The sequence below is a fragment of the Rhodanobacter sp. OR92 genome, from assembly GCF_000427545.1.
Taxonomy (GTDB): Bacteria; Pseudomonadota; Gammaproteobacteria; order Xanthomonadales; family Rhodanobacteraceae; genus Rhodanobacter; species Rhodanobacter denitrificans.
Window position 1 is genome coordinate 109028 of record NZ_KE386557.1, and the last position, 55979, is coordinate 165006.

Consider the following 55979-nt stretch of genomic DNA (forward strand, 5'->3'; position numbering starts at 1 on the left):
GCACCGGCATCGTGCTGCAGCACAAGGACTGGCCGTTGTGGGCCTTCCAGCTGATGGCGTTGTGGTGCGGCGTCGGTGGCGGCAACTTCGCATCGTCGATGTCCAACATCAGCGGCTTCTTCCCCAAGCGGCTGCAGGGCACCGCGCTCGGCCTCAACGCGGGACTTGGCAACTTCGGCGTGACGACGATGCAGATCGTCATTCCACTCGTGATGACGGTGAGCATCTTCGGCGCCCTCGGCGGCAGCCCCGAGACCCTGCTCAAGGAAAGCGGCTGGATCTTCGGCAAGATCCCGGCCGGCACGCCGACCTGGATACAGAACTCCGGTTTCGCCTGGGCGCTGTCGCTGGTGCCGCTGTCGATCCTGTGCTGGTTCGGCATGAACAACCTGAAGACGATCTCGCCCGCCACCGGCAACCCGCTGGTCGCGTTCTCGAAGATCACCTATCTGTACACGCTCGCGTTCGTGCCGTCGATTTTCATGCTCTGGCTGTACCTGCCGGCGCCGACCGGCCTGGGGGTGCTCAACGTCTGGGTCGCGATCCCGCTTGACATCATCCTGATGCTGACGGTGATGAAGCTCGCCGCCTTCGGCCCGATGAAGGAGGGCGTGACCAAGCAGTTCGAGATTTTCCGCAACAGGCACACCTGGGCGATGACGATCCTCTACATCGTCACCTTCGGCTCGTTCATCGGCTTCTCGATGGCGCTGCCGCTGTCGATGAAGGTGATCTTCGACGTCATCCACGTGCCCGACGCGAACGGCGTGATGACCCACACGCAACCGAATCCGAACGGGTTGCCGGTGCTTGCCTACGCATGGATCGGCCCCTTCGTCGGTGCGTTGACGCGCCCGATCGGTGGCTGGATCTCGGACAAGATCGGCGGCTCGATCGTCACCCAGTGGGTCTCCGTGGTGATGGTCGTCGTCTCGGTGGCGGCCGGCTACGTGATGATGAAGGCCTACCACTCGGCGACGCCCGAGGATTACTTCTTCACCTTCCTCGCGCTCTTCGTCCTGCTGTTCGCCGCCACCGGTGTCGGCAACGGCTCGACCTTCCGCACCATCGGCGCGATCTTCGACCGTCAGCAGGCCGGTCCGGTGCTGGGCTGGACCTCAGCCGTCGCCGCCTACGGCGCGTTTGCCGCGCCGGTCGTCATCGGGGAGCAGATCAAACTCGGGACACCCGAGATGGCGATGTACGGCTTCGCGGCGTTCTATGCCCTGTGCCTGTTGCTCAACTGGTGGTTCTACCTGCGCAAGAACGCATACGTGAAGAATCCTTGATCGCAAGCGGCGGGCCGGGCAGGCGCGGCCCGCCGTGCTTGCCGGCGTTGCGCACACCCTGCCGTGCGGCGCACTCCGTCCGCATGCACCTTCGACGTGACGGCGTGGTCGGGTATCCGCCCGCGCGGCATGGGCGCCACCCACGGTTCCGGCGCAAGCGCGCTCCGCAGCCATCAGTTGCTCATCGGTCCCGCGACAGAGCCACGGCATCCATGACCTCCGGCAGATCCGTCTCGCCGCCGATCTGCGGAAAGTGCCGGCGTTCCATGCGCCGAATCGCGAAATGCATCCACGCCAGCGAAGCGGCCACCAGGACGAACAGCAGCATGAAGCAACTGGTCCACACGCCCACGACGTCGTTCAATACACCGAACGCGATCGGTAAAATGAAACCGCCCAGTCCGCCGATCATGCCGACCACACCGCCCACCGAGCCGACGTGCCGGGGGTAATAGACCGGGATGTGCTTGTATACCGCCGCCTTGCCCAATGACATGAAGAAACCCAGCACGAACACCAGCACCGTGAACGGCACCACGCCGATCGCCAGGTGCAGGCTGATGTCGCCCGTGATGCCCTTCACGACATAGTGGGTGTCCGGATAGGCGAGCAGGAAGGTGCAGATGGCGGAGACGCCGAAGGTCCAGTACATCACCTTGCGCGCACCGATGCGATCGGACAGCACCCCGCCAACGATGCGGAACAGGCTGGCCGGAATCGAATAGCAGGCACCAAGAATGCCGGCGGTCCTCACGTCCAGCTTGTAGACCCCGGTGAGGAAGTGCGGCAGCCATAAGGCCAGCGCCACGAAGCCGCCGAAGACGAAGAAATAGTAGAGCGAAAAACGCCACACCTGCAGGTTGCGAAGCGGCATCATCTGTTCGCGGAACGACATTGGCTTGGTGCCGGACTTGCGCCGCTGCGCCAGCGAAGGGTCCTCCTGACTGAACAGGTAGAACAGCGCGGCGGTCAGCGCCAGAGCGATCGCCCAGATCTTGCTGACCAGGATCCAGCCCGAGGCAACCATCACCATCGGTGCCAGCAGCTTGGTGACCGCGGCGCCGACGTTGCCCGCACCGAAGATACCCAGCGCCGTGCCCTGCCGGTTCGTCGGGAACCACTTCGACACGTAGGCCACCCCGACCGAGAACGCGCCGCCGGCAATGCCGACGAACAGCGCGGCGACCAGAAACTGTGGATAGGTGTGCGCGTAGCCCAGCATCCAGGTGGCCATGGCCGCGCACAGCATCACCGCGGCGAACACGCGGCGACCGCCGTACTGGTCGGCCCAGATGCCGAGCAGCAGGCGGATCAGCGATCCGGTGAGGATCGGCGTGGCGATCAGCAGGCCGAACTGGGTTTCATTGAGGCCGAGTTGCTGCTTGATCTGGATGCCGATGATGGAAAATATCGTCCACACCGCGAAACACACGGTGAAGGCGAAGGTGCTGAGCCACATGGCGCGCTGCTGCTCGCCACGGGACACGATGTTCGGCTCATGCATGCTGGTGCATCCGGTAGATGTGAGGCGTTGAGGGCCGGTCCACGGGAAGGCCGGCTGTCGTCGTCGCGGAAACGTGCGACCGGCGCATCAGGCGCTGGCCAGTGCCTCGATCGCATCCAGGCCGCGCACCGGGTAACGCTCCTGCAAGCCGAGCAGGTAGCGCTGCAGCTCGCGTTGACGCACCTGCAATTCCAGATAGTCGGAAATCCGCTCCCGGACCGCGTCGAACGCCTGCTCGGCGCCGGGCCGGATGCCATCGACGCTGACCACGTGGTAGCCCCAGCGCGACTCGACCGGGAACGCCGCCAGACCCTCGCGCAGGCGGAACACCTGGCGATCGAATTCGGGCGTGGCCTGGCCCCGCTGCAACCAGCCGAGTTCGCCGCCCTGCGTCTTCGACGGGCAGTCGGAATGGCGCATCGCGAAATCGGCAAACAGCACGGGGTTGATCTTCAGCTCGGCAATCAGGCGCTCGGCCTCGGTACGGGCACGAATGCGACCAGTGACGTCGTCGGCCGCCGCACCCAGCAGGATGTGCCGCACGCGGATCAAATCGGGCGCGCGGAACAGCTGGCGGTTCTGCTCGTAGTAGCGCCGGCAATCCTCTTCCGCAGGCACGCGATCCTCGATTTCGCGTTCCAGCAGCACGCGGATGCCGGCCTCCTCCGCGGTTTCCTGGCTGCCGGCCGGCATCTGGTCGGCCAGGCCGAGCCGCTGCACTTCGCGGCGCAACAGCTCGCGCACCACCAGCGCGCGGGCTGCAGCGGCGCGGGAGTGCGCCGGGGTCGGTGCACGATGGTGCTGCATCTCCTGCGCGATCTCGGCTTCACTGATTGCCTGCTCGGCCACGAACAGGTAGCACGGCGCCGGCTGGCCCAGTGTGCGCGGGCCCTCGCCCTTGCTGTCGTGCCGATGCTCGTGCGCCTCCTGCGTCACCGGCTTGGCCGAATCGATGATGGTCAGCGGGATGCCTCGCGCACCGGCTTTGCCCAGCGTCATGCTCAGTCCCTCGCTCCGTAGCGCAACGTCGCCTGGCGCCGGCGCACCACCTGGTAGGGCCGCCACAGGTAGCTGACCGGGATGCTCCATACGTGCACCAGCCGCGTGAACGGCGCCACCAGGAACAGCGTCATGCCGAGGAAGATGTGCGCCTTGTAGACCCAGTCCACGCCGATCACGTAACTTGCCGCGCCCCAGCGGAAGGTGACGATGTGCTGCGCCCACTCGGCCAGCGCGATCATCACGCTGCCGTCCATGTGATGGCTGGAAAGCACGATGGTGTACAGGCCGAGCAGCAGCTGCAGCAGCAGCAGCACCAGGATCACGCTGTCGCCGACGGTGCCGGTGGCACGCACCCGCGGGTTGAACAGCCGGCGCGCCAAGAGGATCAGTAGACCCGCCAGGCAGATCACGCCGAACACGCCGCCGACCAGCATCGCCAGCAGCTGCTTCTGCGGTGCAGTGATGAAGATCGTGTACACCGAATGCGGCGTCAGCAGGCCGACCAGATGGCCGCCGAGCACGACCAGGATGCCGACGTGGAACAGGTTGCTGCCCAGCCGCATGCCGCGACTGGACAGCAACTGGCTGGAGCCGGTGCGCCAGGTGTACATGGCACGATCGAAGCGCGCCCAGCTGCCGATGAAAAACACCGCCATGGCGATGTACGGGTACAACTGGAAGGCGAATTGGTCGAGATAGTTCATGGCTGCACCTGCGGGGCGGCAGTGGATGGCGAGGGCCGGTGTGTGTTCGGCCGGCAGCTGTCGTCAGGCGCCTCGGCGCCGAAACGGACCGCTTCCTCCTCCCACAACCGATCCATCGCCTCGGCGGTGTCGTCGCGTGCCTCCTCGCTGGCGCGCTGGCGCAGCACGGCCAGGTCGACCTTGCCGTCGGCCAATTCCAGCAAAAGCTCGAACAGCACCTGGCTGGGGCTGCCGCGCTCGCCGGCACGCGCCGCGAGCATGCCGACGATATGGCTGATGTGGCCGAGCCAGTCGCGCACCTCGGCCGGCGGGCGCTGCGCCAGGAACTCCAGCAGCAGCGGCAGGTAATCGGGCAGCTCCTTCGCGGCCAGTTCGAAGCCCTGCTTGCGGTAGGCCTCGATCAGGTCGACCATCGCCTGGCCGCGGTCGCGCGATTCGCCATGGATGTGCTCGAACAGCAGCAGGCTCATCGAGCGGCCGCGGTCGAAGGTCTGCAGCCAGGCGTCCTGCGCGGTCAACGGGTCGCTGTCGAGCAGGCCCTGCACGAAGCCCGTCAGCGCCTTGCGCCGCGCCGCCGGCAACGCCGGGTCGGCGGCGGCGTCGAGCAGTTCGTCGCCATGCCGCCACAGCTCGTCGTCGGGGTAATCCAGCAGCACGCCGATCAGTTTCAGCAGGCTCATGGCGCGACCCCGTCTTTTTCCTTGCGCACCGGCTGCACCGTGAAGGTGGTGATCTTGCGCTCGCTGAACAGGTCGGCCGGGCTGTCGCCGCTGCAGCCGTTGCCGAAGCTGAAGCCGCAGCCGCCACGCTCGCCGAAGGCGTCATTGGCGTATTCGCGATGCCCGGTGGGAATGACGAAGCGGTCCTCGTAGTTGGCGATGGCGAGGTAGCGGTACATGTCCTCGGCCTGTGCCACGCTCAGGCCGGCCTGCTTCAGCACGGCCAGGTCCTCGATGCCGTCGACATTGCGCGCGCGGCGCCACGCGCGCATCGCCATCATCCGCTCCAGCGCGCGCACCACCGGTGCCTCGTCGCCGGCCGACAGCAGGTTGGCGAGGTAGCGCAGCGGGATGCGCAGCGAGGCAACATCCGGCAGCTCGCCGTTCATGCCCACGCGGCCGCGTTCGGCGGCGGACTGGATCGGCGACAGCGGCGGCACGTACCACACCATCGGCAAGGTGCGGTATTCCGGGTGCAGCGGCAGCGCCAATTTCCACTCGATCGCCAGCTTGTAGACCGGCGAGCCCTTGGCCGCCTCCAGCCAGCTGTCGGGGATGCCTTCCTTGCGTGCGGCTTCGATCACCGCCGGATCGAACGGGTCGAGGAAGATGTCCAGATGCGCCTGATACAGGTCCTTCTCGGCCGGCACCGAGGCCGCCTGCTGGATGCGGTCGGCGTCGTACAGCATCACGCCGAGGTAGCGGATGCGCCCGACGCAGGTTTCCGAGCACACGGTCGGCTCGCCCATCTCGATGCGCGGGTAGCAGAAGGTGCACTTTTCCGACTTGCCGCTTTTCCAGTTGTAGTAGATCTTCTTGTACGGGCAGGCCGACACGCACATGCGCCAGCCGCGGCACTTGTCCTGGTCGATCAGCACGATGCCGTCTTCCTCGCGCTTGTAGATCGCGCCGGAGGGACACGCCGACACGCACGCCGGGTTGAGGCAGTGCTCGCACAGGCGCGGCAGGTACATCATGAAGGTCTTCTCGAACGCGCTGTAGATCTCCTTCTGCACGTTGTCGAAGTTGCGGTCCTTGGCGCGCTTGGCGAATTCGGTGCCGAGGATTTCCTCCCAGTTCGGCCCCCACTCGATTTTCTGCATGCGCTCGCCGCTGATCAGCGAACGCGGGCGCGCAGTGGGCTGGTGCTGGCCTTCCGGCGCCTGGTGCAGGTGCTGGTAGTCGAAGGTGAACGGCTCGTAGTAGTCGTCGATCTGCGGCAGGTCGGGGTTGGCGAAGATCTTCGACAGCATGCGCCAGCGTCCGCCAGCGCGCGGCACCAGCTTGCCCTTGCCTGTGCGCACCCAGCCGCCGTTCCACTTGTCCTGGTTTTCCCACTCCTTCGGGTAGCCGATGCCGGGCTTGGTCTCGACGTTGTTGAACCAGGCGTACTCGACGCCTTCGCGGCTGGTCCACACGTTCTTGCAGGTGATCGAGCAGGTGTGGCAGCCGATGCACTTGTCGAGGTTCAGCACCATCGCGATCTGGGCACGGACTTTCATCACGCCACCTCCTTGGCATCCGCCGGGCTGGGGGGTGCGGAGCCCGGCTCGCCGTCCAGCCAGTCGACCTTGTCCATCTTGCGCACGATCACGAACTCGTCGCGGTTGGTGCCGCAGGTGCCGTAGTAGTTGAAGCCCCAGGCCAGCTGCGCGTAGCCGCCGATCATGTGGGTCGGCTTGAGCACCACGCGGGTGACCGAGTTGTGGATGCCGCCGCGGGTGCCGGTGATTTCCGAACCGGGCATGTTGATGATGCGTTCCTGTGCGTGGTACATCATCGCCATCCCCGGCATCACGCGCTGGCTGACCACCGCGCGCGCGGCGATCGCACCGTTGACGTTGAACAGCTCGATCCAGTCGTTGTCCTCGATGCCGGCCTCGCGCGCATCGTCCTCGCTGATCCACACGATCGGGCCGCCGCGCGACAGGGTCTGCATCAGCAGGTTGTCGCTGTAGGTGCTGTGGATGCCCCACTTCTGGTGCGGGGTGATCCAGTTCAGCACGATCTCGCGGTGGCCGTTGCCGCGCTTGTTGTGCAGCGGCTCGATGGTCTTGGTGTCGACCGGCGGGCGGTAGCTCATGAAGCCCTCGCCGAAGGCGACCATCCACTCGTGGTCCTGGTAGAACTGCTGGCGGCCGGTGACGGTGCGCCACGGGATCAGCTCGTGCACGTTGGTGTAGCAGGCGTTGTAGCTGACGTGCTCGTCCTCCAGGCCCGACCAGATCGGCGAGGAAATGATCTTGCGCGGCTGCGCCTGGATGTCGCGGAAGCGGATCGCCTCGTGCTCCTTGCCGCGCGCGAGGTGGGTGTGCTCGCGGCCGGTGAACGTGCCCAGCGACTCCCATGCCTTGACCGCGACATGGCCGTTGGTCTCCGGCGCCAGGTGCAGCACCACCTCGCAGGCGTCGATCGCGGTCTCGATGCGCGGCCGCCCGTGGCTGACGCCCTGCTCGGTCACCGTGTGGTTGAGCTTGCCGAGGAAATCGACCTCGTCGCGCGTATCCCACTGCATGCCCTTGCCGCCGTTGCCGAGCTTGTCCAGCAGCGGCCCGAGCGAGGTGAACTTCTTGTACAGGTTGGGGTAGTCGCGTTCGACCACGGCGATCGACGGCATGGTCTTGCCGGGAATCGGCTCGCACTGGCCCTTCTTCCAGTCGGTGACGCCGAACGGCATGGCCAGCTCGCCGGGCGTGTCGTGCAGGGTCGGTACCAGCACCAGGTCCTTTTCCACCCCCAGCACGCCGGGCGCCATCTCGCTGACCGACCTGGCGATGCCCTTGAAGATGTCCCAGTCGCTGCGCGACTCCCACGCCGGATCGACCGCCTTGGACAGCGGGTGGATGAACGGGTGCATGTCGGAGGTGTTGAGGTCGTTCTTCTCGTACCAGGTCGCCGTCGGCAGCACGATATCCGAGTACAGCGCGGTGGTGCACATGCGGAAATCCAGCGTCACCAGCAGGTCGAGCTTGCCTTCCGGCGCCTCGTCGCGCCACTTCACTTCCTCGGGCTTGACCGCGCCGCGCTCGCCGAGATCCTTGCCCTGCAGGCCATGCCGCGTACCCAGCAGGTGCCGCAGCATGTACTCGTGACCCTTGCCGGAGGAACCGAGCAGGTTCGAGCGCCAGATGAACAGCACGCGCGGGAAGTTCTGCGGGGCATCGGGATCGGCGTAGGCGAAATCCAGCTTGCCCTGCTGCAACTGCTCGACCACGTACTCGGAGGGCGAACGGCCGGCCTGTTCGGCGGCCTTGACGATCTCCAGCGGATTGCGGTCCAGCTGTGGCGCACTGGGCAGCCAACCCATGCGGATCGCCTGCAGGTTGAGGTCGGCCTGGCTGCCGGTGAAGCGGGCCGGGTCGGCCAGCGGCGACAGGATTTCCTTCATCTCCAGCTTTTCGTAGCGCCACTGGTCGGACATGAAGTAGAAGAACGAGGTGCCGTTCATCTGCCGCGGCGGACGGCTCCAGTCCAGACCGAACGCCAGCGGCTGCCAGCCGGTCTGCGGGCGCAGTTTTTCCTGCCCCACGTAGTGCGCCCAGCCGCCGCCGGTCTGGCCGATGCAGCCGCACATCATCAGCATGTTGATCAGGCCGCGGTAGTTCATGTCGTTGTGGAACCAGTGGTTCATGCCGGCGCCGACGATGATCATGCTGCGGCCGCGGGTCTTGGCCGCGGTGCCGGCGAATTCGCGCGCGATTTCCACCACTTCGGCGCGCGACACGCCGGTGATCTTCTCCTGCCACGCCGGCGTGCCCGGCACGTTGTCGTCGTAGCTCGACGCCACGTTGGCGCCGCCGAAGCCGCGGTCGACGCCGTAGTGCGCCAGCAGCAGGTCGTAGACGGTGGCCACCTCCCACTGCTTGCCGTCGGCCAGCTGCAGGCGGCGCACCGGCACGTTGCGCTCGAGGATGTCCTCGAACTTGGAGGCGGTCCAGCGATCGTGCTCGATGCCGCCGAAGTAGGGGAAGCTGACCGCCTCGATGCCGTCGTTGGCGTCCTTGAGCGACAGCCGCAGGCGGGTCGCCCGGCCCTGGCTGTCCTTCTCCTCGACGTTCCACTTGCCCTGCTCGCCCCAGCGGAAGCCGACCGAGCCGTTGGGCACGGTGATTTCGCCGCTGTGCTCGTCCAGCGCCAGCGTCTTCCACTCGGGGTTGTTCGATTCGCCCAGGCCGCCGAGGTCGCTCGCGCGCAGGAAACGCCCCGCCACCAGGCGGCCGTCGGCACGCCGCTCCAGCCGCACCAGCAGCGGCATGTCGGTGTACTGGCGGCAGTAGTCGATGAAGTATTCCGCCGGGTTGTCGACGTGGAACTCCTTCAGGATCACGTGGCCGAAGGCGAACGCCAAGGCGGCGTCGGTGCCCTGCTTGGGGTGCAGCCAGTGGTCGGTGAGCTTGGCCACTTCGGCATAGTCGGGCGTGATCGCCACCGTCTTGGTGCCGTTGTAGCGGGCCTCGGTGAAGAAGTGCGCGTCGGGCGTGCGCGTCTGCGGCACGTTGGAACCCCACGCGATGATGTAGCGGCTGTTGTACCAGTCGGCCGATTCGGGCACGTCGGTCTGCTCGCCCCACACCTGCGGCGAGGACGGCGGCAGGTCGCAGTACCAGTCGTAGAACGACAGGCAGGCGCCGCCCAGCAGCGACAGGTAGCGTGCGCCCGACGCGTAGGAAATCATCGACATCGCCGGGATCGGCGAGAAGCCGATCACCCGGTCGGGGCCGTGCTTCTTCACCGTGTGCAGGTTGGACGCGGCGATGATCTCGTTGGCCTCGTCCCAGCGCACGCGCACGAAGCCGCCCATGCCGCGCTTGCTCTTGTACGACTTCGCGCTGGCCGGGTCGCCGACGATGCTGGCCCACGCCTCGACCGGCGCCATCGTCTTGCGCGCCTCGCGCCACAGGCGCAGCAGCGCGCCGCGCACCAGCGGGTACTTCAGCCGGTTGGCGCTGTACAGGTACCAGGAATAGCTGGCCCCGCGCGGGCAGCCGCGCGGCTCGTGGTTGGGCAGGTCCGGCCGCGTGCGCGGATAGTCGGTCTGCTGGGTTTCCCAGGTCACCAGGCCGTTCTTGACGTAGATCTTCCAACTGCACGAGCCGGTGCAGTTCACGCCGTGGGTGGAGCGCACGATCTTGTCGTGCTGCCAGCGGGCGCGATAGCCATTTTCCCAGTCCCGGTTGTCCGTGCGGGTGATGCCGTGGCCCGCTGAAAACGTCTCTGAGCTGCGCTTGAAGAACTGCAGCCGGTCAAGGAAGTAACTCATGCAAAGCCCTCTTGGCAGTCTGTGGCGTCGTCGTGTCAGCAGCGCTTCTGCATCACTTCCAGCAGCCCGATGACCGGAGCCTAGGCGAGTGATGCCGCCGTCAAATTGATGCCGATCAAGAGTGCGAAATCACGACCAGATTGGTACGGATTCGACTGGATCGGCGCGACCTGTCCGCAAGTTCCGCCGCAACTGTTACCACACCTGTGCTGGCATCGCGAGCACGGCATTCCCCCCGTCCGTCGCAGGCCGTCGGCGCGGCCACGCTGCGACGCCTTGCCGCAGCGGCTTCCTCAGCGCGGGCGCTGCGGCGCGCCGCGGCGACTCACGCTGTCGCGCACGTCCACCTCGAACAGCAGCCGCCACTCGGCCGCGGCGCCGGCCGGCAGCACGAATTCCAGCCCCTTTTTGCACGGCAATTGCTGCACGTACGCCTCCACGCGCCCGAGCGGCAGGCCGAACGACCAGCTGTCGCCGCGCCGCCGCAGCTCGGCCTGCGCCACGGGCAGCAGCGCCAGCGAAAAGCCGAATGCGGCGCCGTCGGGAAGGCAGCTCACGCTGTCCAGCGCCCGGCCGTCGCGCAGGCGCGCGAGCTCGTCCTCGTCGATCCGCAAGCGCCATTGCTGGCCATCGATCTGCAACTTCACGGCTGCACCTCCTTCCACTCTTCGGGTGTGTTGCAATTGGCCAGGCAGCGGCGCTCGTCGTCGGTCACGGCCAGTTCCACGCTGCGCAACCGGGCATGCAGGGCGTGCAGCGAACGCATGCGCGGCGCCCGATCGGCAACCTCGCCGATCGCCGCGCGCGTGGTTCCATCCAGGCGCAGGCACAACGGCAGCATGTGCCCGGCGAACATCGCGCAGGACACTTCTTCGGCATCCGTGAGTGCGCCGACCAGCCGCCGCAGCAGCCCGCTCGTCAGCCGCGGCATGTCCACCGGCAGTACCAGGTAGACGCCATCCGGCTGGGTCTGCGCCAGCGTGAGCAGGCCGCCGAGCGGCCCCAGGCCGGGCTGCCGGTCGGGCAGGCTCTGCGCATCGTGGCCGGGACCGCAATTCAGCACGCGTTGCGCGCCGGCCTGTTCCAGCAGCCCGCGCACGTGCTGCAGCAGCGGGCGGCCGCGCCACGGCAGGCCGGCCTTGTCGGTGCCCATGCGCGAGGATCGGCCGCCGGCAAGCACGACGCCGTCGAACGCGGCCACCGGCTCAGCCGTGCGCGTGGCCGTCATGTCGCGACTCCGCCCGGCTGTCCTGTTCGTGTGGCTCGCACAGCGAGCAGCCTTCGCTCCACTCGCTGCTGCCGTCCACGCAGTGCTCCTGCTTCCAGATCGGGCTGCCGTGCTTGACCGCCTCGATGACCTGGCGGCAGGCGCGGAACGCCTCGTCGCGGTGCGGCGTGCCCACCGCCACGACCACCGCGACGTCGCCGATGCCGAGCCGCCCGCGGGCATGGGCCAGATAGATCTTCAGGCGCGGCCCGAACTGGTCTTGCGCATGCCGCATGATGTCGTCGAAGCCCACCAGCGCCAGCTGCTCGAACACGTCGTAGCTGACGCCGGTGACCGCCCGTCCCTGGTTCTGCTCGCGCACCCGTCCGACGAACATGGCGAACCCGCCGAAGGCCGGATCGGCGACGAACTCCAGCGCGGCGGCCGGATCGATGCGCTCGTGTTCGACGTCCACGATCATGCAACGGAAATCGCTCATCTCAACCTCCACCGACCGGCGGCAGCACCACGACCGGACCGCTTTCGGGCAGCACTTCCTGCTCGCCCAGCACGCAGGTCTGGCTGGCGAAGGCCGAGCGCAGCAGCAGGCCTTCCCGGAACCCCGGCCAATGTGCGCGGCCGTATGCCGCCAGCGCGCTGCGCAGGTCGGCCACACGCGCACCCGCGGGCACCTCCAGCGTCACCGCCGCAGCCGGCTGGTAATCGCGGAACGCGCCGAACAGGCTGACTTCGACCTTCATGCCTCGCTCCCGATCGCCAGCGGCTGCAAGTGCCCCAGCGCGTAAACCTCGACCATGCTGCCCGGTTCGCGCACCTGCGCATCCTCGGCCAGCACCACCCAAGCGCCGGTGTCGAGCAGCGGCCGGATCCGGAACGACTCCTGCCCGTCCAGCAGCACGGCCTGCAAGCGCCCGTCGGCCGCCAGCGCCAGCTTGCCCTTGAGGAAGCAGCGCAACGGCGCGCACTGCTCGAAGCGCTGCCGCAGCGGCAACCGCAGCGGGCGCTCCGGCGGCAGGCCGAGCATGCCGCGCAGAGCCGGCTCGACGAAGAAACGCAGGCCCACCGCGCTGGACACCGGGTTCCCCGGCAACCCGAAGAACAACGCGCCATCCGGCAAACTGGCAAACAGCAAAGGCTTGCCCGGGCGAATCCGCAGCTTGTGGAAATGGATCCGCGCACCGAGCCCGCGCAGCGCCTCGGGCACGAAATCATGGCGCCCCATCGACACCGCGCCGGTACTGAGCACGACGGTGGCCCCGGCGTGCAGCGCCTCGCCCAGCGCGCGCACGAAGGCCGCCGGATCGTCCCCCACCGTCTGCCGATACACCACCTGTGCGCCGGCGGCGACGAGGCGCACGGCCAGGAACGGGCCGTTGCTGTTGCGGATCTGCCCGCTCTGCAGCGGCTGACCGGGATCGTCCACCAGTTCCCGGCCGGTGCAGATGATGGCCACGCGCGGGCGCCGCACGACCGGCACCTCGGCGATGCCCAGCGCAGCCAGCAGCGCCAGGTGTTGCGCCTGCAGCAGCTCGCCCGCCGGTATCACCTCGGCATCGAGCGGCACGTCCTCGCCGCAGCGGCGCACATGCCGGCCGGCCTCGACGTCGATGCTCAAGCGGATGCACCGCGGCCGGCCGTCGCCCGCCTGCTCGACGATCTCGACCTGCTCCACCGGCACCACCGTGTCCATCCCGGCGGGCATGCGCGCGCCGGTCATGATCTCCCAGGCGCCGCCGTCGGCCTGCGCCAGGGCGTCGCCAGCCGCCTGCGCGCCCATCACGGCATGCTCGCTGCCGGCCGGCAGCCGGGCCTGGCCGGCATGCAGGGCGAAGCCGTCCATCGCGGCATTGTCGAACGGCGGCAACGCGGCGGGGCTGCTCACCGGCCGGGCCAGCACCCGACCCAGCGCCTGGTCGACGGGGCATGGACGCTCCGGCAACCGGCGCGTGCACTCGAGGATGAGTACCAGCGCATCGTGGTAGCCGATCACGGGTGGCCCTCGCCGTTCATCATGGCCAGCGCATGCGCCAGCAGCGGCCCCACGATCGCCAGGCCCTGGCCTGCCGCCCGCGGGCTGCCGGGCAAGGCCAGCACCAGCATGCGTCCCAGCTGCACCGCCTCGGCCCGACTCAGCCATGCCAGCGGCGTATGCCGCGCGCTCTCGCTGCGCAGCATCTCGGCCAGCCCGTCGACCCGGCGATCGGCCACCTGCGCCAGTGCCTCAGGCGTGAGGTCGCGCGGGCCCAGTCCAGTGCCGCCGGTGCACAGGCACAGGCGCACCTGCGCCGCGGCCAGCGCGCGCAGGTGCGCGGCCAGCGGCTGCACGCCATCGGGCAGCACGTCGACGTGGTCCACCTGCGCGCCCAGCTGGCGCAGGCCCTCCACCAGCAGCGGGCCGGAGCGGTCCTCGTAGCTGCCCTCGTGCGCGCGGTCGCTGAGCGTGACCACGGCGCATGGCACGCCCTGCAGGCGCGCGATGTCGCGCGGGCGGTAGTGCGCCTGCTCCGCCTCGCTCATGCCTTCCGGGTGCCGCCACAGGCCGCTCTTGCCGCCTTCCTTGAACAGCAGCCGGATGCCGCCGATCGCCAGCGCCGGCTCGACCGGCTTGCTCAGGTCGTACAGCGTCAGCAGCGCGGCGTTGACGCCGGCCAGCGCCTCCATCTCCACCCCGGTGCGGGCCTCGGTCGCCACCTCGCAATAGACCCGGATCGCCAGCCGTTCGGCCACCGGCTCGCAGTGCACGCGCACCAGTTCCAGCGGCAGCGGATGACACAGCGGCATCAGCGCCGAAGCCTGCTTGGCGCCCTGCAGCCCGGCCACCTCCGCCATCACCAGCGCATCGCCCTTGGGCAGGCGACGCTCGACGATCAGTGGCCAGGCCCGCGGGCCGGCCAGCAACTCGCCCACGGCCACGGCGCGGCGGCGGGTCGGGCGCTTGTCGCGGATGTCCGCCATGTGGAAGGCGGCGACGTGTTCGGTGTCGGGCAAGGTCATCCTCCGATCGAGGCCAGGTGCGGCGTGATGCCGGTCAGCCCCTGATGCAGGCCGTGACCGGCGGCCTTCAGGCCGAGCTGGGTGGCGATGTGCGCCACCAGGGCGTCGTGGTCGTCGTCGGACTGCAACAGCGGCCGCAGCGAAATGCCGAAATTGCCGAACAGGCACAGGCGCAGGTCGCCGCGCGCGGTGACCCGCAGCCGATTGCAGCCGGCGCAGAAATCGCGGGCATACGGCGCGATCACGCCGATGCGGCCGCGATAGTCCGGATGCGCATATTCGAGCGCCGGCCCGGCGTCCGCCGCGCGCGGCCGCAACACCCAGCCGTCGGCCAGCAGTTGCCGCTGCAAGCCCTCGGCGCGCAGGTGGTGGCGCTCGAAGAACTCACGGTTCTCGCCGGTTTGCATCAGCTCGATGAAGCGCAGCGCGACGTCGCGCCCGCGCAGGTAGTCCAGCCATGCGGGAAGCTCGTCGTCGTTGCGCCCGCGCAGCAGTACCGCGTTGATCTTCACCGCGTCGAAGCCCAGCGCAAGCGCCTGCTCGATGCCCTCGGTGACCTCGGCGAAACGGTCGTGTCCGGTGATGTCCAGATAGCGCGCGGCGTCGAGGCTGTCGAGGCTGACGTTGAGCGCGGTCAGCCCCGCCTCGCGCCAGCCGCGCACCAGCCGCGGCAGGCGACAGCCGTTGGTGGTCAGCGCGATCCGGCGGATGCCCGGCACCGCGGCCACGGCGGCGATGATCGCCGGCAGGTCCTTGCGCAGGCTGGGCTCGCCGCCGGTCAGGCGGATCTTGCTCATGCCCAACGCGGCAAACCCGCGCACCAGCCGGCGGATTTCCTCGAGGACGAGGAAGACGGGCCGGCCGTTCGCCTGGTAGCCGTCGGGCAGGCAATACGCGCAGCGGTAATTGCACGCCTCGGTCAACGACAGGCGCAGATAGGGAAATGAGCGTCCATGATGGTCAACCAGGGTCTGCACTGCCGCTCCACTTCGATTAGCGAACTTGCCGATCCGGCGGTCCTTCGGCCATGTCGCGGGCGGCCGACGTGGCCGCTGCCGCAAGCGGGTGCCGCATCGGCATCAGTTTACGCACAAGTCACGTTAGCGTGTCGGCACGCAGGCACGATTGACCGGAGTCAAACCGGCGTGCGGCACGTTGTCACGACCGCGGCGCCGGCACGCGCAGCGCATGCTAATTTGCCCATCCACTCCGGGAGACCGTGACCACCATGGCGCTGACCAGCTTCCAGGATCTGCTCGACGCGAGCCGCCGGCAGCCCGAGCCGCAACGGCTGCTGTTCGTCTTCGCACGCGTCGAATTGCCGGAGGCGGCCACCGACGCGCAGCGCGAACGTGCGGCGCGGGGAGAAGGCGGCCACCTGTCGCCCAGCCTGTGCGTGGACAAGGCGCCGGAGGAAGTCGCCAGCTTCGCCGCGCTGGTGGAGGAGTCCGCAACCACCGGCCTGCCGTGGGACATCGTGTGCGTCGCCAGCCTGTCCGGTCGCGCCGGCGTGGCCCCGGGCACCGATGAGGCCGCGCAGCCCCTGCGCTTCATGGTCAACGCGATCAACAGCGGCCGCGTGGCCGAATTCGCCGCCTTCGACCGCGAAGGCAACGTGCTGCAGTTCTGCTGAGCCGCACCGCGTTTTCGCCGCGCGTGCCGCCCGGGCGCAGGCTTGCATACCCTCTCCCCCGCGCACAGACTTCCGCCATGAGCGTCCCGACGAACCGCGACTCCTGGCTGGAACAGCTGCGCCGGCGCATACCGGAGGTTTCCCCGGCGCAGGCGCTGGCGCAACAGGCCCTGGGCGCGCTGCTGATCGACGTGCGCGAAGACGCCGAGCGCGCCGCCGGCCTGCCCGCCCATGCGCTGGGCCTGTCGCGCGGCCATCTCGAGCTGCGCATCGAAGACGTGCAGGGCGATCGCGAACGCCCCGTGCTGCTGCTGTGCGCCTCCGGGCAACGCTCGCTGCTCGCCGCCGAATCGCTGCAACGCCTCGGCTACCGTCAGGTGAGCTCGGTCGCCGGCGGGTTCGCGCGCTGGAAAGCCGAAGGCCTGCCCATCGCCGCCGGCACGCTCGACCCGGATGCCGCCGAACGCTATGCACGCCAGTTGCAGCTGGCGCCGGTCGGCGAGCGCGGGCAAGCCCGCCTGGGCGCGGCCAGGGTGGCGATCGTGGGTGCCGGCGGGCTGGGCTCGCCGGCGGCGCTGTATCTCGCCGCCGCCGGCGTCGGCCAGCTCACCCTGATCGACAACGACACGGTGGAGCGCTCGAACCTGCACCGGCAAGTCGTCCACGCCGATGCGCGCGTGGGCATGGCCAAGACCGAGTCGGCGCGGATGACGCTGCAGGCGCTGAACCCGCGCATCCGCGTCGAGACGCGGACCGAACGACTGGACGCCGACAACGTGGAGCGGCTGCTGGCTGGCCACGACCTGATGCTCGACGGCACCGACAACTTTCCCACCCGCTACCTGCTGGCTTGTGCCTCGCTGCGCCTGAAGCTGCCGATGATCTACGGCGCGGTGGAGCGCTTCAGCGGGCAGCTCGGCGTGTTCGACCCGCGCCGCGCCGATTCGCCGTGCTACCGCTGCCTGTTTCCGTTGCCGCCGTCCGCGGCCGACGCGCCCAATTGCAGCGAAGCGGGAGTGCTTGGCGTGCTGCCCGGCATCGTCGGCCTGCTGCAGGCGACCGAGGCGCTGAAGCTGATCCTGGGCCTGGGCGATTCACTGGTCGGCCAGTTGCTCAGCTTCGATGCGCTGGGCATGCAGTTCCACAAGACGCGGCTGCCGCGCAATCCGGATTGCCCGGGCTGTTCGCCGCGGGCGTCATTCGCGGGCTACCCGCAGGTCGCGGCGCTGTGTTCGTCCGGCGATCGCCCGGACTGAGCGCGCCGGCCGAAACTCAACTCGCTGCCGGCAGCAGGCTGTCCAGCACCAGCGCGGTCATCCGCGCCAGGCCCTGCTCGCGCTGCGTCGGCGGCATGTGCGCGTCGTGCTGCAGGTGGTCGCTGACGGTCAGCACGGACAGCGCCTGGAAACCTTCGCGCATGGCCACGCCGTAGAGCCCGGCCGATTCCATCTCGACTCCGCGGATGCGGTGCGCCAGCAGCCGCGCGAGCAGCTGCGGGTCGCCGCCGTGGAAGCAGTCGGTGCTGAACACGCCGGCCACGCGCAGCTCCACGCGCTGCGCGGCGGCGGTGTCGACGGCCGCACGCATCAGGCCGAAATCGGCGCACGCGGCCAGCTCGTGGCCACCGAACTGCAGCCGGTTGAAGTTCGAGTCGGTCGATGCCGCCTGCGCCAGCAGCAGGTCGCCGAGCGCGACGTCGCCGACGCCGCCGCAAGTGCCCACGCGCACGATCCGGCGCACGCCGAAGACCCGCGCCAGTTCGGTGGCGTAGATCGCGCAGGACGGAATGCCCATGCCGCTGCCGATCACCGACACCCGCATGCCGCGGTAATGGCCGCTGTAACCGAGCATGTTGCGGCGGGTGTTGACCTCGACCACGCCATCGAGGAACTCGCGCGCGATGTGCCTTGCGCGCAGCGGGTCGCCCGGCAGCAATACGGTGTCGGCGATGTCGCCGGGCCTGGCGTCGAGGTGGGGCGTGCTCATGCGGCGCTCGTCATGCGGGAGAAAGGAAGCTGCGGCCGGCCGCCAGCGGCGGCAGGCCGAGGTGGCTGGCCATGCTCTGGCCGATGTCGGCAAAGCTGTCGCGCCGGCCCAGCGCACGCGGCGCCAACCCCGGCGCGAACGCCAGCACCGGGATACATTCGCGGGTGTGGTCGCTGCCCGGCCAGACCGGGTCGCAACCGTGGTCGGCGCTGATCACCAGCAAGTCGTCCGGCTGCAGCGCCTGCAGCAGTTCCGGCAGCCGCGCGTCCAGCGCTTCCAGTGCCGCGGCGTAGCCGAACACGTCGCGCCGGTGGCCGTACAGCATGTCGAAATCGACGAAGTTGGTCGCGATCAGGCTGTGCCTGCCGGCCTGCGCCATCGCCGCCAGCGTGGCGTCGAACAGGGCGTCGTGGCCGTACGCGTGCACCACCCGCGACACGCCGCGGTGGGCAAAGATGTCGTCGATCTTGCCGATCGCAATCACCTCGCCGCCGGCCGCCCGCAGTGCGTCGAACAGCGTCGGCGCGGGCGGCGGCAGGGCATAGTCGCGCCGGTGCACGGTGCGGCTGAAGCCAGTTTCCGCGTCGCCGACGAACGGCCGCGCGATCACCCGGCCGATGTGGTAGTCGGCGAGCAACGCGCGTGCCAGCTCGCACAGGCGGTACAGGCGCTCCAGGCCGAACGCCTGTTCGTGGGCGGCGATCTGGAACACCGAATCGGCCGAGGTGTAGACGATCGGACAGCCGTTGCGTAGATGCTCTGCGCCGAGGCGCTGGATGATCTCGGTGCCGGAGGCATGGCAATTGCCGAGCACGCCGGGCACGTCGCCCTGCGTCACCAGGGCCTGCAGCAGGGCGGGCGGGAACGAATGCTCGGCCTGCCCGAAGACCCCGAACGGCTGCGTCAGCACCACGCCGGCGGTTTCCCAGTGCCCCGACGGCGTGTCCTTGCCGCGCGCGCGCTCCACCGCATGGCCCCACAGGCCTTCGGGCGCAGGCAGCCCGACGAAGCCCGGCGCCGCCTGCCCGTGGATCGCGGCATGCGCCTGCGGCAGGCCGAGCCGGCTGAACTGCGGCAGGCGCAGCGGGCCGCGGGCCGCGGCGACACACGCGGCGGCGATGTGGCCAAAGGTGTCGGCGCCCAGGTCGCCGTAGGCGGCGGCATCGGGCGCGGCGCCGAGCCCCAGCGAATCGCACACCAGCCAGATCGCGCGGGTCATGCAACACGCTCCGCCGGCACGTGCCATTGCCACAGCGGCCGGCTCGGCGGCATCTCGGAGGTGATCCGGAAGGCGCAGGCCACCCTGCGCTGCACCGCCTCGGCATCGTCGGCGCGGCGGGCGTGGATGATCGCCAGCGGCTGACCGGCCTCGACGGCGCTGCCGCAGCCGAGCACCTCGGCCAGGCCCACCGCGTGGTCCAGTGCCTGGCCCGGCCGGCTGCGGCCGCCGCCCAACTCGACCACCGCCTGGCCCAGCGCGCGTACATCCACCGCCACCACGTAGCCGGAGCCGGGCGAACGAACCTCGCGTTGGATCGGTGCCCTGGCCAGATGGACGTCCGCTCGCTGCAGCAGATCCGCCGGCCCGCCCAAGGCGACCACCATGCGCGCGAAGCTCTCGGCCGCCTCGCCCGTGTCCAGCGCGCGGCGCAGGCGCCGTTCCGCATCGTTCCGATCGTCGGCCAGGCCGCCCGTGCAGAGCAACGCAGCGGCCAGCTCCAGGGTCAAGCTGAGCAGGCGCGGGTTGTCGCCGCGACCGCACAGCAGGTCGAGCACGGCGCGCAGTTCCAGCGCATTGCCCGCCTCGCGGCCCAGCAACTGGTCCATGTCGCTGTACACGACCCGCAGGTCGAGGCCGCTGCCTTCGGCAACCGCCAGCATGCGCCCGGCCAGCGCGCGGGCAGCCGCCATCCCCGGCAGCTGGGCGCCGTTGCCGGTCTTGATGTCCAGCACCAGCACGCGGGCGCCGCCGGCGAGTTTCTTGGAGAGGATCGAGGCCACCATCAGGTCGGCCACGTCCACCGTGGCGGTGACATCGCGCACTGCGTACAGCCGGCGATCGGCCGGCACCAGCTCGTCGCCCTGGCCGACGATGGCGCAGCCGACCTCCTCCACCACCTGGCGCAGACGCACGGTGGAAGGATGCACGTCGTAGCCGGCCAGGCTTTCCAGCTTGTCGAGGGTGCCGCCGGTATGCCCCAGGCCGCGGCCGGAGATCATCGGCACGTAGCCGCCGCAGGCCGCCAGCAGCGGCGCCAGCAGCAGGCTCACGCCGTCGCCCACGCCGCCGGTGGAGTGCTTGTCCAGCGTCGGCCCGGGCAGGTGATCCCAGCGCAGGCACTGGCCGGAATCGCGCAGCGCCAAGGTGAACTGGCGGCACTCCGGCGTGCTCATGCCGCGCCACGCCACCGCCATCGCGAATGCCGCGATCTGGCCTTCGCTCCAGGCGCCGCTGCCGATTCCCTGCGCCACCGCACGCAGCTGGCTGGCATCGAGCTGGCCGCCATCGCGCTTGCAGCGGATCAGGCCGGTGGCACGCTGCGCGCTCACGACGCCGCCGAGGCTGCCGCGACCAGCGCGCCGAACAGCGCGCTGGCGCCGATCCGGAAATGGGCCGGGTCGCTCCAGCCCGGGCCGAGCCGGGCTTCGGCCAGGTCCAGGTAGGCGGCCGCATCGGCCAGCGTGCGGATGCCGCCGGCCGCCTTGAAGCCGCAGCGCCCGCCCGCCTCCGCGATCGCATCGAGCATCACCGCCGCGGCCGCCAGGCTCGCGTTGACCGGCACCTTGCCGGTCGAGGTCTTGAGGAAATCCACGCCGGCCTCGAGCCCGATCGCACACGCCTGACGGATGTGTTCGGGCGTACCCAGCTCGCCGCTCTCGACGATCAGCTTGAGCACGATGCCGTCGCCGCAGACGGCGCGGCAGGCGCGCACCACCGCGCCGGCGACGGCCGCGTCGCCGGCCAGCAGCGCGCGGTACGGCAGCACCAGGTCGATCTCGTCGGCGCCGGCCGCCAGCGCCCGCTGCGTTTCGCGCTCCACCCGGGCCGGGTCGCCGCCGCCATCGGGGAAATTCACCACCGTCGCCAGCTTGATCGTGCTGCCCTGCAAGTGGCGCCGCGCGCCGGCCACGTGCTCTGGATAGACGCACAACGCCGCCGGCAACACCGGCGCGGCCAGCGCGCTCGCGCACAACGCCTCGATCTGCGCCGGCGTGTCGCTCTCGCCCAGGCTGGTCAGGTCAAGCAGGGACAACAGACGCGCCGCCAGGGCGCGCGGGCTGTGGGGGTCGTCGGACACGGGCATGCTCCATGGATCTTCAGCGGCGTGTCGGAAAAGGATCGTCCTGCCCTTTTCCAGCGCGCCAACCCAGGCACTTGGCGTGCCTGATCCGCGACTGGCCTTCCATGGCTCGGCCTGGCAGACGGGTTTCCACACCCTGCCAGCCTGCAGCCTAGGCCGCGCTGACGGCGGCTTCCTTGATCTGCGACAAGTCGATCAGAACGCGTAGAACAGCACGGCGAAGAAGTGGCAGGTGGTGCCGGCCAGCACGAACAGGTGCCAGATGAAATGGCTGTAGCGCAGCCTTTCGTCCAGCACGAAGAACACCACGCCCAGGCTGTAGGCCAGCCCGCCGGCGGCCAGCCAGGCCAGCCCGCCCGCTTCCATGCGCACCCACAGCGGGTGGATCGCGATCAGGCCGACCCAGCCCATGGCCAGGTACAGCGCGGTGGACACGTGCGGGAAACGCATCCCGCCCAGCGCCTTGAACAGCATGCCGGCCAGGGCCAGGCCCCAGACCAGGCCGAACAACCCCCAGCCCCAGCCGCCGCGCAACACGCCCAGCGTGATCGGCGTGTAGGTTCCCGCGATCAGCAGGTAGATCGCCGCATGATCGAGCGCGCGCAGGACCGCCTTGGCCTTCGGATGCGCCATCGCGTGGTACAGCGTCGAGGCCAGGTACAGCAGCACCGCGCTGCCGCCGAAACTGAGCGCACCGGCCATCGCATAACCGCTGTCGAGGTGATCGGCCCGCACCACCAGCACCGGCAGGCCGGCGATGGCCAGCAGCAGGCCCAGCCCGTGGCTGAGGCTGTTGGCCAGTTCCTCGCGCCAGCTCTGCGGCCGGGCGATCGTGGCGGTGTGGGTCGGTGACATGCGGATGGCCGGGGCGCGCGCCGTCACACCTTGGCGAACACCAGGCTGGCGTTGGTGCCGCCGAAGCCGAAGCTGTTCGACATCACCGTGGCCAGTTGCGCCGGGCGGCTCTCGCGCAGGATCGGGAAGCCCTCGGCGCGCGGATCGAGTTCGTCGATGTGGGCCGAGCCGGCCATGAAGCCCTCGTTGAGCATCAGCAGGCTGTAGATCGCCTCGTGCACGCTGGCCGCGCCGAGCGAATGGCCGGTCAGCGCCTTGGTCGAGGACAGCGGCGGCACCGCCTCGCCGAATACTTCGCGCACCGCATTGAGTTCGACGATGTCGCCCAGCGGCGTGGCGGTGCCATGGGTGTTGAGGTAGTCGACCGGCGCGTCCACGCCGGCCAGCGCCATCCGCATGCAGCGCACCGCGCCTTCGCCCGACGGCGCCACCATCTCGGCACCGTCGGAGGTGACGCCGTAGCCGACCAGCTCGGCGTGGATGTGCGCGCCGCGCGCCTTCGCGTGCTCGTACTCCTCCAGCACCAGCATGCCGCCGCCGCCGGCGATGACGAAGCCGTCGCGACCGGTGTCATAGGGACGCGAGGCGGTGGCCGGCGTGTCGTTGTGGTGGCTGGACAGCGCGCCCATCGCATCGAACTGCGCGGTCATGCCCCAGTGTTCTTCCTCGCCGCCGCCGGCGAACATCACGTCCTGCGCGCCGTGGCGGATCAGGTCGGCGGCAGCGCCGATGCAGTGCGCCGAGGTGGCGCAGGCCGCGGAGATCGAATAGCTCAGCCCCAGGATGCCGAACGCGGTGGCCAGCGAGGCGGACACGGTCGAGCACATCGTGCGCGGCACCATGTACGGGCCGATCTTGCGCACGCCCTTCTCGCGCAGGATGTCGCCGGTCTCGATCTGCCACTGTGCCGAACCGCCGCCGGAACCGGCGATCACGCCGCTGCGCGGATGGCGGATGTGCTCGATGGCCAGCCCCGCGTCGGCGATCGCCGAACGCATCGCCACATAGGCATAGGCCGCGGCGTCACCCATGAAGCGCTTCAGCTTGCGGTCGATCGCGGCATCAAGATCGATCTGCGGCACGCCCGCCACGTGGCTGCGCAGGCCGCGCTCGATGTACTCCGGGATCGCCTGGATGCCGCTGCGGCCGTCGCGCAGCGCGCGCGCCACCGTGGCCGGAAGATTGCCCAGGCACGACACGATGCCCATGCCCGTCACTACGACACGACGCATCTCAAAAACCCTCGGTGGTCTGGAACAGGCCCACGCGCATGTCGCTGGCCTCGTAGATCAGGCGATCGTCGACGAAGGTCTTGCCGTCGGCGATCACCAGCCGCAGCTTGCCGCGCATCACGCGGCGGATGTCGATCTCGTAGCGCACCAGCTTGGCCGTCGGCATCACCTGGCCAGAGAACTTCACGTTGCCCACACCGAGCGCGCGGCCGCGGCCGGGTTCGCCCAGCCACGGCAGGAAGAAACCGCTGAGCTGCCACATCGCATCCAGGCCCAGGCAGCCGGGCATCACCGGATCGCCGATGAAGTGGCAGTCGAAAAACCACAGCTTCGGATGGATGTCCATTTCAGCATGGATCAGGCCCTTGCCGTAGGCACCGCCTTCCTCGGAGATCTGCGTGATGCGATCGAACATCAGCATCGGTGGCGAAGGCAGACGGGCGTTGTCGTCGCCGAACAGCTCGCCGCGACCGCAGGCACGCAGCTGTTCGTAGTCGAAGGAGGAAGGACGTGTCATGAAATACTCGCGGGGTGAGGAACGCCCAGTGTGCCAGCTGCGCGCCGTCCTGTCTTGACGCCGATCAACCGTGCCTGCCCGTACGCGAGCGCATTGAAATGGCTCAGCGCGGACAGCCGCGATCCTGCCGCCAATGCGCGCCCAGCGAACGCCGGCGCAGGCGCATCGCGCGCAGCAGCGCCTTGGCCAGCCGTGCCTGCCAGCCGAGTTCGGCCAGCGCCGCGCAGGCCCGCCATGCATCGCGCAGGGCACCGGCCTCGCGCACCGGGCCGGCCGAGCGCCACAGCAGCTCGCGCAGCGCCGCGAGCTGGTCGGACGGCAGACTTTCGCCGCGCTCGATCACGCGAAGCGGGCCGTTGCCGGACGCCGGTACCGACGCGTCCGCCAGCAACCGGCCCAGCCGGCGGCCGCACAGCACGCCTTCCAGCAGCGAATTGCTGGCCAGGCGATTGGCGCCGTGCACGCCATTGCAGGCCACCTCGCCCACCGCGTACAGGCCCGGCACGCTGGTGCGCCCGTCCGCATCGGTGGCCAACCCGCCCATGTGGAAATGCGCCGCCGGCGTCACCGGCAGCGCCTGCCGGCGCGGATCGAAACCGTGCGCCAGGCACGCGGCCAGCACGGTAGGAAAGCGCTTTCCCCAATCGCCGTCCACTGCCGTCGCGTCGAGCCAGACCCGCCCACCCGCTGCCTGTTCTGCAGCCACGCGCCGCGACACTACGTCGCGTGGAGCCAGGTCGCCCAGCGGGTGCACCCCCGCCATCAGCGCGTTGCCGTCGGCATCGTGCAGGCGGGCACCGGCACCGCGCAACGCCTCGGTGATCAGCGGCAGGCAGTGGCCCGGCACGTCGAGCGCGGTGGGATGGAACTGCACGAACTCCAAGTCGCGCGGTGCGGCCCCCGCCGCCAGTCCCAGCGCGAGACCGGCGCCATCGGCGCCCGGCGGGTTGCTGGTGCGCGCGTACGAGGCGCCGATGCCGCCGGTGGCCAGCACCACGGCCGCCGCCTCGACTTGCTCATGACGGCCGCGCTCGTCGCGGGTGCGCACGCCCACCACGCGCCCTCCGCGCAGCAGCAGGCCATCGACATCGACACCACCGCGCCACTGCACGTGCATCGCCGCCTGCGCCATGGCGCGCAGTGCCTGCACCAGCACGGCCCCGCTGGCATCGCCGCCGGCGTGCACGATGCGCGCCGCGCCGTGGCCGCCTTCCCGGCCAAGCTGCAGACGACCCTGTGCATCGCTGTCGAAAACCACCCCCTGCGCCTGCAGCCACGCAATTGCCGCGGGCGCCTCGGCCGCCAGCCACTGCACCATCGCCGCGTCGTTGTGGTTCGCACCGGCGGCCAGCGTGTCGGCGGCATGCGCGGCGGCGCTGTCCTGCGGATCGAGTGCCGCGGCGATGCCGCCCTGGGCCAGCGCACTGGCGCTGCCGCAGCCATCGTGGGCGCGACACAACAGCCGCACCGGCGCCGGCGCCATGGCCAGCGCCGTCGCCAGCCCGGCCACGCCGCCGCCCACCACCACGACTGGCAGGTATGCGTGCCTCACACGCTTTCGCGCCGCCCGATGGCCAGCATGCGCTCCAGCGCGGCGCGCGCGCGCACGCTGACGTCGGCGGGAATCTCGATCGCGTGGCGCAGGTCGCGCAGGCTGGCGTAGATGTTCTGCAAGGTGATCCGCTGCATGTGCGGACACAGGTTGCACGGCTTGATGAACTCGGTCTGCGGGAACTGCGACTTGAGGTTGTCGGCCATCGAGCACTCGGTGACCATCGCCACCCGGGCCGGCTTCTCGCGCGCCAGCCACTTGCCCATGGCGGTGGTGGAGCCGACGAAGTCGGCCTCGGCCAGCACCTCGGGCGAGCATTCCGGATGCGCCACCACCTTGGTGCCGAACTGCTCGCGCACGTGCCGCACTTCCTGCGCGGTGAAGCGCTCATGCACTTCGCAGCGGCCGTGCCACAGGACGATTTCCACCTGCGTCTGCTTGGCGATGTGGCGGCCGAGGAACTCGTCGGGCAGGAAGATCACCTTCGGCGCGCCCATCGCCTCCACCACCTGCACCGCGTTCGCCGAGGTGCAGATCGCGTCGGATTCCGCCTTCACCGCAGCCGAGGTGTTGGCGTAACTCACCACCGGCGCGCCGGGATGCTGCGCGCGCAGCGCACGCACGTCGGCGGCGGTGATCGAGGAGGCCAGCGAGCAGCCGGCCTCCCGGTCGGGGATCAGCACAGTCTTGTGCGGCGCCAGGATCTTCGCGGTCTCGGCCATGAAGTGCACGCCGCACAGCACGATCAGGTCGGCATCGCAGCTGGCCGCGGCCTGGGCCAGGCCGAGCGAGTCGCCGGTGATGTCGGCCACGCCGTGGAAGATCTCCGGCGACTGGTAGCTGTGCGCCATGATCACCGCGCCGCGCTGCTTCTTCAGCTTGTTGATCGCGTCGATCCACGGCAGGTGCAGCGGAATCTCCAGGCACGGCACCAGCGGTTCGAGGCGCTCGGCCAGTGCGGCGTATTCGTGTTCCAGTTCGTCGCGCCAGACCGGCACGGGCAGGTTTGCAGGGGCGGTCATGCTGATCGCTTTTCGATGGAGGGAAACGGATGGGCTCAGGCGGTGGCGGCGCGGCAGACGGGCGCGGCGTGCCGGCCCGGAGGCTCCGCCGCCCGCGGCAAACGGCGCGGCAACGGCCGTGAAGGGATCGCGCTGAAAATCGGGCCGGGCATGGTGGGCGGCATCATGGCCGGCCCGACCGCCCGCGCGCCTTGACCCACGTCAACCATCCTGCCCGGTGGCGGCGAGCGCCTGCGCCGCCGGCAGCACGTCGGCGGCGTACAGCCGCTGCGCCTCGACCGGATCGAAATCCGCGTGCTGGCGTTTCTTCACGCCATGCTCGGAGAGCACCACGTGGGTATCGGCCAGCACGCCCGCGTTGGCGAGGCAGGCCGCGACACACTTCAGCACGCAGCCGTCCAGCGCCAGGATGCGCCGCCCGCTCCGCGCCGTGCGCACCAGCCCGGTGACGCCGCCGCCGACGCCGGCGATGCAGGACATCTCGGCGACGCCGGCGCGATCGAGTTGCAGCGCCAGGTGATTGGCCATCTGCGCCGCACTGGAACAGCCGGAGCAGGAATAGACGAGCGGCAACTTGGCACTCACGGGCGAGCCTCCACGGTCGACAGGAAAAGATGCGCGCGCCGGCGCACGCCGCGCAGCGTCCACCACGCGCTGCCCCACGCCAGCACCAGCGCCAGCCCGGCGACACGCGCCAGCCACGCCGACGGCCACAGCACGGCAGTCGGCAACAGCAGCAGCGGCAGTTGCGCCAGCAGCGCGCGGGTCTTCTCGGGCACCGGCAGCAGCCGCTGCACGCCGGGCAGCTGCACGCCGCGGCCGATGCGCCGGTGCAGCTCGATCCAGCCGATGAAGGGCACGATCTCCAGCATCATGCCGGTGACCAGCAGCGGCAGCGCGACGCCCAGCCCCAGCGCACCGGCCAGCATGCCGCCGCGCACGTCCGCGAGCAACGCCAGTGCAGCCAGCGCCAGCACCATCAGTCCGGCGCGCCAGCTCCACAGCAGCGGCCCGCGGCGCAGCCGCGGCGCACGCCATTGCAGCCACAGTCCGGCGACGGCGAACGCCAGCGTGAGCACAGCCACCGTGCCGACCAGCCAGGCGCCACCGCCATCGACCAGACGCCAGATAGCCGCGCCGAGCAGCATCAGCACCGCGCTGCCCAGCCACGCCGCCTGCATCGGCTCGCGCACCGTGCCGGTACCCTGGAACATCGGCATCACCACCCGCGCCACGCTGGCCATCAGCACCACCACCCAGCCCAGCACGCCCCAGCCTGCATGCACGTCGGCGATGGCGGCCAGCGGCAAGGCCAGGCGCCCGGCAAGGCCCAGCGCCAGCAGGCCGCCGAGCAGCGCGGTGAGCACGGCGAAGCCGATCGCCACGCCGAAGCCCGCGCGCAGCAGGCGCTGCCCGGCCGTGGCCAGCAGGCCGGGCACGGTCATCGCCGCCAGCAGCACGAAGGCCAGCGGCAGCAGCAGCGCCGCAGCGATCAGGGCTAGGCGCCAATGTTGGTGCAAACCGGCCACCAGCAGCAGCACACCGAGGTTGAACAGGCCATGCAGCCACGGCCCCAGCACCGCGCTGCCGCGCACCCGCACGCCGGCCGCGGCCGGCAGGAACTGCAGCACGCTGCCGAGCATCGCGTTGCCCAGCACGCCGAGCGTGAACACGTGCACCAGCGCCAGCGTGGCCGGGTTCCAGCGCATGCGCAGCGCCGCCTCGCCATCGACGATCAGCAGCGCGCCGGCCAGCATGCCCCAGCATGGCGCGCCGAGCAGGAAGCGCCGCGGCAGCGACGGCGTCGGCGCCTGCTCAAGCCGAAGCTGCGTCATCGCCGTCCGGGCAGCGGATCAGCACGCGCGCGCCGCCGGTCGGCAGGGCGAACGCCGTCGTCCGCATGCCGCGCGATGCCAGTGCGTCGAGCAGCGGCAGCGGCATCAGCGGCGTGAGCACCTGCACCGCCTGCCCCGGCAACAGCGCCTCGGCTGCCGCCAGCGCGCGCAGCATCGGCTCGGGCGACGGCAGCCAGCGCAGGTCGAGTTCGGGAAGTACCGCGTCGTCGACGCGGTGTTGCGGGGAGGGTTTCGCGTGCATGGCGCCATCTCAACGCAGCGGCGGCGCCGGCGCGCTGACCTGGGTCAACGCGCTGGTGCGCATGGCGGTTTCGTTCAAGGTGCACCGGCCACGGCCTGCCGGCCGTGCCATTCCAGTTGCAGCCACAGTTTCGCGCTGTCGCGGCCGAAATCGTCGGCGCGATAGTCCGCCACCTTCAGCAGGCCGCTGAGGCCCGGCGCCAGCGGAAACGTCAGCGCGGCATCCCACTCGCTGCCGTAGCGAGCGCCGCGGTCGGCGCGGTAGTCGTGATATGCCACGCTCCAGCCCGGTTTGTCGGCGGCAGCGCCGCCGCGACTGAAGCTGCCGTTGACGCCGACGTAGCGATCCTCCAGCCCGCCGGGCGGGGTCACGCCGAACTGGTCGTCCCAGCCGTTGAACGCATGCAGCGTGGCCAGCGGCGTCTGCAGCGCGTGCCGGCCGTTGCCGCCCAGGTGCTCCCAGCCCAGCTTCGCGGTGATCCCGGACTGGCTCCAGCTCGGTTCCAGCAGCCAATAGCTGTGCGCGAAGCGCTGTGGGTTGTTGGCGTAGTCATATTGACGCGCCGCCTCCAGCGTCCAGCCCAGGCCGTTGCCCTCTCGCAGCGCCTTGCCGCTCCAGCGCAGGCCGTAGGTGGCGTTGGAAGCACTGTCCACGTCGCGGTCCTCGTGCAGATAGGCATAGCCGACCCATTGCTGGGCATCCCGGCTCCAGGCCAGGTTGAACAGATGGGTGTTCAACTTGCGCTTCCGCGCGAGCGGGTTCAGCGCATCGCGGCCGGCCACCCGGTGCACGCGGTCGAGCCAGTCGTAGCGCAGCGTCAGCGCCGCCGACGGCCGCCAGCGCAATTCGAGCGCGTCGAAGGTCTGCTCGTGCTGGCGCCAGCCGACGTTGCCGACCCAGCGCTGGTTGTCCAGCAGCAGCCGCTGGCGGCCCGCACTGGCGCCGAGCTTCTCGCCCTGCCAGCGCAGCCAGTACTGGTTGAACTCGCCGCCGCGCGGATCGGTCACCGCCGGATACGCGGTGCGGCCATTGGCGCCGCTGTTGTAGCGGCTGCCGGCGCTGGCCACGCCGGCGCCTTCGACCAGGCCGCTCCAGCCGTGCCCGAACTCGCCATGCAGGCCGAGGCGCAGGCGCACGGTGTCGGCCTCGGCGCTGCGCGCGAACGCATCGTCATCGACCCGCTCGTGACGCAGGCGGGCATCCCACTCCAGTTGCCACGACGGTCCGGCCGATGCTGCCGGCTCGCCGGTACTGACGGTTCCGCCGGTCGCCCAGGCCGGTGCGGCCAGGATGGCGAGCAGGCAGGCGGCCGAAAGACGGTTGCGTGCATGATTCATGGTGTTGCTCCCTTGAGGTCGGCGCAGTCTCGAAGCCGGCGCGCGCGCCCGGGCTGATCCCGGTCAAGTACCGCTCATGCAAGGTGCGGCCGTGACAACGCACCGCGGCCACGCTGGCCGTCGAAACGACAACGCCGGCCACGGGGGCCGGCGTTGTTTCACGCAGTGCTTCGTCTGGACGTCTTTACTTCCAGACAGTTTTTCAAGAACGGCCCGGATCAGTGCTCCGGTGCCGCCGCGGCGGGTGCCTCGGCGCGCGCCTTGGTCACCTCTTCCTTGCTGAACTGCCCGCCCGGGTTGCCCCAGCTGTTCAGCACGTAGGTGAGGATGTTCGCCACTTCGTCGTCGTTGAGCTGGCTCATCGGCGGCATCACCGAGTCGTACTCGTGGCCGTTCACCGTGACCTTGCCGGACAGGCCGTGCGTCACGATGGTCATCGCCCGCTTCGGGTCGGCCGCCAGGAAGTCCGACTTGGCCAGCGGCGGGAACACGTTCGGCAGGCCCTCGCCGTTCGCCTGATGGCACACCGAGCAGGTGCCGGTGAACAGCTGCTTGCCCGCCGCGACCTGCTCGGCCTTGGTCAGCGTGCCGGCCGCATGCGCCGTCGCCGCCGTGGTCACCGCCTTCAGGTTCGGCTCCGAGCGGTCGCCCAGGTAGACCGAGTCCACTTCCTTGCCCGAGTAGATCGTCTTGTCTTCCGGGCCGTCCACCTTGAGGATGCCCAGCGCGCCCTTGTTGAACGCGCGGAAGATCGAGTGGTCGACCAGCACGTAGCTGCCCGGCACGTCGGTGTGGAACTCCACCATCGCCGCGCCACCGGACGGGATCAGCGTGGTCTGCACGTTGTGCTGCGCCACCGTGCCGCCTTCGGGCTGCACCTTGTCGAAGATCTCGCCGATCACGTGGAAGCTCGACACCAGGTTCGGCCCGCCGTTGCCCACGAACAGCCGCACCGTCTGGTTGGTCTTGGCGGTCAGCGCGTTGTCACCGGTCAGCGCGCCTTCCTTGCCGTTGAACAGCACGTAGGTCGGGTGCTCGTCGATCGCCTTCTCCATGTCGAACGGCTGGTGGCCCTTCTGCCGGTACTTGCCGGTGGTGTAGAAGTCGCCCTGCATCACGTAGTACTCGTGGTCGACCTTCGGCAAGCCTTCCGGCGGCTCGACCAGGATCAGCCCGTACATGCCGTTGGCGATGTGCATGCCCACCGGCGCGGTGGCGCAGTGGTAGACGTAGATGCCCTGGTTCAGCGCCTTGAAGGTGAACCGCGATTCATGCCCCGGCGCGGTGAAACTCGACGCCGCGCCGCCGCCCGGCCCGGTCACCCCGTGCAGGTCGATGTTGTGCGGCATCTTGCTGTCCGGCGCGTTCTTCAGGTGGAACTCCACCGTGTCGCCCTGGCGCACCCGGATGAAGCTGCCCGGCACGGTGCCACCGAAGGTCCAGAACGTGTAGCTCACGCCTTCGGAGATCGGCATCTCCTTCTCCACCACCTCCAGCTCCACGATCACCTTCGCCGGGTAGTTGCGGTTCACCGGCGGCGGCACATGCGGCGGGCTGGTCAGCACCGCGTGGATCGGCTCACCCTGCGGCGGACCGAAGTCGCCGTGGGTGGCGGCGATCGCGGCGGGGCTGGCGTCAGCCTCCCCTACCGGCGATACCGCGGACGGCTTGCCGGAGCAGCCGGCAAGCGCCAGCGCGCCTGCCGCGGCAAGAATGAGGAACAACGAACGTGACATGGGTATCTCCCTGTGGTTTCTGCGTGCAGAGCCTAGGGAGACGTCGCGAAACGCGCTTGATGTATGTCATCTCTGTCGATGGAAAACGGCTGCTGCGTCAAGCCGCCACAGCTGCCGCGAAGCCAATCACTGCGGCAGCAGATTCTTGCCGATCTCGCGCAGTCTCTCGGGGTCGCGCAACACCATTTCGCGCCCCTCCAGTTCGATCAATCCCTGCTGGCGGAAACGGCTGAGCACGCGGCTCACCGTCTCGGCCGCCAGGCGCAGGTAGTTGGCGATGTCGCCGCGCGACATGCTGAGATGGAAGCGCGTGCCGGAGAAGCCGCGCTCCTCGTAACGCGCAGCCAGGTCGGTGAGGAAGGCGGCCATGCGCACGTCGGCGTTGTGGTCGCCGGCCAGCAAGGTGGCCATGCCGAGCTCCTTGCTGATCAGCCGGAACAACCGCTGCTGCACCGCCGGCATGCGCGTGGCCAGCGCGCTCATCGCGGGGAACGAGAAGCGGCAGAAGTAGGCCGTGTCCAGTGCTACCGCATCGCACGGAAACTGATCCGGGTAGATCGCGTTGAGGCCGATCACCTCGCCGGGCAGGTAGAAGCCGAGTACCTGTTCGCGTCCGGCAGGGTCGACCATGCTGGTCTTCACCGTGCCGGCGCGCACCGCGAAGATCGAGCGGAACGGATCGCCGGTGCGGAAGATGTGCTCGCCGGCGTGGAACGGCCCCACGTGCTCGACCAGGCAGTGCAGCGCAACCAGCTCCGGCTTGCCGTAACCTTCGGCGATGCATGCGCCGGAGAATGCGCAGGTGCGGCAGAAGTGCGTCTCGTCGCCATCGTCGGCGATCGGGCTGGGCGGTTCGGGCAGGCGGCCTGCCGAGTGGTTGTGGCGCATGGGGAACCTGTGGGGATCGCGCGTGGGGTTCGGGCGTGATGGCGCCAGGTCGCAGCCATCACGTCAACATGGGGCGGAACATATCGCGATGATACGCAACGGCGACGGTTGCGGTGGGCAATGCCGCGGGGCATGACGTCGCAGCAACGACTGCGCCCGGTTTTTGCCGGCCCGGAAAGAACAAGGGCCGGCATCGGGCGCCCGAAGTTGGACTCGAACCGGCGCCCCCTGATCAACAGCCCACCAGATTCTCCCGAAGCAACCATCGGCCCCCGCGACCCTGATCCTTCATGTACGCGGACTATGCTGAGCGGGCACATCGGGCGGAGCGTCATGATCGCTTCAAGACACTGAAATAAAACAGAAATATTTTAAACAGCGCTCAAGCTCCCTACCCGATCTGCCGCTAAACAAGCTCCTCCGACAGCCGGTATCCCCATGCTTCCGCGATTGTCTCTCCCCTCGCCGTCCTCGTTTGGTGCACGCCTGATCGCCCGTCTCGCGGGTACGGTGGCGCTGTTGTTGCTGGTGCTGCTGGTGTCGGCCGGATTGCTCAACCGCTCCGACATGCGGCTGCAGAGCATGGTGTCCGAAACGCTCGCACCCGCCTCGGCGGTGGGACATATCCAGAACGACTACGCCACGGTGCTGCAGACACTCACCCACGCCGCGCTCACCGAGCTGCCCTCGTCGGTCGACGATGCGCAGACGTTGATCGAGGCGCGCCGCGTGAGCATCGCCAGGTACCGGCAACGCCTGCTCGAGAGCGGCCTGGGAGCGCAGCAGAAGCAGCTGATCGGCCTGATCGACGTGCATCGCGCCGCAGCCGACCAGGCGGTGGACGAGGCCATGCAGCTGCTCAAGGCGGAACAGTTCGACCTGGCGCGGCTGAAAATATCCGGCGACGTCTACGACACCTTCGGCCCGCTGCAGAGCGACTTCTCCAACCTGTTCGGTTCGGCGCTGGACGACGGCCAGGCCACAGCCGCCGCCCAGCACCGGGTCAACAAGGTCGGTCTCTATACCCTGGTCGCGCTGGTGCTGGCGGCGATGGGCCTCACGCTGTGGATGGACCTGCGCATCCTGCGCCAGCTCACCAGGCGGCTGATAGCCGCCACGCGCGTGGCGTCGCGGATCAGCGAGGGTGCGCTGGGCACGCCGGTCGACCCCGGTCGCAACGACGAGATCGGTCGCCTGCTGGTCGGTCTCGGCGGCATGGACAGACAACTCGTGCAGGTGGTGCGACGCGTGCGCCAGCGTGCCGACACCCTCAGCCACGGCGCATCGGGCATGGCCGACGGCAACGATGCGCTGAGCCGGCGCACCGAGCTGCAGGCGATGCGGCTGGAGCAGACCTCCGGCGCCATGTCCCGCATCACCGCCACTCTGACCGGGCATCGGCAGCTCGGCACGCAGGTCGATCGCGCGGTGGACGAGGCACGCTGCCAGGCCGGGCTGGGCCGCACCGCGGTCGGCGAGGCGATCGATGCCATGGGCGCGATCGAGCGCAGCAGCCGCCGCATGGGCGACATGCTCGACCTGATCGATCGGGTTGCCTTCCAGACCCGGCTGCTGGCACTCAACGCCGCAGTCGAGGCCGCGCGTGCCGGTCAGCATGGCAAGGGTTTCGCCGTGGTCGCCATGGAGGTCCGCGAACTGGCGCAGCGCAGCTCGGAGGCCGCGCGCGACATTCGCCGCCTGATCACCGGCAGCGAACAAGCCGTGCGCACTGGCCTGGAGCGGGTGAGCCGCACCGGCGAGGTGATCGAGAGCATCGGCAGCAGCGTTGACCGCCTGGCCGAGACGGTGACCGCCATCCTCGCGGCAGGCCGCGCCCAGGCGGACGAGATCGCGGCGGCCAGCCAGGCGGTGATCGCCATGGACGCGATGACCCAGGAGAACGCCGCACTCGGCGAACAGGCTGCAGCCGCCAGCCGCGCCATGCTGGAGAGCGTCACCGCGCTGGTGCGCGACGTGGGCTTCTTCACCCTCCCGGACGAGGCAGCCGTCGCGGAACCGGCTGCCCTGCGGCCGGCCGAGGCACTCGCATGAGCACGGAACTCCCGCCATGACCCCAGCCTACGGCCCGGATCCCCGCCACGCGTCGCTGCTTGACCAGATCACCGGCGGCGCCGGCCTGCGCGCGGTGTTCCAGCCGATCGTGCGGCTGGACACCCTGACGGTGGTGGCGCACGAGGGCCTCAGCCGCCCGGCCGAGGCCGCCGCCGGCCTCAGCGTGCTGGACATGCTGGACCTGGCGCGTGCCAAGGGGCGGCTGGGCGAGTTTGAGCTGCTGGCAGCACGTACCGTGTGCGGCGCGTTCGCGGCCCAGGACGGCCATGGTCGGCTTCTGGTCAACCTCAGCGCACAGGCCGTGCTGCACGGTGGCCTACGACCGGACGAGGTGATCGATGCGCTGTCCGGCGCAGGCATCGGAATGGAGCGCGTCACGGTGGAGATCACCGAACGCGACGTCGTCAAGGACCCTGCCGAACTGGCCCATGCGCTGGGCTACCTGCGCGCCCGCGGCACGCGCATTGCGTTGGACGACTTCGGCAACGGCCATTCCAACTTCGAGATGTGGAACGAGCTGCATCCGGACGTGGTGAAGATCGATCGCTACCTGGTCAACGGGCTGGCGCGCAGTGCGGGAAAGCTCGCCATCGTGCGCGCGCTGTGCCGCGTGGCCGAGACGCTGGGCGCGGACCTGGTCGGCGAAGGCGTGGAAGAGGCGGAAGACCTGCGCATGCTGCGCGAACTGGGCATCTCCTACGCCCAGGGCTATCTGCTCGGCGTGCCCCTGCCGTCCCTCGTGGCCGATGTACGGGACGAGGCACGCGACGCCTTCCGCATCCACGCCGTCCCGGTGCCGCCGCACCCCCGCGGGCCGGTCACGCAACGGCCGCTGCAGGTCGGGCACCTGGCGATCGCCGCGCCGAGCCTCGCCGTGCAGCAGCTCAACGACGACGTGGCTGCGCTGTTTGGCCGCAACGAGTCGCTGCACGCGGTGGCGGTGACCGACCACGACCGTCCGGTCGGCCTGATCAATCGCCGCATATTCGCCGAACGCATGGCGCAGCCGTTCGCACGCGAGCTGTTCGGGCGCAAGTCCTGCATCAGCTTCATGCACGCCGAGCCGCTGCTGTGCGACGAGCAGCAATCGCTGGACAGCCTCACCGACGTGCTGCGCGGCGAGGACCAGCGCTACCTCACCGACGGCTTCATCATCACCCGCGAGGGGCGCTACCTCGGCCTTGGCACCGGCGAGTCGCTGGTGCGCCGGGTCACCGAGCAGCGCATCGAGGCGGCGCGCCACGCCAATCCGTTGACGTTCCTGCCCGGCAACATTCCGGTCACCGCCCACATCGAACGGCTGATGCGCGAGCTGCGGCCGTTCGTCGCCGCCTACATCGACCTCAACGACTTCAAGCCCTTCAACGACCAGTACGGATACTTCCGCGGCGACGAGATGATCCGCCTGCTGGCCGCCATCGTCACCACCAGCATCGATGCGCGGCACGACTTCGTCGGCCACATCGGCGGCGACGATTTCATGATCCTGTTCCAGAGCGGGGACTGGGAAACGCGCTGCCGCAGCATCATTGCCGCGTTCAACGAGCGGTCCCGCGCGCTGTTCGACGAACAGGACCTCGCGCAGGGCGGCATCGAGGGCGAAGACCGCCGCGGCGCACGGCAGCTGTTCGCGCTGACCACGGTGTCGATCGGCGCGGTGCAGGTGCCGGCGCAGGCGCCACGCCGCCCCGAGCTGATCGCTACGCTGGCCGCGCGCGCCAAGCGCCACGCCAAGCGCGGACGGCTGGGCTTCCATGTGCTCGCCGCCATGGGAGGCGAATGGCCGGAGCCGGCCGCCTGAACCGGACACGGTCCGCTTTGGCGCAATCGGCGCTCGCTGCCACATTGACGGCGCTGGGTGACACAACGATTTACACGCCGGCCAAGAAAAAGGGCCTGCATCGCTGCAAGCCCTTGATACATCTGGCGCCCGAAGTTGGACTCGAACCAACGACCCCCTGATTAACAGTCAAGTGCTCTAACCGGCTGAGCTATTCGGGCGGGAGCTGCGTAGTTTGCTGAGCACCCGACAAACTGTCAAGCCGCGCCGGGGGCTGCCGCCGCACTTCGTCAGGCGCTCAGCACCCGGTAGCACGGCACGTACGCGGTGCCGCCGGGAAGCTTCATGCGGTGCTGGTCGACGAAGGCCTGCAGCAGCTTGTCCAGTGCCCGCATGATGTCCGCGTCGCCGTCGATGGCGAACGGGCCGTGCTGTTCGATCGCCTGCACGCCTTCTTCCTTCACGTTGCCGGCGACGATGCCGGAAAACGCCCGACGCAGGTCGGCCGCCAGCGCGTGCCGCGGACGCTCGCGGTGGATCTGCAGCGCGCGCATCGCCTCGTGGGTGGGGCGGAACGGCTGCTGGAACTCCAGTGGAATCTGCAGCGCCCAGTTGAAGAAGAACGCATCCTTGGTGTCGAGCCGATTGTGGCGCACTTTTTCCAGGCCCTTGATCATCATCCTCGCGACCGTTTCCGGATCGTCGACCACGATCTGGTAGTGCCGGGCCACCTCGTCGCCCAGGCTGAGCCGCAGGAAGCGGTCGATCTGCTCGAAATAGGCGGCCGACTGGCGCGGCCCGGTGAAGATCAGCGGGAACGGCGTGCTGGCGTTGTCCGGGTGCAGCAGGATGCCGAGCAGGTAGAGGATTTCCTCGGCGGTGCCGACGCCGCCAGGGAACACGATGATGCCGTGGCCCAGGCGCACGAACGCCTCCAGCCGCTTCTCGATGTCCGGCATGATCACCAGGTGGTTGACGATCGGGTTCGGCGACTCGGCCGCGATGATGCCCGGCTCGGTGATGCCGATGTAGCGGTTGTGCCGGCGCCGCTGCTTGGCGTGCGAGATGGTGGCGCCCTTCATCGGCCCCTTCATCGCGCCGGGGCCGCAGCCGGTGCAGATGTCCAGCCCGCGCAGGCCGAGCTGGTAGCCGACCAGCTTGGTGTAGTCGTACTCCTCGCGCGAGATCGAGTGGCCGCCCCAGCAAACCACCAGGTTCGGATCGACCTGCGGCTTCAGGATGCGCGCGTTGCGCAGGATCTCGAACACGCTCTGGGTCAGCGCGGCGGAGGCGTCCAGGTCGAAGCCGACCTGTTCCAGCTGGGTCGACACGTAGACGATGTCGCGCACCACCGCGACCAGCAGCTCGTTGATGCCGCGGATGATCTGACCGTCCACGAACGCCTGTGCCGGTGCGTTCGACAGCTCGATCTTCATGCCGCGGTCCTGCTGCAGCACCTGGATGTCGAAATCCGGATACTGCTCCAGGATCGCGCGCGGATCATCGCTGATGTTGCCCGATGTCAGCACCGCCAGTGCGCAACGGCGCAGCAGCGCATGCAGGCCCGAGCCGCTGGCGCCGCGCAGGCGCGCCACTTCATGGCGCGAAAGTACGTCCAGGCCGCCGATGGGTGAGATCCGTGCGCTGACCGTGCTGGGCTTGCCGGCACGGCCGGCCTGAAAATCGTTCATCCGCTAATTCTCCTGCCGCTGACGGCGTGGCTGCCTCATGCAGCGCCGTGGCGGACCGCCTAGCATCCCTTGCTCGGCAGGCATGGGTCAAGACAAGAAAAACCGGCGCCCTCGCGGGCGCCGGTCCTGGGCCAAGCCAGTGACGGGCGATCAGAACGTGTACTTGACCGTCAGCAACACCGACCAGCGCTGGGCGAGATCGTCGCCGAAGTTCACGTAGGTCGGGATGGCGCGCGGCGCGTAGTTGCCGTTCGCATTGGTGTAGTTGCCGCCACTGATGTCGTAGATGTACTTGCCGGTGGCAGGATCCACGCCGTAGTAGTCGGCGAGGGCGCGGCCACCCGGGAAGGCCACCCGCTTCTCGATACCCCACTTCTTGTTCAGCAGGTTCGTGAAGTTGTAGACGTCGAGCTTGATGATGCCCTTGTTGCCCTTGAAGATGCCCGGAATCTCCTGGCTGAAGCTCAGGTCGATCTGGTTGATCCAGCCCGCGCGATCACCGTTGCGACCGGCGATGCCGCCCTGGTGATCCTTCAGGTAGTCGTTCTTCTGGATGTAGGCGTAGAACTGATCGATCCTCTGCTGGCTGACATTGGAGCGGAACTCCACCTCGCCCGGCTTCGGAATGTAGACCAGGTCGTTGGTGACGCCGTCGCCGTTGGCGTCGTTGCCGAAGGCCCAGCTGTACGGAGCGGCGTTGTGGCCGTCGTAGAAGATGCTGGCGCTGGTGGCGTAGTCGCCGAAGAAGCGATGCTGCCAGTTCAGGCTCGCCAGCACGCGGCGCGGAATCGAGTAGTTCGACGGGCTCGCCTTGTTCTCGCCCGGGTTGGTGATGTAGCTGTTGACATAGTTCGAACGGGCGACGCTCGACGTACCCGGGTTCACCTCGGTGGCGCGGCTCCAGGTGAAGCCGACCATGCCCGACCAGTCCTCCGAGAACGGCTTCTTCAACGACAGCGCCAAGCTGTCCGCCTTGCCGCGGCTGGTGTTAGCCAGGTTGATGGTGCCGTCGGTGAACGCCTTGTTGGCCAGGTAGCGGTTCGACTGTGCCTTGTTGCGCGGATCCAGCGAAATGTCCTTGTAGTAGCTGAAGCGGCCGTCCGGCAGCACGGCGGTGGGCGCGCCGGTGTTGTAGTTCTGGTACCAGATCGCGTCACGCACCTTGATGTGCTCGTAGTCGGCGGTGGCGATCAGGCCCCACCACGGCAGCTCCTTGTCGAAGCCCAGGCTGAGCTTCCACACGCTCGGCAGGCGGAAGCCCGGCTCGATCGTGTTGACGGTCTGGGCGCCGGTGCCCGGCGTGCCGTCGTTCTGGTGGTGCGGGTCGGCGCTGAACGCCGGCAGGTTGGTCTTGCAGCCTGACTGCGTGGGACCGCAGTTGAACTGGGTCTGGGTGACGCCCGAGTTGGAGTAGATGTTGCCAAGCCACACGGTCGGCGGGTTGGAGATGAACAGGCCCGCACCGCCGCGCAGCTGGGTCATGCGCTCGGTGTCGAACGCATAGTTGAACGACAGGCGCGGCTGCACCACGCGGTTGCCGTTGATGGTGGTCTGGTTGGTGCGGCCGAAGCCGCCCGTGGCCGGGGTGCCAGTGTGGGTGGCCGGGTTGTACGTGCCCGCTACCGGGGCAGCGGCGAACTTGGCGTTGTACAGCGGCTGGTCGCTGACCAGCGGAATGTCCACGCGCACGCCGTACTGTACCGACAGGTTCTGGTTGACCTGCCAGGTATCCTGCAGGAACACGCCCCACTGCTTCATGCGGAAGGCGGCGGCGACGTCGGCCGTGCTCAGGCCGTCCGCCGGGCGGTTGTAGCGGTACTGGTAGTAGCTGCCGCGCTTGAAGTTCTCCAGGCCGGTGTAGGGATTGCCGGTAGCCGGATTGATGTCGGCACTGTCCTCGAACGTGTAGCTGCCGTAGGCATTCTGCATGAACAGGTTGTAGATGTCGTTGTGCTCGTAGTCGAAGCCGCCCTTGATCGTGTGGTCACCGGCGTAATAGGTGCCGGCCCAGGCGAAGTTCAGCGTCTTGGTCTTGAGCACGTTGGCCTGGCTGGAGTACTCGGTGCCGAACTCCACCGAAGTGCCGTCGCTGAAGGTGGTCGGGTACACCCTCACGTCCGGGCTGGCGACACCGTTGTAGGGGCCGCGCAGCTGGTCGAACTTCGCGTACGACAGCGTGGTGTCGGTGGAGAAGTTCGACGACCAGTCGTCGTAGAAGTGCAGCGCGTAGCTCTTGTTGTCGACGTTGGTGGTGTACCAGCCGCTGGACAGGACCAGGTTGGTGTTGGTACCGGTGATGACCGGCTTGGTTTCCTTGGTGCGGCTGTAGGTGAAGCTGGCGCGGTGGTTGTCGCTGATGTTCCAGTCGATCTTGCCGAGGTAGCGCTTGTCCTGCAGGTTGGTGTTGCCGCCGCCGTAGCTGCCCGGGTCGGCCAGGCCCAGCGCCTTGGCGGCGTCGATCACCTTTTGCACCTGGGTCGAGGTCAGCCCGGCGATCGGCGTGGAAGCACCGGAATCCGCCGGACCATACGGGCTGCCCGCGCCTACCTTCACGCTCTTTTCCGCGGAAAGGAAGAAGAACAGCTTGTCCTTGACGATCGGGCCGCCCACGGTCGCGCCGCCCGTCCACTGGCGATCGAACGCGGTGTACTTCGCGTCGTTCTCGTTCTTGCCGATCATGTTCTGGTTCTGGAACACGTAGTAGACCGAACCATGGAAATCGTTGGTGCCGCTCTTGGTGACGGCATTCACGTTGGCGCCCACGCCCCGACGGATGGAGGTGTCGTAGTTCGCCGTGGAGATGTTGTACTCCTCGATCGTGTCCTGCGAGATCGGCGTGGCCAGCGTCGGCAGGCCGTTCGCGTTCAGGCCGAACGGATCGTTCGCGCTGACCGAGTCCACCGTGATGTTGTTGTAGCGGCTGTTCTGGCCGATGGCCGAGAACTCGCCGCGCTCGCGGTCGGTGATCACGATGCGCGGGTCGAGGCGGACGATGTTCTGGATCGAACGGTCCGGCGCCGGCATGGCCTCGATCTCGCGCCGGGAGACGTTGGTCGAGATGCCCTTGTTGTCGGGGCTGAAGGTCTGCGCCAGGGTGCTGGCCGAGACCGTCACGCCGCCCAGTTCGGTGGCCTGCTGCGCACTGGCACCGGCCAGCGTGATGTTGATGGCCGATTCCTGGGCCAGCTGCAGGTAGACGTTGTCGTGGTCGGCCTGCACACCGTCCTTGCTGGCCTTCACGTCGAACGGACCACCGACGCGCAGGCCCTGTGCCGCATAGCGGCCGTTGCTGTCGGTGGTGACCACCTTGGTGGTGCCCGACGGCTCATGCACGATCTGCACGGTGGCGCCGGCCACCGGCTGGCCCTTCGCGTCGAGCACGCGGCCGCTGATCGAGGAGGAGGTGTCCTGCGCGATGGCGGGCACCGACGCCGCCAGCAGCGAGGCAATGGCAAACGGCAGGAGTTTGGCGCGAATTCGGCTGTTCATTCTTGGGTCGTCCCTCAGGCTCGCAACGAAAAAAACGCTTGTTTGGGGCCAAAACCGCCGCCTGCCCGTCAGCTGCCAGGCGTGACCGGACGCAATGCGTGACCCCGGTTGTGGTATCGCCGCCACTCCACGGAGCATGGAGCCGCAAATAAGCTTCGCTCGCCGAACTTTTCCGCCTACGGCGATTGTTAAGCAACTTTAACGATATTGTATGACATTTTTGTAACAACCACACGTCGACGGCCATCATCGAATTTCCCCCAAGCCGCGTAGCGAACCGTTACGGATCAATGGGATAGATTCGCCCCGTCATCTCCATCGCGTCCCTGCCGCGCCACACCGGCCTGCCCTGCCTATACCGGATCACTCCCGCTTGCTGAGATATCGCGCACGTTTCGCCGGCTTCAGGTTGACCAGGTCGAGCATCACCAGGCCATCCACGCAGCCGGAAAAACCCGGATCCTCGCCGAAGTCGAGGAATTGCACGCCGGCGGGCTCGACCAGATCCACATACTGGCGATACAGCACCGGCATGCTGACGCCCAGCGCGTCCAGATGGTGTTTCAGCTTGCCCAGCCCGGCGATGGCGTCCAGCCCATCCAGCGCCTCACGCACGCCCTGCACCACCTCGGGCGAGACCACGAAGGGCTGGCGCGCGGCGGCCAGTCCCGGCACACCGAAATAATGCTGGTGCGCCGCGGCGATCCATTCGCGCGCCTCGCGCGGCAGGCTCATCGACATGCTCACCGGACCGAACAGGTAGCGCAGTTCCGGGTGCCGCTGCAGGTACAGGCCGATGCCCTGCCACAACTGGTCCAGTGCGCGCGAACGCCAGTAGGCCGGCGCAATGAAGCTGCGCCCCAGCTCCAGTCCCTGCGCCAGCCGCGACTCCAGCGCCGGCGAATAGTCGAACAGGCTGGAGGTGTACAGGCCGGCCATGCCGCGTTCGGCGATCAGCCGGCCGCCGTGGCCGAAGCGATAGGCGCCGACGATACGCAGCGCCTGCGGATCCCACAGCACCAGGTGTTCGTAATGCGGGTCGTAGGCGTCCAGGTCGCACCGGGCGCCGGTGCCCTCGCCGACCTTGCGGAACGTCAGTTCGCGCAGGCGGCCGATCTCGCGCATCACCGCGCTGTCGGGCGTGCCCATGAACAGCCAGGCCTGCTTGCCGTCGCCCAGGTCGGCCAGTTTTTCGCAGCGCGCCAGCCCCGCCGCAACCTCCGCGGCCGGCTCGGGCAAGGCCAGCGGCGCCTGGCCGCCGAACACCAGGCCGCGATGCTGGCCGACCCGGTAGACATGCCGGCGCATCAGCTTGGCGGCCTGCTTCGGCGAGCTGCCGCTGCGTTGCGCCAGCTCCTCAGCACCGACCAGGGCGCCGATGCTGAAACCGATCCGCCGCTTGCCGGGCGCCACTGCCTCGCGCGGCAGCATCGCCGTGCTCAGCGGCTTGGCCAGCATCGACAGGCCGTAGAACATGGCCGAGTTGCGAGCCGAGACGTGCACCGGCAGTACCGGCGTCTTGCTGCGCAAGGACAGCCGCGCGAAGCCGTCCGACCAGCGGCCGTCGCGCACGCCACCGGGGCGCACGCGCGACACTTCGCCAGCGGGAAACACGATCAGCGCCTCGCCATTCTCCAGCGCCCGATAGATGCCGCGCAGGCGCGAGGTGGCGCCCTTGCCGAACACGTCCACCGGCAGCAGCAACTGGCCCAGCTGCGGCACCGTCGCCAGCCAGTCGTTGCCGAGGATGCGCGCGTCGCGGCGGACCGAGCCGATCAGCTGCAGCAGCGCCAGTGCGTCCTGCATGCCCAGCGGATGGTTGGCCACCACCAGCAGCGGGCCGTCGACGGGAATGTTCTCCAGATCGCCGGGGTTGACGTGATGGCTGGTGCCGAGCACGTCCAGCACGCGATCGACGAAGTCGAAGCCTTCGGCGGCGCCGACCCGGTCCAGCACGCGGTTGAAGCCGTCTTCGTCGGCCAGGCGCCCGAGCATGCCGGCCATCGGGCGCCGCAGGCGGGGGTACTGCGCCAACCACGGCAGTCGATCTACAAGGGACTGTTCGATGCTCAGCATGTCTGCCTCCTCGGATTCCCCCCATCCTGGCGGCCGATTATGACAGCCGCACGAACATGCGAACCGGGTCCCGCGACAACAGGGGCAAAATCACCGTTTCAAACGTTCATGTGCAGGAACGACGCCACGCCGGCCATGAACATCTGCACCGACAAGGCGATCAGCAGCATGCCCATCACGCGTTCCAGCGCGGTCAGCACGCTCTCGCCCAGCCAGCGGAACAGATAGGTGGCGCTGAGCAGGATCAGCGAACTGGCCAGCCACGCCAGCAGCAGCGCGATGGTCCAGTCGGCGGTACGACCGGGCTGGGTATTGGTCAGCAGCAGCAACGCCGCCATCGCCGAGGGGCCGGCCACGCCGGGGATCGCCATCGGCACGATGAACGGCTCGCCGCCGCCGGCCTTGCCGAAGATGCCGCTGCCGTCGGCCGGCGGAAACACCATGCGGATGCCGATCAGGAACAGCACGATGCCGCCGGCGATGCTGATCGACTCCTGCTTCAGCTGCAGCAGCCGCAAGAAATACTGGCCGCCGAACAGGAACGCCAGCAGCACACCCAGCGCGATCAGCAGCTCGCGCACCATGACGCGACGCCGCCGCTTCGGCGGCACGTCCTTCAGCAGGCTCAGGAACAGCGGGATGTTGCCCAGCGGATCCATGATCAGGAACAGCAGGATGCCCGCCGACAGTGTGGTCATCTGCGATTCCATCTCGACTCCATTTTCGTTGGGCGGACGCCACGCCGGCGCCGCCGGGCAACCGTTCAGTCGACCCGCAAATCCAGTATGGCCCCACGCGCCGCCGCGCCCTGCGCGCTGAGCAGATAGACCGCGGCGGCAGCAGCCGCATCCGGCAGCGGTCGCTGCAGGATATCTTCGCCGAAATAAGCCAGCTGCCGCAGCGCCGTGCGCATCGGCGCGGGCAGCAGTGCATGGGTGCGCAGCGGGCCGTTATCGGTCTCCTCGTGCAGGATCGCCACGAACCGTTCCAGCGCCGCCTTCGATACGCCGTAGCCGCCCCAGTGCGCGCGCTGCAGCAGCGCGGGATCATCCAGCACGAACACCACCGCGCTGTCGGCGGCCTGGGTCAGCAGCGGCAGGCAGGCCTGGGTCAGCGCGAACGGCGCGTTGACGTTGACGTGCATTGCGCGCAGCCAGGCATCCGGCTTGTGCATGCTGATCGGGGTCAACCCGCCAAAACTGACCGCCGCGTGCACGATGCCGTCGAGCCGGCCGAAGTCGCGCTCCAGCCCCTCGGCCAGCGCAGCGTATTCGCGCGGCGTGGCCACTTCCATGTCCAGCGGATGGATCACCGGCTCGGCCAGGCCTTCGGCCAGCATCGCGTCGTACAACTGTTCCAGCTGACGTTTGCGCTTGCCGGTGATCACCACCGTGGCGCCCGCTCGCGACACAGCTCGCGCCACCGCGCCGCCGAGCCCGCCGTAGGCGCCAGTGACCAGCACCACGCGACCGGCCAGGGTCTCGGGGGGCGGCTGCCAGCCGACCGGCAATCGGGAAACCGGCAGCGTCGTCAAAGCGCCACCCCGGCCACGTCGCTGGCCATGCGCGACAATTCGCCGGAGGACTTCAGATCCTCGACGATGTCGCAGCCGCCGATCAGTTCGCCCTGGATGAACAGCTGCGGAAAGGTCGGCCAGTTGGAGAAGTGCGGCAGCGCCGCGCGGATCTGCGGATCGGCCAGCACGTTGACCGCATGGAACACGGCGCCGGCCTCGGTCAACGCCCTGGCCGCGCGACTGGAAAAGCCGCACATCGGAAATTCGGGCGTGCCCTTCATGAAAAGCACGATGGGATGCGCGGCCAGCATCGCCTTGATTTGCTCGTTGATGTCCATAGCTCGGTGATTCATCTTTACAATGCAGGCAGACCGGTATTGTATCAGTCACCCGTCGGCTGCCGTCCGCTGCGCCGGCCTTTTCTCCCCCCGCCACCGTCAAGGAGCCTCATCATGGCGATCGAACTTCCTCCGCTGCCGTACGAAAAGAACGCACTGGAACCGCACATTTCCGCCGAAACGCTGGAGTACCACTACGGCAAGCACCACCAGGCCTACGTGACCAACCTCAACAAGCTGATCGAAGGCACCGAGTTCGCCAACGCGCCGCTCGAGGAAATCATCCGGAAGTCGTCCGGCGGCGTGTTCAACAACGCCGCGCAGATCTGGAACCACACGTTCTACTGGAACTCGATGAGCCCCAGCGCTCCTCAAGGCCGGGGCGGCGGCGCACCGAGCGGCAAGCTGGCCGACGCGATCACCAAGGCGTTCGGCTCGTTCGACAAGTTCAAGGAGGAGTTCAGCAAATCCGCCGCCGGCAACTTCGGCTCGGGCTGGACCTGGCTGGTGCAGCGCCCGGACGGCTCGCTCGGCATCGTCAACACCTCGAACGCGGCCACCCCGATCACCGGCAGCGACAAGCCGCTGTTCACCACCGACGTGTGGGAACACGCCTACTACATCGACTATCGCAACGCCCGCCCGAAGTACGTCGAGGCGTTCTGGAACCTGGTGAACTGGGAATTCGCAGCCGGCAACCTGGCCTGACTCCCCCATCGCAAACAAAAAAACGGAGCCCTGGCGGCTCCGTTTTTTTGTGCCCATGCCCGGCGGTTCAAGCGAGCACGGACAACACCGGCGCCACCTGCGCCTCGCGCCCGAGTGCCACGGCCATACCGCCCAGCCGTGTGGCCAACAGTCCGGCATCGGGTGCGCACACCGTGGCATGGCCCACCTTGCGGCCTGGCCGGGCCTGCTTGCCATAGTCGTGCCAGTGCGCATCGACGCCCTGCAATACCGCCGTGGCGTCAGGCAGCTCGCCGATCCAGTTGAACATCGCCGACGGGCTGCGTGCGCCGGTGTCGCCCAGCGGCAAGCCGAGCACCGCGCGCACGTGATTCTCGAACTGGCTGGTGTGGGCGCCCTCGATGGTCCAGTGGCCGGAATTGTGCACCCGCGGCGCCATCTCGTTGCCCAGCAGTTCGCCGTTCCTGACGAACAGCTCCAGCGCGAACACGCCGACGTAGTCCAGCCGCTCGGCCAGCGTGCGGGCCAGCTCGGTGGCGCGCGGCTGCAGCAGCTCGATATCCGGCGCCGGTGCCAGGCTCATCGACAGCACGCCGTCGACATGCCAGTTGCGGGTCAGCGGCCAGGTGCGGAAATCGCCATCGCGCCCGCGCACGGCGAGCACCGACAGTTCGCGTTCGAACGGCACGAACGCCTCCAGGATCAGGCCATGCTTCGCCGCCTGCGCGCCGAGCGCGGCCCACGCCGGGTCCGCATCCGCCAGGTCATGCAGACGGAACTGACCCTTGCCGTCGTAACCGAGCCGGCGCGTCTTCAGGATCGCCGGTGCGCCGACCGTCGCCAGCGCCTGGTCCAGTTGCTCGCGCGTATCCACCGTCATGAAGTCCGGGGTGGGCAGCCCGCACTCGCGGAACAGGGTCTTCTCGGCCAGCCGGTCCTGCGCCACCGCCAGCGCGCGCGGGTTCGGAAACACCGCCACCCGTTCGGCCAGCCGTTGCGCCGTCTCGGCCGGCACGTTCTCGAAATCGAAGGTGACCACATCGACCCGGGCGGCGAACGCCTCCAGCGCGGCATAGTCGGTCCAGTCGGCTACCAGCAGCGGCGCGACCTGTCCCGCACAGGCGTCGGCCACGCTGTCCACCGCCAGTGTCTTCACGCCCAGCGGCGCTGCCGCCAGCGCCAGCATGCGCGCCAGCTGGCCGCCGCCGAGTACGCCCAGCACGGGTTGCCGTCGCCCGCTCATTGACGCGGATCCGGCTGTTCCAGCACGGCCCGGGTCTGGCGTGTGCGCCAGTGGTCCAGCGCCGTGGCCAGCGCCGGGTCATGCAGCGCCAGCACCGCGGCGGCCAGCAGGCCGGCGTTCACCGCGCCGGCGCGGCCGATCGCCAGGGTGCCGACCGGGATGCCGGCCGGCATCTGCACGATCGACAGCAGCGAATCCATCCCGTTCAGCGCCTTCGACTGCACCGGCACGCCGAACACCGGCAGGCGCGTCTTGGCCGCCAGCATGCCGGGCAGATGGGCGGCACCGCCGGCGCCGGCGATGATCACCTGGATCCCGCGCGCCGGCGCCTGTTCGGCGTAGCTGAACAGCAGGTCCGGCGTGCGGTGGGCGGAAACCACCTGCACCTCGTGCGGCACGCCCAGCTCGGTCAGCACGTTGGCCGCGTGCTGCATGGTTTCCCAGTCCGAACGCGAGCCCATCACCACGCCGATGCGCGGCGCTCTGCTTGTTCCTGTCATGGCCGGGCCGTCCAAAAGCGGCTATTGTACGGGCTTTCCCCACCCCGCACACCCAAGCATGGACAAGCGTCTGCTCGACATCCTGTGCTGCCCGGTCAGCAAAATGCCACTGCGTCCGCTGGGCAAGCGCGAACTCGACGCGCTGAACGACGCCATCGGCGCCGGCAAGGTCGACACCGTGGCCGGCGCCGCCGTGCACGAGCGGGTCGGCGAAGGCCTGATCACCACCGACCACAAGGTGATCTACCGGGTCGAGGACGGCATTCCGGTGATGCTGCCCGAGGAAGGCATCGGTACCACCCAGCTGACCGGCTTCCCCGCCGGCTGAAAGCGCCTGGCGGCTGAAAGCGCCCGGCGCATGACACGGGTACCTGCTTTGCCTTATCGTCGACACTTGCGCGGCTCCCTCCCGGGTTGGATCGCGCACTGCAATGTTCCAGGGGGTTGGCGATGAACGAAGCCAGTGATCCGTCCCGCGTCATCCATCTGAATCAGCGCCTGGATCCGGCCAGCGAGCGCGTCGGCGAGTTGCTCGGCTCCGTGCGCAGCATCGCCGGCAAGCGGTTGCAGCAATGGGTCGGCAATGCCTTCGAGCACGTCGACGACGCCCTGTTCGACCTGGCCGAGAAAGCCGAGAACAATGCCGCCCAGATGCATTACTTCGACGGCATGCGCGAAGTGCGCAAGCGCCGTCCGGCGGTGGAGCGCAGCTTCCTGGGCGCAATCAGCCGCCACATCGGCGAACTGCCCCACCCGCAGCTGTCGGGCAACCCGGCCTCGCCGTTCGGCACGCCCGAGCTGACGCTGGTGGCGGACAACGAGCTGGAAGAATCGCTGGCCATCACCAGCATGATCAGCAAGAACGACGCGCGCCTCGCGCGCGACCTGTTCACGGTCAACCAGCGTTTGTCAGTGATCTGCGGCGGCCGCAAGATCGAGGATTCCAGCAACCCGGTGGCGCCGGCGATCCTGGCCCAGGCATTCCGTCAGGCGCTGCACGAGCTCAGCGCCGACATGCGGGTCAAGCTGATCATCTACAAGCTGTTCGACCGCTACGTGCTGTCGTCGCTGGAAGAGCTCTACCAGGAAATCAACACCGAACTGGTGCGGGCCGGCGTGCTGCCACAGCTGCGCCACGAGGTGCTGCGCGGCGACGCGAAAGGAGCCGGCCCGGCGGCGGCCGACGCGACCGACGAGGCGACCGGCGAGATCCCCAGCGACCTGCTGCAGACCCTGCATGCGCTGTTCAGCGCGCGCCGCGGTCCTGCCGCCGGCGGCATGCACGCGATACCGAGCGGCCCGCTGCCGTCGGCGAACGAATTGCTGGGCGCGCTGAGCGTGCTGCAAAGCCAGATCGCCAGCGCCGGACCGCTGCCGTACGCGCAACCGGACGACGCCGCCGCACTGAGTCGCGAAGTGCTCCAGCTGAAAGGCCAGCTGCTGACCCAACTTGGCGCGCTGCGCGGCGAGAAGCCCAGCAACGTCGCCACCATCGATGAAGACACCATCGACCTGGTCGGCATGCTGTTCGAATTCATCCTGGAGGACCGCAACCTGCCGGCCACGATGCAGGTGATGCTGGCGCGGCTGCAGATTCCGTACCTCAAGGCGGCGATCCTCGACCGCAAGCTGTTCGCGCATCGCCAGCACCCGGCACGCCGGCTGCTGGATTGCCTGGCCGAGCAGGCCAAAAGCTGGTCGGAGGAGTCCGACCGCGACCGCCGCCTGCACGACAAGGTGAAGTCGACCGTCGACCAGCTGCTGCACGACTTCGACGACGACATGGGCATCTTCGAGCGCCTGCTGGTCGACCTTCAGCAGTTCCAGGACCTCAACAAGCGCCGCTCCGAGCTGGCCGAGCAGCGCGTGGCCGAGTCCACCCGCGGCCGCGAGAAACTCGAACAGGCGCGCCGCCGCGCCGCCCGCGAGATCCTCGACCGCATCGGCGAGCACAAGCTGCCGCCACTGGTGCACGGCGTGCTGGCCCGCGCGTGGGCCAACCACCTGGTGCTGACCTTGCTGCGCCAGGGCGAGGGCTCGCCCGAGTTCAAGAGCGCGCTGCGCTTCGTCGACGACTTCATCGCCAGCACCAAGCCGGCAACCACCCTGGAAAGCCGGCAGGCGTTGCGGCAGATGCTGCCCGGGATCGAGCGCGCGCTGCGCCAGGGCCTGGCCAACGTGGCGTTCCAGGAACAGGATATCGAGCGTCTGCTCGGCCAGTTGCACATCTATTACCGCCAGCAGCTCGGCGAGACGCTGGAAGCCACCGAAGCGGTCGTCGTCGGTGAGGACGCCGCGATGCTGGCAATCCCCGACAGCATCCAGCCGGTCATCGACCAGGACACCACGCCGCCGGACAGCGTCGAAGAGGACCTCGTCGAGGCGCCGCTGGACAGTCCGGAATGGCACCAGGTGCAGTCGCTGCAACCAGGCACCTGGCTGGAGTTTTGCCTGCCCGACGAGCCAATGACCCGGGCCAAGCTGTCGTGGATCAGCCCGATGAGCGGCCGCTACCTGTTCGTCAACCGGCGCGGCCTGAAGGTGGCCGACTATTCGCCGCAGGAATTGACCGTGCTGATCACCGATGGCCACGCCCGCATGCTCGCCGCCAACGCGCTGTTCGACCGCGCGATGACCGCGATCGTCGACAAGCTGAGCCAGCCCGGCACCACGCCACCGGCGGACACGGCCACCGAATGAGCGGGGCTTCGCCGTTCGCGCCGCCCGACGCCACGCAGATCGCTGCCGACGTCGAACGCGCCTTTGCCGAGGATCTCGGCCCGGGCGACGCCACCGCAGGGCTGCTGCCGCCCAACGCCAGGGCCCACGCCGAACTGACCTGCCGCGATGCGGCGGTGATCGCCGGTACGCCGTGGTTCGATGCCTGCTTTCGCCGGCTCGACCCGGCTGTGCAGATCGACTGGCGGGTCCGCGACGGCGACCGGGTCGCCCCCGGCACGGTGATCTGCCGCCTGTCGGGGCATGCCCGCTCGCTGGTCACCGCCGAGCGCTCGGCGCTGAATTTCCTGCAACTGCTGTCCGCCACCGCCACGGTGACCGCCGGCTATGTCGCTGCCACCGCCGGCACCGCGGTGCGCGTGCTGGACACGCGCAAGACCATCCCCGGCCTGCGCCTGGCGCAGAAATACGCGGTGCGCTGCGGCGGCGGCCACAACCAGCGCATGGGCCTGTACGACGCGGTCCTGGTCAAGGAGAACCACATCATCGCCGCCGGCAGCATCGTTGCCGCGGTGCAGGCGGCGCGCCGGCTGCATCCGGAGCTGCTGCTCGAAGTCGAAGTGGAAAACCTCGACGAGCTGGAGCAGGCGCTGCAGGCTGGCGTGGACCGGATCATGCTGGACAACTTCGAGCCGGCGCAGATGCGCGAGGCGGTGCGGTACACCGCCGGCCGCGTGCCGCTGGAAGCCTCGGGCAACATCGACCTCGGCACGATCGGCGACTACGCGCGTACCGGCGTCGACTTCATCTCGGTCGGTGCGCTGACCAAGCACGTGCACGCCATCGACCTGTCACTGCGCCTGCAACTGGACTGAACCCGCGCTTGCGCCCGCCCACCGGCGCCCACACACTGCGGGGATGAGCGACCTTTCCAACCTGTTGCTGCTGCTGGCGCTTGCCGCCGTCGTGGGACTGTGGCTGAAGCTCAGCGCGGCGCGCGAACGCGCCGTGCGCGAAGCACGCCAGCAATGCCAGCAGCACGGCGTGCAACTGCTCGACGAGACTGTCGGCCTGCGTGCCGTGCGCCTGCGCCGGATCAACGGCCTGCGCATGCTCGAGCGTTGCTACGGTTTCGAGGTGAGCATCGACGGCCACGACCGCGAGTCGGGCCGGCTGTGGATGATCGGCGACGCGCTCAGCAGCCTGAGTCTGCCCACCATCGAACTGCTGCCGCATGAGGAAGCCGCGGCACGGAACACGGCGGTAGCGTCCGGCAATGTGGTGCCGCTGCGCCCGCGCAACCGGCCGAACTGAGTAGGAGCGGAGCCCGCCGCGCGGGTTGAGCGCGGCAGCCCGTTTCTACTTGACCACGCGAAGGTGCGGCGTGCTGCGTTTCGGCTTGTCGCCGCCGGCGTTGTCGGCACCCGACGCCGGCGCGGTGTCGTCGGGCTCGGGGGCCGACGGCGGCGGCGGGTCGCCGCCCTCTTCCTCGGCCGGAAACATCATGCCCTGGCCGTTCTCCTGCGCGTACAGCGCCAGCACCGCCTGCACCGGGATCTGGATCGCCTGGCTGACCCCGGAAAAGCGCGCCTGGAAGCTGATCCACTCGTTGCCGAGGTCGAGATTCGCCACCGCACGCATCGCCAGGTTGAGCACCACCTGGCCGTTCTTGACCACCTGCGGCGGCACCCGCACGCCGGCCACACCGGCGTCGACCAGCACGTACGGGGTCAGGTTGTTGTCGCTGATCCAGTCGTAGATCGCCCGCAGCAGGTACGGGCGGTTGGAGCTCATCGGTACCGCTTCATTCTTGCTCATGGATCTGCCGCATCGCCTTTTCCTGGTCGGTCATGCTGCGCGCAAAACCCTGACTGTGGAACAAACGCTCGCCGTAATCGATCACCGGCTTGCCCTCGCGCCCCAGCTCCACGCCCAGCCATGGCAGCCGCCAGATCACCGGCGCCACCAGGCAGTCGGCCAGGCTCATTTCCGGATTGAGGAAGAACTTCGCGGCCTTGAACAGCGGCACCGAGGACAGCAGGTGCCCGCGCAGGCGCTTGCGCGCCGCGTCCGCGGGCCGGCCGCCGGCGCGGATGATGTCGACCTCGGTCAGCCAGTCCTTCTCGATGCGCACCGCGGCCACCCGCAGCCGTGCGCGCGACTGCGGATCGATCGGCATCAGCGGCGGGTGCGGATAGCGCTCGTCGAGGTATTCGCAGACCACCGAGGTGTCGAACAGGGTCAAGTCGCGGTCGACCAGGGTCGGCGTGCTGGCATACGGATTCAGGTCGACCAGGTCTTCCGGCGGTCGGGCCGGATCGACCAGTACCCGTTCGTAGCTGACCCCCTTGGCGGCCAGCACCAGCCTGGCGCGATGACATTGCACGTCGTCGGCGGTGGTGTAGAGCGTCAGTACGCTGCGTGAGCGGGCGCTTGGGACCATGCGCAATTCCCCATCGGTGAGACGACTGCGGCGGCTCGTGGCCGCCGCAGTCGGATAATGCCATCCAGGCTGCTCAGTGGACGTCCTTCCAGTATTCCTTCTTCAGCAGGGCGGCCAGGAAGGTGAAGAACGCCAGGAACAGCAGCACCCAAACGCCGTAATGATGGCGCTGCAGGGCGGCTGGTTCGGAAGCGTATTCCAGGAAGGTCGTCAGGTCACGGCTGGCCTGCTGGAACTGCGCCGGAGTCAGCTTGCCCGGCTGAGACAGCACCAGCTTCTCCACCCTGGCGTCCTCGCCCGGCTTCGCCTCGGTCATCACCGCGCTCTGCAGGCCCTGCAGTTCCCACAGCGGGAACGGCATCGACGCGTTCGGGAACACCGTGTTGTTCCAGCCCACCGGGCGGCTCGGGTCCAGGTAGAACGAGTTGAGGTAGGCGTAGACCCAGTCGGCTCCCTTCGCGCGCACTTCCAGCGAGAGATCCGGCGGAGCCTTGCCGAACCACTTGGCGGCCGACGCTGCCGGCATGTGCGAAACCACGGTCTCACCGAACTTGGCGCCGGTGAAGTTGAGGTTCTGCATCACGTCCTGCTCGGTCAGCCCGAGGTCGCCGGCGATCCGCTCGTAACGCATGTACTTCAGCGAATGGCAGCCGATACAGTAGTTGAAGAACAGCTTGGCGCCGCGCTGCAGCGAAGCCTGGTCCTGCACATTGGTGCCGGCATGCGGCAGGCCGCCTTCCGCTGCCTGCACCGACACGCTGCCGACGACCAGAGCGAGCGCCAACGCCACCGGGAAGATGTACCGCTTCATTAGCAGCTGCCGCTTAGTCATGCGTCGTCACCCGTTCCGGAACCGGCTTGGTCTTTTCCCAGCCGAAATATGTGTAGGCCCAAAGAAATGCGAAGAACCCGAAGTAGACTGCCGTCATCACGCGACCGAACAGGTTCTCCCAGAACGTCACGTCGACGTCGCCGAACCAGCTCGGGATCACCTCGGCCGTGATGCCCGCGCCGACCGCACCCAGCGCAATGAAAGACAGCACGAACAGCCCCAGCGCCACTTTGAAGCCGGTCCCGCGGTAGCGGATCGATTTCACCTTGCCGCGATCGAACCAGGGCAGCGCGAACAGCACCGCGATGGCGCCGAACATCGCCAGCACGCCCCACACGGCCGAGCCGAGGAACGACGGGATCATGCGCACGATCGCGTAGAACGGGGTGAAGTACCACACCGGCTTGATGTGCGACGGCGTCGCCAGGTTGTTCGCCGGGATGAAGTTGTCGTGCTCCAGGAACCAGCCGCCGAAGGTCGGCGCGAAGAAGATGATGAACGCGGCGATCAGCAGGAAGAAGCCCACGCCGACCAGGTCCTTCACCGTGTAGTACGGATGGAACGGAATGCCGTCGGCCGGCTTCAGCGCATCCCAGCGGTTGCCCTTGGGACCCTTCTTGATCTCCACGCCGTCCGGGTTGTTCGAACCCACCTCGTGCAGCGCGGCGATGTGCAGCACCACCAGCAGCAGCAACACGATCGGCAGCGCGATCACGTGCAGCGCGAAGAAGCGGTTCAGGGTGGCATCGGCCGGCAGGAAGTCGCCCATGATCCATTCCACCAGCGAATTGCCGATGTAGGGGATGGTGCCGAACAGCGAGATGATCACCTTGGCGCCCCAGAACGACATGTTGCCCCACGGCAGCACGTAGCCCATGAACGCTTCGGCCATCAGCACCAGGAAGATCAGCATGCCGAGCAGCCACACCAGCTCGCGCGGCTTCTTGTACGAGCCGTACATGATGCCGCGGAACATGTGCAGGAACACCACCACGAAGAACAGCGAGGCGCCGGTGGAATGCATGTAGCGGATCAGCCAGCCCCACTCCACGTCACGCATGATGTACTCGACCGAGGCGAAGGCTCCCGCCGCGCTCGGGTTGTAGTTCATGGTGAGGAAGATGCCGGTGACGATCTGGTTGACCAGCACCAGCAGCGCCAGCGAACCGAAGTAGTACCAGAGGTTGAAGTTCTTCGGCGCGTAGTACTCGGTCATGTGCGCGCGGTACATCGGCATCATGCCCGGTGCGCGCTCGTTGACCCAGTCACCGATGCTCGTGAATACGTTGGCCATTAGCCAGCCTCCTTCGGATCCACGCCAATCTGGATGGTGCTGTCGTCGATGAAATGGTACGGCGGCACCGGCAGGTTCTTCGGCGCCGGCACGCCGGCGTAGACGCGACCGGCCAGGTCGTAGCGCGACTTGTGGCAGGGGCAGTAGAAGCCGCCCTTCCATTCCGGATCGAACGGCTCGGGCTTGATCTCCGGCACGAAGTCGGGCACGCAGCCCAGGTGCGTGCAGATGCCGATCACCACCAGCCATTCCGGCTTGATCGAGCGTGCCTCGTTCTGCGCGTACTTCGGCTGCTGGTCGGCGGAGGCGCCGTCGGACTTGGGGTCCACCAGGCGCGAATCGACCTGCGGCAACGTGGCCAGCTGTGCCTTGGTGCGGTTGAGCACGAACACCGGCAGGCTGCGCCACGACACGGTCAGCATCTGCCCCGCCTCGATCTTGGCCAGCGACTGGGTGACCGGAGCGCCAGCGGCCTTGGCGC

General features: G+C 68.5%; 51 protein-coding genes and 1 tRNA gene (2 of these 52 running past the window's edge). 10 read left to right on the forward strand and 42 right to left on the reverse strand.

Translation table 11 applies throughout. The features are described 5' to 3' along the window. Window positions 1-1289: the 3' portion of an MFS transporter gene (locus RHOOR92_RS0114750; RefSeq protein WP_007507561.1), read on the forward strand. 367 nt of this gene lie to the left of the window's left edge; only the last 1289 of its 1656 coding nucleotides appear in the window; its start codon lies beyond the left edge, outside the window; the stop codon is at window positions 1287-1289. Window positions 1290-1470: 181 nt separating this feature from the next. Here RHOOR92_RS0114750 and RHOOR92_RS0114755 read toward each other — a convergent pair whose 3' ends face one another. From RHOOR92_RS0114755 to moaA, 13 genes are all read right to left on the reverse strand, one after another. Then, on the reverse strand, window positions 1471-2793 hold the full coding sequence (locus RHOOR92_RS0114755; RefSeq protein ID WP_015448431.1) for a nitrate/nitrite transporter: 1323 nt from the start codon (window positions 2791-2793) through the stop codon (window positions 1471-1473). Between the two features lie 87 nt (window positions 2794-2880). Next, entirely contained in the window at window positions 2881-3792 is a 912-nt protein-coding gene (locus RHOOR92_RS0114760) for a peptidylprolyl isomerase (RefSeq protein WP_007507559.1), read from the reverse strand. Between the two features lie 2 nt (window positions 3793-3794). After that, window positions 3795-4499, reverse strand: coding sequence for a respiratory nitrate reductase subunit gamma (gene narI, locus RHOOR92_RS0114765; RefSeq protein ID WP_015448432.1), 705 nt, complete (start codon window positions 4497-4499; stop codon window positions 3795-3797). Further along, the gene (narJ, locus tag RHOOR92_RS0114770; RefSeq protein ID WP_027490601.1) at window positions 4496-5179 is read right to left on the reverse strand and encodes a nitrate reductase molybdenum cofactor assembly chaperone; all 684 of its coding nucleotides are present in this window, start codon (window positions 5177-5179) and stop codon (window positions 4496-4498) included. The genes narI and narJ overlap by 4 nt, the downstream gene beginning before the upstream one ends. Continuing rightward, window positions 5176-6720 (reverse strand): nitrate reductase subunit beta, encoded by a 1545-nt coding sequence (gene narH, locus RHOOR92_RS0114775; protein WP_027490602.1) that lies wholly within the window; start codon window positions 6718-6720, stop codon window positions 5176-5178. Before narH ends, narJ begins: the two co-directional genes overlap by 4 nt. After that, entirely contained in the window at window positions 6720-10478 is a 3759-nt protein-coding gene (locus RHOOR92_RS0114780) for a nitrate reductase subunit alpha (RefSeq protein ID WP_027490603.1), read from the reverse strand. Before RHOOR92_RS0114780 ends, narH begins: the two co-directional genes overlap by 1 nt. A 293-nt stretch (window positions 10479-10771) precedes the next feature. Then, window positions 10772-11125 carry a hypothetical protein gene (locus RHOOR92_RS0114785; RefSeq protein ID WP_027490604.1) on the reverse strand — a complete coding sequence of 118 codons (354 nt, stop codon included), beginning with the start codon at window positions 11123-11125 and terminating at the stop codon, window positions 10772-10774. Next, window positions 11122-11706: a molybdenum cofactor guanylyltransferase gene (locus tag RHOOR92_RS0114790; protein WP_027490605.1), complete on the reverse strand. Its 585-nt coding sequence runs from the start codon at window positions 11704-11706 to the stop codon at window positions 11122-11124. The genes RHOOR92_RS0114785 and RHOOR92_RS0114790 overlap by 4 nt, the downstream gene beginning before the upstream one ends. Beyond that, window positions 11684-12184 carry a molybdenum cofactor biosynthesis protein MoaE gene (locus tag RHOOR92_RS0114795; protein ID WP_027490606.1) on the reverse strand — a complete coding sequence of 167 codons (501 nt, stop codon included), beginning with the start codon at window positions 12182-12184 and terminating at the stop codon, window positions 11684-11686. Before RHOOR92_RS0114795 ends, RHOOR92_RS0114790 begins: the two co-directional genes overlap by 23 nt. Before the next feature lies 1 nt (window position 12185). Next, window positions 12186-12446: a MoaD/ThiS family protein gene (locus RHOOR92_RS0114800; protein ID WP_007507551.1), complete on the reverse strand. Its 261-nt coding sequence runs from the start codon at window positions 12444-12446 to the stop codon at window positions 12186-12188. Next, complete coding sequence (locus RHOOR92_RS0114805) at window positions 12443-13696, reverse strand: molybdopterin molybdotransferase MoeA (protein WP_007507550.1); 1254 nt, start codon at window positions 13694-13696, stop codon at window positions 12443-12445. Before RHOOR92_RS0114805 ends, RHOOR92_RS0114800 begins: the two co-directional genes overlap by 4 nt. Further along, window positions 13693-14700, reverse strand: a complete 1008-nt coding sequence (gene moaCB / locus RHOOR92_RS0114810) for a bifunctional molybdenum cofactor biosynthesis protein MoaC/MoaB (RefSeq protein ID WP_027490607.1) — start codon at window positions 14698-14700, stop codon at window positions 13693-13695. The genes RHOOR92_RS0114805 and moaCB overlap by 4 nt, the downstream gene beginning before the upstream one ends. Continuing rightward, the gene (gene moaA, locus RHOOR92_RS0114815) at window positions 14697-15677 is read right to left on the reverse strand and encodes a GTP 3',8-cyclase MoaA (protein WP_027490608.1); all 981 of its coding nucleotides are present in this window, start codon (window positions 15675-15677) and stop codon (window positions 14697-14699) included. Before moaA ends, moaCB begins: the two co-directional genes overlap by 4 nt. Before the next feature lie 251 nt (window positions 15678-15928). Between moaA and RHOOR92_RS0114820 the strand changes: the two genes are divergently transcribed. Together RHOOR92_RS0114820 and moeB are read left to right on the forward strand one after the other, a co-directional pair. Then, window positions 15929-16333, forward strand: coding sequence for a hypothetical protein (locus RHOOR92_RS0114820; protein WP_027490609.1), 405 nt, complete (start codon window positions 15929-15931; stop codon window positions 16331-16333). A gap of 77 nt (window positions 16334-16410) precedes the next feature. Next, on the forward strand, window positions 16411-17589 hold the full coding sequence (gene moeB / locus RHOOR92_RS0114825) for a molybdopterin-synthase adenylyltransferase MoeB (protein ID WP_027490610.1): 1179 nt from the start codon (window positions 16411-16413) through the stop codon (window positions 17587-17589). 16 nt (window positions 17590-17605) lie between these two features. On the opposite strand, the gene deoD is transcribed toward moeB, so the two are convergent. From deoD to RHOOR92_RS0114900, 15 genes are all read right to left on the reverse strand, one after another. Beyond that, on the reverse strand, window positions 17606-18319 hold the full coding sequence (deoD, locus tag RHOOR92_RS0114830; protein ID WP_007507539.1) for a purine-nucleoside phosphorylase: 714 nt from the start codon (window positions 18317-18319) through the stop codon (window positions 17606-17608). 10 nt (window positions 18320-18329) lie between these two features. After that, window positions 18330-19538: a phosphopentomutase gene (locus tag RHOOR92_RS0114835; RefSeq protein WP_027490611.1), complete on the reverse strand. Its 1209-nt coding sequence runs from the start codon at window positions 19536-19538 to the stop codon at window positions 18330-18332. After that, on the reverse strand, window positions 19535-20869 hold the full coding sequence (locus tag RHOOR92_RS0114840) for a thymidine phosphorylase (protein ID WP_027490612.1): 1335 nt from the start codon (window positions 20867-20869) through the stop codon (window positions 19535-19537). The genes RHOOR92_RS0114835 and RHOOR92_RS0114840 overlap by 4 nt, the downstream gene beginning before the upstream one ends. Then, a complete protein-coding gene (deoC, locus tag RHOOR92_RS0114845) occupies window positions 20866-21618 on the reverse strand; it encodes a deoxyribose-phosphate aldolase (protein ID WP_100224858.1) in 753 nt (250 codons plus the stop codon). Before deoC ends, RHOOR92_RS0114840 begins: the two co-directional genes overlap by 4 nt. Before the next feature lie 198 nt (window positions 21619-21816). Continuing rightward, window positions 21817-22476, reverse strand: a complete 660-nt coding sequence (locus tag RHOOR92_RS0114850; protein ID WP_027490613.1) for a hemolysin III family protein — start codon at window positions 22474-22476, stop codon at window positions 21817-21819. A gap of 23 nt (window positions 22477-22499) precedes the next feature. Continuing rightward, a complete protein-coding gene (gene fabB / locus RHOOR92_RS0114855; RefSeq protein ID WP_007507527.1) occupies window positions 22500-23708 on the reverse strand; it encodes a beta-ketoacyl-ACP synthase I in 1209 nt (402 codons plus the stop codon). A gap of 1 nt (window position 23709) precedes the next feature. Further along, window positions 23710-24225 (reverse strand): 3-hydroxyacyl-[acyl-carrier-protein] dehydratase FabA, encoded by a 516-nt coding sequence (gene fabA, locus RHOOR92_RS0114860; RefSeq protein WP_008439404.1) that lies wholly within the window; start codon window positions 24223-24225, stop codon window positions 23710-23712. Window positions 24226-24328: 103 nt separating this feature from the next. Beyond that, the gene (locus RHOOR92_RS0114865; RefSeq protein ID WP_027490614.1) at window positions 24329-25777 is read right to left on the reverse strand and encodes an FAD-binding protein; all 1449 of its coding nucleotides are present in this window, start codon (window positions 25775-25777) and stop codon (window positions 24329-24331) included. Then, complete coding sequence (gene nadA / locus RHOOR92_RS0114870; RefSeq protein ID WP_007507520.1) at window positions 25774-26799, reverse strand: quinolinate synthase NadA; 1026 nt, start codon at window positions 26797-26799, stop codon at window positions 25774-25776. Before nadA ends, RHOOR92_RS0114865 begins: the two co-directional genes overlap by 4 nt. Window positions 26800-27000: 201 nt before the next feature. After that, window positions 27001-27384 carry a putative zinc-binding protein gene (locus tag RHOOR92_RS0114875; RefSeq protein ID WP_007507518.1) on the reverse strand — a complete coding sequence of 128 codons (384 nt, stop codon included), beginning with the start codon at window positions 27382-27384 and terminating at the stop codon, window positions 27001-27003. Beyond that, window positions 27381-28634, reverse strand: a complete 1254-nt coding sequence (locus RHOOR92_RS0114880) for a hypothetical protein (RefSeq protein ID WP_027490615.1) — start codon at window positions 28632-28634, stop codon at window positions 27381-27383. Before RHOOR92_RS0114880 ends, RHOOR92_RS0114875 begins: the two co-directional genes overlap by 4 nt. After that, entirely contained in the window at window positions 28615-28896 is a 282-nt protein-coding gene (locus RHOOR92_RS0114885) for a DUF2249 domain-containing protein (RefSeq protein WP_015448452.1), read from the reverse strand. Before RHOOR92_RS0114885 ends, RHOOR92_RS0114880 begins: the two co-directional genes overlap by 20 nt. Window positions 28897-28970: 74 nt before the next feature. Next, window positions 28971-30233 carry an alginate export family protein gene (locus RHOOR92_RS0114890; protein ID WP_027490616.1) on the reverse strand — a complete coding sequence of 421 codons (1263 nt, stop codon included), beginning with the start codon at window positions 30231-30233 and terminating at the stop codon, window positions 28971-28973. Between the two features lie 218 nt (window positions 30234-30451). Continuing rightward, on the reverse strand, window positions 30452-31969 hold the full coding sequence (nirK, locus tag RHOOR92_RS0114895) for a copper-containing nitrite reductase (RefSeq protein ID WP_027490617.1): 1518 nt from the start codon (window positions 31967-31969) through the stop codon (window positions 30452-30454). Between the two features lie 126 nt (window positions 31970-32095). After that, window positions 32096-32857 (reverse strand): helix-turn-helix domain-containing protein, encoded by a 762-nt coding sequence (locus RHOOR92_RS0114900; RefSeq protein WP_007507504.1) that lies wholly within the window; start codon window positions 32855-32857, stop codon window positions 32096-32098. Between the two features lie 438 nt (window positions 32858-33295). Here RHOOR92_RS0114900 and RHOOR92_RS0114905 point away from each other — a divergent pair, with 438 nt between their 5' ends. Together RHOOR92_RS0114905 and RHOOR92_RS0114910 are read left to right on the forward strand one after the other, a co-directional pair. Next, a complete protein-coding gene (locus tag RHOOR92_RS0114905) occupies window positions 33296-34909 on the forward strand; it encodes a HAMP domain-containing methyl-accepting chemotaxis protein (protein ID WP_015448454.1) in 1614 nt (537 codons plus the stop codon). A 16-nt stretch (window positions 34910-34925) separates the two neighbouring features. Beyond that, on the forward strand, window positions 34926-36731 hold the full coding sequence (locus RHOOR92_RS0114910; RefSeq protein ID WP_027484441.1) for a phosphodiesterase: 1806 nt from the start codon (window positions 34926-34928) through the stop codon (window positions 36729-36731). 123 nt (window positions 36732-36854) lie between these two features. On the opposite strand, the gene RHOOR92_RS0114915 is transcribed toward RHOOR92_RS0114910, so the two are convergent. The 7 genes from RHOOR92_RS0114915 to grxD form a co-directional block, all read right to left on the reverse strand. Beyond that, a tRNA-Asn gene (locus tag RHOOR92_RS0114915) sits at window positions 36855-36931 on the reverse strand. Window positions 36932-37000: 69 nt separating this feature from the next. Then, on the reverse strand, window positions 37001-38401 hold the full coding sequence (gene ppnN / locus RHOOR92_RS0114920) for a nucleotide 5'-monophosphate nucleosidase PpnN (RefSeq protein WP_007507498.1): 1401 nt from the start codon (window positions 38399-38401) through the stop codon (window positions 37001-37003). A gap of 150 nt (window positions 38402-38551) precedes the next feature. After that, on the reverse strand, window positions 38552-41890 hold the full coding sequence (locus RHOOR92_RS0114925; RefSeq protein ID WP_015448455.1) for a TonB-dependent receptor: 3339 nt from the start codon (window positions 41888-41890) through the stop codon (window positions 38552-38554). A gap of 363 nt (window positions 41891-42253) precedes the next feature. Further along, window positions 42254-43966, reverse strand: a complete 1713-nt coding sequence (locus tag RHOOR92_RS0114930; protein WP_027490618.1) for a lysophospholipid acyltransferase family protein — start codon at window positions 43964-43966, stop codon at window positions 42254-42256. Window positions 43967-44064: 98 nt separating this feature from the next. Then, window positions 44065-44664: a YhgN family NAAT transporter gene (locus tag RHOOR92_RS0114935; RefSeq protein WP_007507491.1), complete on the reverse strand. Its 600-nt coding sequence runs from the start codon at window positions 44662-44664 to the stop codon at window positions 44065-44067. 65 nt (window positions 44665-44729) lie between these two features. Further along, window positions 44730-45500: an SDR family NAD(P)-dependent oxidoreductase gene (locus RHOOR92_RS0114940; protein WP_015448458.1), complete on the reverse strand. Its 771-nt coding sequence runs from the start codon at window positions 45498-45500 to the stop codon at window positions 44730-44732. Next, entirely contained in the window at window positions 45497-45820 is a 324-nt protein-coding gene (grxD, locus tag RHOOR92_RS0114945; protein WP_027490619.1) for a Grx4 family monothiol glutaredoxin, read from the reverse strand. The genes RHOOR92_RS0114940 and grxD overlap by 4 nt, the downstream gene beginning before the upstream one ends. 114 nt (window positions 45821-45934) lie before the next feature. Here grxD and RHOOR92_RS0114950 point away from each other — a divergent pair, with 114 nt between their 5' ends. Then, entirely contained in the window at window positions 45935-46528 is a 594-nt protein-coding gene (locus RHOOR92_RS0114950) for a Fe-Mn family superoxide dismutase (RefSeq protein ID WP_007507484.1), read from the forward strand. A 67-nt stretch (window positions 46529-46595) separates the two neighbouring features. On the opposite strand, the gene RHOOR92_RS0114955 is transcribed toward RHOOR92_RS0114950, so the two are convergent. Beyond that, complete coding sequence (locus RHOOR92_RS0114955) at window positions 46596-47750, reverse strand: 5-(carboxyamino)imidazole ribonucleotide synthase (protein WP_015448459.1); 1155 nt, start codon at window positions 47748-47750, stop codon at window positions 46596-46598. Continuing rightward, window positions 47747-48250 (reverse strand): 5-(carboxyamino)imidazole ribonucleotide mutase, encoded by a 504-nt coding sequence (gene purE, locus RHOOR92_RS0114960; RefSeq protein ID WP_007507480.1) that lies wholly within the window; start codon window positions 48248-48250, stop codon window positions 47747-47749. Before purE ends, RHOOR92_RS0114955 begins: the two co-directional genes overlap by 4 nt. Window positions 48251-48308: 58 nt before the next feature. On the opposite strand from purE, the gene RHOOR92_RS0114965 reads away from it, so the two are divergent. From RHOOR92_RS0114965 to RHOOR92_RS0114980, 4 genes are all read left to right on the forward strand, one after another. Beyond that, on the forward strand, window positions 48309-48578 hold the full coding sequence (locus RHOOR92_RS0114965) for a Trm112 family protein (RefSeq protein ID WP_007507478.1): 270 nt from the start codon (window positions 48309-48311) through the stop codon (window positions 48576-48578). A 122-nt stretch (window positions 48579-48700) separates the two neighbouring features. Beyond that, entirely contained in the window at window positions 48701-50950 is a 2250-nt protein-coding gene (locus tag RHOOR92_RS0114970; protein ID WP_027490620.1) for a DUF1631 domain-containing protein, read from the forward strand. Then, window positions 50947-51804 carry a carboxylating nicotinate-nucleotide diphosphorylase gene (nadC, locus tag RHOOR92_RS0114975; protein ID WP_027490621.1) on the forward strand — a complete coding sequence of 286 codons (858 nt, stop codon included), beginning with the start codon at window positions 50947-50949 and terminating at the stop codon, window positions 51802-51804. The genes RHOOR92_RS0114970 and nadC overlap by 4 nt, the downstream gene beginning before the upstream one ends. A gap of 43 nt (window positions 51805-51847) precedes the next feature. Continuing rightward, window positions 51848-52243 (forward strand): DUF3301 domain-containing protein, encoded by a 396-nt coding sequence (locus tag RHOOR92_RS0114980; protein ID WP_027490622.1) that lies wholly within the window; start codon window positions 51848-51850, stop codon window positions 52241-52243. A 45-nt stretch (window positions 52244-52288) separates the two neighbouring features. Here the strand turns inward: RHOOR92_RS0114980 and RHOOR92_RS0114985 are convergent, their stop codons facing one another. From RHOOR92_RS0114985 to petA, 5 genes are all read right to left on the reverse strand, one after another. Beyond that, entirely contained in the window at window positions 52289-52723 is a 435-nt protein-coding gene (locus RHOOR92_RS0114985) for a ClpXP protease specificity-enhancing factor (protein ID WP_155950264.1), read from the reverse strand. 10 nt (window positions 52724-52733) lie between these two features. Beyond that, on the reverse strand, window positions 52734-53372 hold the full coding sequence (locus RHOOR92_RS0114990; protein ID WP_007507466.1) for a glutathione S-transferase N-terminal domain-containing protein: 639 nt from the start codon (window positions 53370-53372) through the stop codon (window positions 52734-52736). A 73-nt stretch (window positions 53373-53445) separates the two neighbouring features. Continuing rightward, window positions 53446-54183 carry a cytochrome c1 gene (locus RHOOR92_RS0114995; protein WP_027490623.1) on the reverse strand — a complete coding sequence of 246 codons (738 nt, stop codon included), beginning with the start codon at window positions 54181-54183 and terminating at the stop codon, window positions 53446-53448. A gap of 13 nt (window positions 54184-54196) precedes the next feature. Continuing rightward, window positions 54197-55498, reverse strand: a complete 1302-nt coding sequence (locus RHOOR92_RS0115000; protein WP_007507462.1) for a cytochrome bc complex cytochrome b subunit — start codon at window positions 55496-55498, stop codon at window positions 54197-54199. Then, window positions 55498-55979, reverse strand: the 3' portion of a protein-coding gene (gene petA / locus RHOOR92_RS0115005) for a ubiquinol-cytochrome c reductase iron-sulfur subunit (protein ID WP_027490624.1). Its footprint extends 124 nt past the window's final position; the window shows 482 of its 606 coding nt (coding positions 125-606); its start codon lies beyond the right edge, outside the window; it ends in the stop codon at window positions 55498-55500. The genes RHOOR92_RS0115000 and petA overlap by 1 nt, the downstream gene beginning before the upstream one ends.

Excerpts from the sequence above, each read along its gene's own strand:
- RHOOR92_RS0114755 (WP_015448431.1), bottom strand. The coding sequence starts at position 2,793 with ATGCATGAGCCGAACATCGTGTCCCGTGGCGAGCAGCAGCGCGCCATG.
- RHOOR92_RS0114760 (WP_007507559.1), bottom strand. The coding sequence starts at position 3,792 with ATGACGCTGGGCAAAGCCGGTGCGCGAGGCATCCCGCTGACCATCATC.
- narI (WP_015448432.1), bottom strand. The coding sequence starts at position 4,499 with ATGAACTATCTCGACCAATTCGCCTTCCAGTTGTACCCGTACATCGCC.
- narJ (WP_027490601.1), bottom strand. The coding sequence starts at position 5,179 with ATGAGCCTGCTGAAACTGATCGGCGTGCTGCTGGATTACCCCGACGAC.
- narH (WP_027490602.1), bottom strand. The coding sequence starts at position 6,720 with ATGAAAGTCCGTGCCCAGATCGCGATGGTGCTGAACCTCGACAAGTGC.
- RHOOR92_RS0114780 (WP_027490603.1), bottom strand. The coding sequence starts at position 10,478 with ATGAGTTACTTCCTTGACCGGCTGCAGTTCTTCAAGCGCAGCTCAGAG.
- RHOOR92_RS0114790 (WP_027490605.1), bottom strand. The coding sequence starts at position 11,706 with ATGACGGCCACGCGCACGGCTGAGCCGGTGGCCGCGTTCGACGGCGTC.
- RHOOR92_RS0114795 (WP_027490606.1), bottom strand. The coding sequence starts at position 12,184 with ATGAGCGATTTCCGTTGCATGATCGTGGACGTCGAACACGAGCGCATC.
- RHOOR92_RS0114800 (WP_007507551.1), bottom strand. The coding sequence starts at position 12,446 with ATGAAGGTCGAAGTCAGCCTGTTCGGCGCGTTCCGCGATTACCAGCCG.
- moaCB (WP_027490607.1), bottom strand. The coding sequence starts at position 14,700 with ATGACCTTGCCCGACACCGAACACGTCGCCGCCTTCCACATGGCGGAC.
- RHOOR92_RS0114820 (WP_027490609.1), top strand. The coding sequence starts at position 15,929 with ATGGCGCTGACCAGCTTCCAGGATCTGCTCGACGCGAGCCGCCGGCAG.
- moeB (WP_027490610.1), top strand. The coding sequence starts at position 16,411 with ATGAGCGTCCCGACGAACCGCGACTCCTGGCTGGAACAGCTGCGCCGG.
- deoD (WP_007507539.1), bottom strand. The coding sequence starts at position 18,319 with ATGAGCACGCCCCACCTCGACGCCAGGCCCGGCGACATCGCCGACACC.
- RHOOR92_RS0114835 (WP_027490611.1), bottom strand. The coding sequence starts at position 19,538 with ATGACCCGCGCGATCTGGCTGGTGTGCGATTCGCTGGGGCTCGGCGCC.
- RHOOR92_RS0114850 (WP_027490613.1), bottom strand. The coding sequence starts at position 22,476 with ATGTCACCGACCCACACCGCCACGATCGCCCGGCCGCAGAGCTGGCGC.
- fabB (WP_007507527.1), bottom strand. The coding sequence starts at position 23,708 with ATGCGTCGTGTCGTAGTGACGGGCATGGGCATCGTGTCGTGCCTGGGC.
- fabA (WP_008439404.1), bottom strand. The coding sequence starts at position 24,225 with ATGACACGTCCTTCCTCCTTCGACTACGAACAGCTGCGTGCCTGCGGT.
- nadA (WP_007507520.1), bottom strand. The coding sequence starts at position 26,799 with ATGACCGCCCCTGCAAACCTGCCCGTGCCGGTCTGGCGCGACGAACTG.
- RHOOR92_RS0114880 (WP_027490615.1), bottom strand. The coding sequence starts at position 28,634 with ATGACGCAGCTTCGGCTTGAGCAGGCGCCGACGCCGTCGCTGCCGCGG.
- RHOOR92_RS0114885 (WP_015448452.1), bottom strand. The coding sequence starts at position 28,896 with ATGCACGCGAAACCCTCCCCGCAACACCGCGTCGACGACGCGGTACTT.
- RHOOR92_RS0114890 (WP_027490616.1), bottom strand. The coding sequence starts at position 30,233 with ATGAATCATGCACGCAACCGTCTTTCGGCCGCCTGCCTGCTCGCCATC.
- nirK (WP_027490617.1), bottom strand. The coding sequence starts at position 31,969 with ATGTCACGTTCGTTGTTCCTCATTCTTGCCGCGGCAGGCGCGCTGGCG.
- RHOOR92_RS0114900 (WP_007507504.1), bottom strand. The coding sequence starts at position 32,857 with ATGCGCCACAACCACTCGGCAGGCCGCCTGCCCGAACCGCCCAGCCCG.
- RHOOR92_RS0114905 (WP_015448454.1), top strand. The coding sequence starts at position 33,296 with ATGCTTCCGCGATTGTCTCTCCCCTCGCCGTCCTCGTTTGGTGCACGC.
- RHOOR92_RS0114910 (WP_027484441.1), top strand. The coding sequence starts at position 34,926 with ATGACCCCAGCCTACGGCCCGGATCCCCGCCACGCGTCGCTGCTTGAC.
- ppnN (WP_007507498.1), bottom strand. The coding sequence starts at position 38,401 with ATGAACGATTTTCAGGCCGGCCGTGCCGGCAAGCCCAGCACGGTCAGC.
- RHOOR92_RS0114925 (WP_015448455.1), bottom strand. The coding sequence starts at position 41,890 with ATGAACAGCCGAATTCGCGCCAAACTCCTGCCGTTTGCCATTGCCTCG.
- RHOOR92_RS0114930 (WP_027490618.1), bottom strand. The coding sequence starts at position 43,966 with ATGCTGAGCATCGAACAGTCCCTTGTAGATCGACTGCCGTGGTTGGCG.
- RHOOR92_RS0114935 (WP_007507491.1), bottom strand. The coding sequence starts at position 44,664 with ATGACCACACTGTCGGCGGGCATCCTGCTGTTCCTGATCATGGATCCG.
- grxD (WP_027490619.1), bottom strand. The coding sequence starts at position 45,820 with ATGGACATCAACGAGCAAATCAAGGCGATGCTGGCCGCGCATCCCATC.
- RHOOR92_RS0114950 (WP_007507484.1), top strand. The coding sequence starts at position 45,935 with ATGGCGATCGAACTTCCTCCGCTGCCGTACGAAAAGAACGCACTGGAA.
- RHOOR92_RS0114955 (WP_015448459.1), bottom strand. The coding sequence starts at position 47,750 with ATGAGCGGGCGACGGCAACCCGTGCTGGGCGTACTCGGCGGCGGCCAG.
- purE (WP_007507480.1), bottom strand. The coding sequence starts at position 48,250 with ATGACAGGAACAAGCAGAGCGCCGCGCATCGGCGTGGTGATGGGCTCG.
- RHOOR92_RS0114965 (WP_007507478.1), top strand. The coding sequence starts at position 48,309 with ATGGACAAGCGTCTGCTCGACATCCTGTGCTGCCCGGTCAGCAAAATG.
- RHOOR92_RS0114970 (WP_027490620.1), top strand. The coding sequence starts at position 48,701 with ATGAACGAAGCCAGTGATCCGTCCCGCGTCATCCATCTGAATCAGCGC.
- nadC (WP_027490621.1), top strand. The coding sequence starts at position 50,947 with ATGAGCGGGGCTTCGCCGTTCGCGCCGCCCGACGCCACGCAGATCGCT.
- RHOOR92_RS0114980 (WP_027490622.1), top strand. The coding sequence starts at position 51,848 with ATGAGCGACCTTTCCAACCTGTTGCTGCTGCTGGCGCTTGCCGCCGTC.
- RHOOR92_RS0114985 (WP_155950264.1), bottom strand. The coding sequence starts at position 52,723 with ATGAGCTCCAACCGCCCGTACCTGCTGCGGGCGATCTACGACTGGATC.
- RHOOR92_RS0114990 (WP_007507466.1), bottom strand. The coding sequence starts at position 53,372 with ATGGTCCCAAGCGCCCGCTCACGCAGCGTACTGACGCTCTACACCACC.
- RHOOR92_RS0114995 (WP_027490623.1), bottom strand. The coding sequence starts at position 54,183 with ATGAAGCGGTACATCTTCCCGGTGGCGTTGGCGCTCGCTCTGGTCGTC.
- RHOOR92_RS0115000 (WP_007507462.1), bottom strand. The coding sequence starts at position 55,498 with ATGGCCAACGTATTCACGAGCATCGGTGACTGGGTCAACGAGCGCGCA.